The following is a 46,066-nucleotide window of genomic DNA, read 5'->3' as shown; positions in this document are numbered from 1 at the left end:
CTGTCTTGGTGCGTCGGATCGCTCATGCCCAACAGCAAGCCAGAGACATGCCAGCACGAGGGCAGCGGACGAAAAACTCTCACGCTCTCAGGCCGCGACCTTCTTCGCCGGCGCCTTGCGCGCGACCGCCTTCTTCGCCGGCGCCTTCACAGCCGCCTTGCGCGCGACCGCCTTCTTCGCGGTGGCCTTCTTCGCCGGCGCCTTCTTGGCCGGCGCCTTCTTGGCCGCGGTCTTCTTCGCCGTCGCGAGCTTCGTGGCCGCCGCCTTCTTCAGCGTCGCGGCTTCCTTCTCGACCGCCTTCGCGGCGGCCTTGGCCTTGCGCTGCGCCGTGGCCTGCGCGGCGGCCAGCTTCTTCTGTGCCGCCTTGACCTTCTGCTCGCCCTTGCGCATCGCCGCGCGCACCGACTTCTCGGCCTCGGCCATCGCCTTCTTCACGCGCGCCTCAGCCTTCTTGAGCATCGCGTCGAGCTTGCGCTTGGCCTGGTCGCGCTTCTTCAGCGCGGCCTTCTTCGCCTTGCCGAGCTCGGCCGACGCCGCGGCGCCCACCTGATCGAGTTTCTGGGTCACGGCCTCGCCCACGTGGTGCGCGGCCTGCGCCAGGTTGTCGGCCGCCTGGGCCATCTCGGACTTCTTCGCTCTCGTCGTTGCCATACGTGTGTCCTTCGTCGTGTGTGAGTGTGTGTGTGCGTCTGCGACTGCAGTTGCAGCCGCCGCGAATGTAGCGCGCCCACGCGGGACTGTGCGGGGATGAGCCTCGCGCCGACGCGTCGACACCACGCATCGAGCACGCGGCGTTCGACGGGCCGGAGCAGCGCGCCGCACGCGCGCCGAGGTGACGCGCGTCACGTCGCGAACACCCGCCTGGCGTACGATGCGCGCGGCACGCGACGCCTCGGCTGCCGACGCGCGCCGCCGGGAGGAGCGCTTGGACTTCGAATCGACGTTGCCGCTGGGTCGACCCGATCTGGTCAGCGTCAGCGCGTTCCAGCGCTACGTCGACGACGTCGCCGCCGTGCGCGACCTGCCGCCGACGCACTCGGGGCTGGCGTCGCTGAGCCCGTCGTTGTGGCAGGACCTGGTGCGCTTCGAAGCGGCAGGCCGCGCGGCCGAGCTGCTCGAAGTCGTCGCCGCCGGGCTGCGCCACGGCCACGCGCTGGCGATCCACGTGCAGGCCGGCGCGCGCGTGCTGCCGCTGACGCTGTATCCGCGCGAGCGGCAGTTCCACTGCCCGCTGCCGCTGGCCGAGGTGCTGTCGCTGCGGCTGAGTAAGCTGCAGGTGATGCTCGTCGAGCCGGCGCCAATGGCGTCGCGCGGTGCGCCGAGCCACCCGCTGGCCGGGCGGCGCGAGCACTTCCACCCACTGCTGCCGTTGACGTGGGCGCTGGCGCTGCGCGGCGCGCGCCCGACGCTGCTGCCCGAAATCGCCGGGCCGCTGGCCTACCGCGTCTCGCCGGGGGTCGACCTGCGCGGGCTCGGGCTGTCGGCCGTCGTGCAGGTCGCCGTGCGGCGGCTGCAGATGGAGACCGTCAACCTGCGGCGACTGGCCGACTTCCCCGGCCTCGACCGCGAACGCGCGCAGCGCCTGCTCAACGCGCTGTACCTGCACGGCGCGCTGATCGTCAGCCGCAGCCATCCGGCCGCGAGCGACAGCTGGTTCGGCGCGCTGTGAGCGCCGCGCGGCACCTCAGCGTGCCGGCGTGCGGATCAGGTGGTCGAACGCAGCGAGCGCCGCCTTCGCGCCGTCGCCGGCGGCGATGATGATCTGCTTGTACGGCACCGTCGTCGCGTCGCCGGCGGCGAAGATGCCGGGTGCACTGGTCGCGCCTTTCGCGTCGACGACGATCTCGCCCCAGCGGCTGAGCTCGACCGTGCCCTTGAGCCACTCGGTGTTGGGCACCAGGCCGATTTGCACGAACACGCCGGCGAGTTCGATGCGGTGCTCGATGCCGCTCGCGCGGTCCTTGTAGATCAGCCCGTCGACCTTCTGGCCGTCGCCGGTGATCTCGGTCGTCTGTGCGTTGACGTGGATCGTGACGTTGGGCAGGCTCTTGAGCTTGGCCACGAGCACCGCGTCGGCCTTGAGCTGGTCGGCGAACTCGAGCAGCGTCACGTGCTGCACAACGCCGGCCAGGTCGATCGCCGCCTCGACGCCGGAGTTGCCGCCGCCGACCACGGCCACCTTCTTGCCCTTGAACAGCGGCCCGTCGCAGTGCGGGCAGTACGCCACGCCCTTGGTCTTGTACTGCTCTTCGCCGGGCACGCCGAGGCTGCGCCAGCGCGCGCCGGTGGCGAGGATCACGGTGCGCCCCTTCAGCTCGGCGCCGTTGGCCAGCCGCACGGTCGCCAGGCCGCCGGGCTGCGCAGCGGGCTCGAGCGCGGCCACCCGCTGGCCGTTCATGACGTCGACGTCGTAGGCACGCACGTGCGCCTCGAGCGCGGCGGCGAACTTGGGCCCTTCGGTGTACGGCACCGAGACGAAATTCTCGATGCCCAGCGTGTCGAGCGTCTGGCCGCCGAAGCGCTCGGCGACGAGCCCGGTGCGGATGCCCTTGCGTGCGGCGTAGACCGCCGCCGCCGCGCCGGCCGGGCCGCCGCCGACGATCAGCACGTCGAACGGCGCCTTCGCGCCGAGCCTGGCGGCGTCGCGCGCCGCCGCGCCGGTGTCGACCTTCGCGAGGATCTCGGCGAGCTCCATGCGGCCCGAGCCGAACGGCTGGCCGTTGAGGAACACGGTCGGCACGGCCATGATCTGGCGCTGCTCGACCTCCTGACGGAACAGGCCGCCGTCGATCGCGACGTGGCGCACGCGCGGGTTGAGCACCGCCATCAAGTTGAGCGCCTGCACGACGTCGGGGCAGTTGTGGCAGGTCAGGCTCATCCACGTCTCGAACACGAGGTCGCCGCCGTCGTCGGGGCGCAGCGCACGGATCTGCTCGATCACCTCGGCGTCGACTTTCGGCGGGTGGCCCCCGGCTTGCAGCAGCGCGAGCACGAGCGACGTGAACTCGTGGCCCATCGGGATCGCCGCGAAGCGCACGCCCATGTCTTCGCCGGCGCGCGTGACCTGGAACGACGGCCGGCGCTCGGCCGTGCCGTCGAAGCGCGCGCTGACCTTGTCGCTCTGCGCGGCGATCTCTTCGAGCAGCTCGCGCATCTGCGCCGACTCGGGGCGGTCGTCGAGCGATGCGACGAGTTCGACCGGCTGCGTGATGCGCTCGAGGTAGGTCTTGAGCTGGATCCGGATGGCGGCGTCGAGCATGGCGATCTCCTGCAAACGTGAGGGCGAGGTGTTCCCGGCCCGCTCGCCAAGGCCCAGCGTGGCCTTGACGACCGGACCCGAAGGTTCAGTCGTTCAGTCAGACGACGGGGCGGCATCGACCGCCCGTCGCCTCTCCAGCGGCCGCCGCGGATCCGGCTGTGCCGGTCTGCTGGCGGCGCCCCCCCTCGAGGGGGGGCGCGCGAAGCGCGTCGGAGACCCGATCAGATCTTGCCGACGAGGTCGAGCGACGGCGTCAGCGTCGCCGCGCCTTCGTTCCACTTGGCCGGGCAGACCTGGCCGGGGTTCTTCGCGACGTACTGCGCGGCCTTGAGCTTGCGCAGCGTTTCCTTCATGTCGCGCGCGATCGCGTTGTCGTGGATCTCGGCGGTCTTGATGACGCCCTCCGGGTTCACGATGAAGGTGCCACGCAGCGACAGGCCTTCTTCCTCGATGTGCACGCCGAACATGCGCGTGAGCTTGTGCGTCGGGTCGCCGACCAGCGGGAAGCGCGCCTTGCCCACCGCTGGGCTCGTCTCGTGCCAGACCTTGTGCGAGAAGTGCGTGTCGGTCGTGATGACGTAGACCTCGGCGCCGAGGTCCTTGAACTCGGCGTAGTGGTCGGCCGCATCCTCGACCTCGGTCGGGCAGTTGAACGTGAACGCCGCCGGCATGAAGACGAGGACGGACCACTTGCCCTTCAGCGACTCGTCGGTCACCTCGACGAACTTGCCGTTGTGGAACGCGGTGGTCTTGAACGGCTGGACTTGGGTGTTGATCAGCGACATCGTGTACCTCTCGATAGACAAGGTTGATGGAGAAACAGGAACTGACAGCCGAAATATTAGGTGCGGTGCAGCATTTTCGGGATTGATTGATCAAATCGGCGCAATAGATCAGACAAATCAAGCTGCCGTAAGGCCTCCGCCCCAAAACGATGTGGGCGCTCGCTCTCTCTACGAGCGCGATGGATCGTCGGGATCCCTGCGGCGCAGTCCCGCGGGCTCAGCGCGACGCGAGCGCCTCCCAACGCTCCAGCGCCGCCGTCAGCTCGTCGTCGATCTGCGCGTAACGCGCCTGCAGCCCCGACACGGCCTGCGGCTCGCACGTGTACAGGTCGGTGCTCGCCAGCCGCTCGGCGATCGCTTTCTGCTCGGCTTCGAGCGCTTCGATGCGCGCCGGCAGTTCGTCGAGCTCGCGCTGTTCCTTGAAGCCGAGCTTGCGTGGCTTCTGTGCCACGGGCGGGGGAACCGGCGCCGGGCTCGCCGCCGCGGGCTTGGGCGTCGGCCGGGGTGCCGTGGCAGCCGCGCTGCGCGCGCGCTGCCGCTGCCAGTCCTCGTAGCCGCCCTCGTACTCGCGCCAGCGCCCGTCGCCTTCGTATGCGATCGTGCTCGTGACGACGTTGTCGAGGAAACGCCGGTCGTGGCTGACGAGGAACACGGTGCCCGTGTAGTCCTGCAGCAGCTGCTCGAGCAGCTCGAGCGTATCGATGTCGAGGTCGTTCGTCGGCTCGTCGAGCACGAGCACGTTGGCCGGCAGCGCGAACAGGCGCGCGAGCAGCAGCCGGTTGCGCTCGCCGCCCGACAGCGTCCTCACCGGCACGTGCGCGCGCTCGGGCGCGAACAGGAAGTCGCCGAGGTAGCTCATCACGTGCTTGCGCCCGCCGCCGCTGTCGATCCACTCGCTGCCGGGGCTGATCGTGTCGGCCAGCGTCGCGTCCAGGTCCAAGCCGCTTCGCATCTGGTCGAAGTACGCCACCTGCAGCTTCGTGCCGCGGCGCACCGTGCCCGAGGTCGGCGCCAGTTCGCCGAGGATCAGCTTGAGCAGCGTCGTCTTGCCGGCGCCGTTGGGGCCGATCAGGCCGACCTTGTCGCCGCGCAGGATCGTCGCGCTGAAGCGGTCGACGACCGTCTTGTCGCCGAAGCGCATCGTGACGTCGGTCAGCTCGGCGACGATGCGCCCGCTCCTCGTGCCGGCGTCGACGTCGAGCCGCACCTGCCCGAGCGCCTCGCGCCGCGCCGCGCGCTGCGCGCGCAGCTGCTGCAGGCGCTGCACGCGCGCGACGCTGCGCGTGCGCCGCGCCTCGACGCCCTGGCGGATCCACGCCTCTTCCTGCGCGAGCAGCTTGTCGGCGCGCGCGTGGGCGAGCGCCTCGGCGGCGAGCTCCTGCTCCTTCGCGCGTTCGTAGGCGGCGAAGTTGCCCGGGTAGCTGCGCAGCCGGCCGCGGTCGAGCTCGAGGATGCGCGTGCACACGGCGTCGAGGAACGCGCGGTCGTGCGTCACGACGATCACGCTGCCGCGGAACTCGCGCAGCAGGTCCTCGAGCCACGCGATCGCGTCGAGGTCGAGGTGGTTCGTCGGCTCGTCGAGCAGCAGCACGTCGGGCAGCGCGACGAGCGCCTGCGCGAGCGCGACGCGCTTCTTCGTGCCGCCCGACAGCTCGCCGATGCGGCGCGTGCCGTCGAGCGCGAGGCGCTGCAGCGTCGTGGCCACGCGCGTCTCCCAGTTCCACGCGTCGAGCGCCTCGATGCGCGTCTGCAGCGCGTCGAGGTCGACGCCGCTCGGGTGCGCCTCGTAGGTCGCACGCAGTTCGCGCGCCTCGGCCACGCCGTCGGCGACCGCGTCGAACACGGTGGCGTCGTCGTCGAACGCCGGCTCCTGCGGCACGTAGCGGATGCGCAGCCCCTGCGTGACCTGCAGCAGCCCGTCGTCGGGCTTCTCGAGGCCGGCCGCGATCTTCAGCAGCGACGACTTGCCGGCGCCGTTGCGTCCGATCAGCCCGAGCCGCTCGCCGGCCTCGAGCGCGAAGCCGGTGCCGTCGAGCAGCGGCACGTGGCCGAAGGCGAGGTGGGCGTTGGTGAGCGACAGGACGGCCATAGCGGCATTGTGGCCGCCGCCGGCCCGGCGCTCAGAACCAGGCGTGCAGGCCGAGCGACAGATGGCGCCGCCAGTAGCCGCTGCCGCCGCCGCCCAGGCCGAAGCCGCTGCCCGCGCCGCCGACGGACAGTCGTGCGCGCGCCGAGGCGCCCAGATCCCAGCCGGCCACGAGCTCCCACTGGTGCGGCTGCGCGTGCGACCGGTTGCCGTCGCCGTCGACCTCGGTCGCCGTGCCCAGCCCCAGGCGCAGCGCGAAGTCCCACAGCCGCTGCTCGACCTCGACGGCCGTGAACAGGCGCGCCTCGCGGTAGCTCTCGGGGTTCCAGTAGCCGCGCGCGGGCACGGTGGCACTGGTCGGGCGCGAACTGTCGAAGGCCATCGCCTCGGCGCCGACCGTCCAGCGCGGATGCGACGCCAGCAGCCACTGCGCGCGGGCGTTGAGGCGCTGGCGCGCATTGCCGTCGTCGAAGCGCAGCGACGCGACGCTCAGCGACAGCGTCGCGCGCGGGTGCGGCCGGTGGTCGACGCCCAGCGACAGCGCGTCGACGTGCACGCGCTCGGCGATCGCCTGCGGCGTCTCGACGAGCTCGCGCGCCGCCTCGGCGTCGAGCCGCCAGCCGTCGCGCGGCAGCCAGGTCACGCGCGCGTGGCCGCTCCACGGCGTCCAGCCGCCCCAGTCGCTCGCGCGCAGCGCCAGCGACGGCCACCAGACACCGTGGCCCGCCCCGGGCTCGCCGAGCCGCACGCGCCACAGCGCCTGCAACTCGCGGCCATGCGCCGCGTCGGCGGGCGCGTCGAGCTCGACGCGGCGCAGGCGCAGCTCGGCCGTCGCGCCGGCGGCGGGCCGCCAGCCGAAGCCGGTGACGGCCGCGGTGACGTCGAGGTCGTCGGCATCGCTCGCGCGTTCGACGCTGCCATAGGCATAGGGCCGCGTCTCGCGGGCCACGCGGTGGTCGCGCCACCAGGCGAGGTCGGCGTCGGCGGTGCGCTCGAGCAGCGGCAGCGCCCGGTCCTCGAAGCCGGCCCAGGCCCAGGCGCGCGCGAGGTCGCCGCGCTCGTCGGCGCTCGCGGCGCCGCCAAGGCGCTCGAACTCGCGCAGCGCTTGCTGGTGGCGCCCGGCGAGGTTCCAGCCGTGCGCGCGCAGCCACGCGCTGCGGCGGTCGGTGGGGTCGCGCGCGAGCATTGCGGCGAGCAGTGCGTCGGCCTCGGCGTGGCGGTCGGCCCAGATCAGCGCCCGCGCGAGGCGACGCTCGACGTTGGCCTGGCCGGGCTTGACGTCGAGCGACGCGCGCCACGCGGCGATCGCGCCGTCGGCGTCGCGCAGCGCATCGCGCGCCTGGCCCAGGCCGTCGAGAGCGTCGGCGCGGTCGGCGCCGGTCGCTGCCAGCGCCTCGAACAGCGGCGCGGCGGCCGCGGCATCGCCGGCCCACAGCGTCTGCCACGCGAGCGACGGCAGTACGTCGGCACGGCGCTCGGGCGCGATCGCGAGCACGCGGCGATAGCGCGCCGCCGCCTCCGCGTTGCGGTCAGCGAAGCCGCTAACGCGCGCGGCCTCGATCCACAAGTCGGCGTCGTCGGGCCGCTTAGCGAGCAAGGCCTCGTACAGCGGCAACGCGGCAGCGAAGTCGCGACGCTCGACAGCCGCTCGCGCCGACGCGAGCGCGTCGGCCGGCTGCGCGAGCACGGGCCAGACCGCAGCCAGCGCCAGCACGGCACCGACGACCCAGCGCCTCACGACGCCGCTCCTTCGCGCACCGTGCGCCAGCGCACCGCCTCGCGCTGCGGGCGACGGAACAGGTACGACAGCGACAGCACCGTCGTCACCGACTGGAACATCCAGTACACGAGCGGGTACCACACGGCATACGGCACGAAGCGCACGATGTCGGGGTCGTAGCGGCGGTCGACCCAGGCGCCGGTGAACAGCTGCGCGAGGCAGATCGTCGCGATCGTCATGCCCCACAGGTTCGGGATCGGCGACGCGCCCACCGGCGGCAGCCCGAGCGCGTACGACGCGATCCAGATCGCGCTCAGCACGACGAAGCACACCGCCCACAGGATCGACAGCGACGACTCGACGAACACCGGCCACAGCCGCCGGTAGCGCCAGTGGCGCATCACGTCGGCGTGCTTGTGCAGCACCTGCATCAGCCCGCGCGCCCAGCGTCGGCGCTGGCGGTACAGCCCCCGCCACGACAGCGGCACCGTCATCCAGCAGATCGCGCGCGGCTCGTAGCGCACGTCGTAGAAGCGCTTCTGCAGCTTCCACGTCAGCTCGATGTCCTCGGTCGGCATCTCGGGGCTGAAGCCGCCGACGTCGACCACCGCGCTGCGCCGCAGCGCGGCGACGACCCCCGAGACCGTGACGACGCGGCCCCAGATGCGCTGCGCACGCCGCAGCAGGCTGATGATCGACGAGAACTCCATCGCCTGCAGCCGCGCGAGGAAGGTCTCGGTGTTGCGCACGCGCGGGTTGCCGGTGACGGCGGCCACGCGCGGCGCGTCGAAGTGCGGCACGATGTGGCGCAGCATCTGCGCGTCGGGCTCGGCGTCGGCGTCGAGGCACATCAGGATCTCGCCGCGCGCCAGCGGGATCGCGTCGTTGAGCGCCATCGCCTTGCCTTCGTTGACCTCCTTGCGTACGAGGCGCAGCCGCGGGTCGGCGCGCAGCGGCGCGAGCGCGTCGAGCGTGCCGTCGCTCGAGCCGTCGTCGACGACGATGACCTCGAACCGCGGATAGTCCATGCGCAGCATCGCCGCCACCGAGCGCGCGATCACGGCGCGCTCGTCGTGCGCCGGCACCAGCACGCTGACCAGGGGCCACTCGCGTCGCGCGTCGGCCGCCGCCGGCTCGCGCGGCTCCCAGCGCAGCCGGTACAGCACCGCTGTCGTGATCCACATCAGGCTGGTCACGATCGGGTAGGCGGCGAAGAAGACGAGCGCGAGCCCGTACAGCCACGAGTGCTGGATCGCGAGCAGCGCCGACTCAAGCATCGGCGGGCTCCCGATCGCGGCGCGGCGACTCGTCGACGGCCACGAAGCGCTTGCACCTGCCGTCGACGTCGATCACGACGGCACGCGCGTCGCGCAGCGCGACGAAGTCGGCGACGATCTCGCGTTCGTTGTAGTCGCGCTCGTAGCGCCACGTCACGGCGGGCACGCTGCGCCGCGGCCCGCGACGGCGGTAGATGCCGACGTTGTGGACGATCCACGCCACCGTCAGCGTCGGCGCGACGACGAGGGTGCCGACGATCAGCCCGCGCAGGTCGGCCGATTCCCACGGCCGCACGAGGACGAGGCTCCACAGCCAGACGAAGCCGGCCCACCCGAGCACGACGAGCACGACATGGCCGACGGCGTGCAGCGGCGAGCGCAGCCCCGCCGGACGCGTGGGGTCCGGCGGACTCACGCGGCGGGCGTGCGCGACGGGAGACGGCGGCGCCGCGCAGCGCCGAGCAGGGCGAAAGCGGCACCGGCCAGCGCGAGTGTGCCCGGCGCCGGAACCGCCCCGGCGGGCAGCAGGTGCTCGGTGGGCACCAGCATCCATTCGTCACTGCCGGGCCGCATCCAGCGCAAGTCGACGACGCCGGCCTCGAGGCGGTTCCACATGCCCAATTCGAAGCCGTACAGACCGGGCGAAAGCTGCAAGTCCTCGTCGAAGCCGTTGCGATCGCGCGGATTCAGGAAGTCGCGGCCGATCTCGAGCGCCGCACCGCCCGCACCGATCAGCCGGAAAAAGAAGCCGTCGTCGTTGAGCACGCCGAAGTTGTAGTCACCGGCCTCGACGATGCGGATGAAGCCGGTGAAATGCGCCGTCCAGTTCTCGTCGCCCAGCGACCCGGGCAGGGCGCTGGCCTCGCCCCAGGTCGTGTCGTAAGCCGCGTTGTAGATGGCGTTGCCGAAGTTGATCTCGGGCACGAGCCCCGCCCAGCAGCTGACGAGCAGACCGGTGCAACCCGAAGTCAGGTACGCCTGCTGCACGGTGTCGAAGTCGGCGCGCCCCCACAGACCGGTACCCCAGCCGAAGCTGCCGATGGGCGCACCGCTGCCATAGCTGCGGGCGTCCTCGTTCCACAGCACCGTGCTGCCACGCCACGTGCCGTCGATCTGGAGGAATGTCGCACTCGCCCCGCTGCCGGTGGCAAAGCTGCCCGCGTACTGCGGCGCGAGGACCACGGCGGCCTGCGCGGTCGATACGAGCGAAGCCGCCGCCAACGCGCACCACACCAGAGGTGCACACAGCCCGCCCCAAACTCGCAGGACGGGGGACCAAACAACGGAGCATGGGTTCGAAAGACGGAACACGGCAGCGACTGGAAACAACTTGTTGCAGCGGAACGCGATGTTAGGGACAAGCGCACACCGCACTTGGTGCCATCGAACCCGTGAACGCTGCGTACGTGCACAAGTTGGCGCAGCCATCCCCCCGCATCTGCGGGGTGAGCCCCGACGAGCCGCCCGCCCCGCGAAAGCCGCGGTGTGTTCAGCGCGCGCCCGCCACGCGCTCGACCGCGTCGACGAACACCTTCGCCGCGTCGAAGCCGGTCTGCTGCGCGATCTCCTGGAAGCCGGTCGGGCTCGTGACGTTGATCTCGGTCAGGCACTCGCCGATCACGTCGAGCCCGGCGAAGAGGATGCCGCGCTGCGCGAGCAGGCGGCCGACGCCGAGCGCGATCTCGCGGTCGCGCGCCGAGATCGGCTGCGCGACGCCCTTGCCGCCCACCGCGAGGTTGCCGCGGATCTCGCTGCCCTGCGGGATGCGCGCGAGGCAGAACGGGATCGGCTCGCCGTCGATCACGATCACGCGCTTGTCGCCATGCACGATCTCGGGCAGGTACTTCTGCGCCATCACGGTGACGGCGCCGTGGCGGTTCAGCGTCTCGGTGATCGCGCCGAGGTTCAGTCCGTCGGGGCCGACGCGGAAGATGCCCATGCCGCCCATGCCGTCGAGCGGCTTCAGGATCACGTCGCGGTGCTCGTCGTGGAACGCGCGGATCGCGTGCGCGTCGCGCGTGACGAGCGTCGGCGCGATGAACTGCGGGAACTCCATCACCGCGAGCTTCTCGGGGTGGTCGCGCAGCGCGCGCGGCTTGTTGACCACCGTCGCGCCCTCGCGCTCGGCCTGCTCGAGCAGGTGCGTCGCATAGAAGTACTCGCTGTCGAACGGCGGGTCCTTGCGCATCAGCACGACGTCGGCGTCGGCCAGCGCCAGCTCGCGCTCCTGCACGACGTCGAACCAGACCTTCGCGTCGCCGGTCAATGTGATCGCGCGCGCGCGCCGCGCCACGACGCGCGAGCCGGTGCGCCAGACGAGGTCGGCCGGCTCGCAGGCCCAGATCACGTGGCCGCGCGATGCGGCCTCGCGCATCATCGCGAACGTGGTGTCCTTGGTGGTCTTGAAGGTCTCGAGCGGGTCGGCGACGAAGAGCAGGTTCACGATCGGCATCCAGTTCGCCGTCATCGGCGCAAGCGCTAGTGTTGCACCGCCAGCGCGACAGCGCTCGGCGAAGCGTCGCCGGTGAGAGCCGCGAGGTGCTGACGCATCTCGGCCGCATACCAACCTGGCGGATGACGGCTTCGCCGCGCGACAGGCGCCACCCTGCACCGGTGGCACGTCCCGCCTGCAAACGGTCTTCGCACGAACGACACAGACGCGACGGGCTCCTGCGTTCGAAGGATGTTCGCCCACACAGACCGCCGAGAACAATGTCCACGCGGTGCAAGGGAGGCGGCATGCGCAGGCAAATCCAGGACCGAAGCGGCGTGGACGACGATCCGACAGACCGCGGCCACACCGCTGCACACGAGGCAGGCCATGGCGGCTGAGCCCACACCGTCGCGCGCCGCGGCTTGGGTGTCCGAAGGGCTCGAGGTGCTGCAAGGCGAGATCGACGCACTCGCACATCGGCGTGGCGATGGCACCCACTTCGACGTGCTGATCGTCGGCAGCGGCTATGGCGGCGCCGTCGCCGCCGACCGCCTCGCCGGGCGCCGGCGGACCGATGGCACGATGCTGACCGTGGCCGTGCTGGAGCGCGGCCGGGAGTATCTGCGCGGCGCGTTTCCGTCCACGTTCGCCGATCTCGCCGGCCACGTGCGCTTCACGCTTCCGCGCGGGGGGCGGGCCCGCGGGCGATTCGAAGGCCTGTTCGACGTGCGCATCGGTACCGACATGTCGGTGCTCGTGGCCAACGGCGTCGGTGGCGGCTCGCTGATCAACGCGGGGGTGATGCTGTTCCCGGATGACGACATCTGGAACGATCCCGCTTGGCCCCCCACGATCGACGTCGCCGACCTGCGGCGCCGCGCCGACCGGCTGCGCCAGGAGCTCGGTGCCCTGAGCGGTGGCCAGCCCAACACCTGGCCGCCACCAGGTCAGCCGATGCCTGCGCGCCCGGCCGCGATGAGACGCCTCGTCAATGCGAACGACGCACAGCCGGCCCCCTTGACGATCGCGACCACCGCCGGCCAGACGTCGTGCGCCGATGTCGCGCTCGACGCCTGCATCGGCTGCGGCGACTGTTTCAGCGGCTGCAACCATGGTGCGAAGGTGTCGCTGGACCTGGGTCTGCTGCGGCGGGCACAACAACACGGCGTGCGCATCGTCGCCGGTGCGACGGTGGCCGCGCTGCGACGCGCGACGGACGGTCCCGGCTGGGAAGTCGACGTGTGGCACACCGACCTCGCGCTGCGCCGGCGCATGGCCGCGCCTCTCGCGGTGCGCGCGCACCAACTGATCCTCGCCGCGGGCAGCCTCGGCTCGACCGAACTGCTGCTGCGCTCTCGGTCGGACCGTCTGCGTCTGTCGTCACTGCTCGGCCGGCGCTTCTCGGGCAACGGCGATGTGCTCGCCGCGCTGTACGACACCGATGCCGAATTCAACGCCGCCGCTGACGAGAGCGTGCGTCCGTCGCAGCGCGGTGTCGGCCCGACGATCACGACGACCTTGAAACTCGCGTCCGACCGGCATGACGATCGAGGCCGCTGCGTCGTGCAGGATCTCGCCGTGCCGGCCCCGCTGCGGCGCGTCATGGAGGAAGTGACCACCACGGCCGCGCTGCTGCACGACCTCGGCCGCAGCCAGCGCCGAGCGGCCCCTCCCGACAGCGACGGCGTCGACCCACTGGCCGTCGACAGCACGCGCCAGCGCCGCAGCACCGTCGTCGCACTGTTCACCCACGATGCGGCCTGCGGCGTGCTGCACCCCGAGCCACCAACCGACGGCCGCGACATCGACGCGGACTTGTGGCTCGACCCCGGGCTGCGCATCGATTGGCCGCAGGCGCGTGACGACCCGCGTGTCCAGCAGGGTCAGGATCTGCTGCAGCAGCGGCTGGACCGCTCCATCGGAGGGCGCGTGCTGCCCAATCCGGTATGGCGCTTGTTGCCCCAGCAGCTGGCCGCGGCCTTGGGTGCCGGCAAGGGTCCGCTCATGACGGTCCACCCGCTGGGCGGCTGCGCGATGGGCAGCTCACGTGACAAGGGCGTCGTCGACGACCTCGGCCGCGTCTTCGACGGCGACCCCGCGCAGCCGCCGACCGCCGTCCACGCCGGCCTGCACGTACTCGACGGCGCGATCGTGGCGCGCTCGCTCGGCGTCAACCCGGCGCTCACGATCGCCGTACTCGCCGACCGTGCGATCGACGGAGTGATCCGCCAGTGGCAGGCCGATGGCTGGCTGGCCGGCAGCACACCTGTCACCGCGCGACCAGCGGACGCAGGCCTCCGCGGCCGCGCCGTGATGCGGCCCGTCTTCTCGCGCGACACCGACGTCGCCCGAACGAGCTCGGCGACCGAGGTACAGATCGTCGAACGGCTGAAAGGCGAGGTCGCACTCGACGGACGACGGTTCCACGCCGAGCTGTCGCTGGCGTACGCCCCCGTCACGCTGCCCGGCCGCAACGCACCTCGCAACGGGTGGACGCTGCCAGTGCAAGCAGACCCATTGCTCAGCCATCTGCGCCTGTTTGCACCGCTGCCGCCACGTGCTGGCGACGCTCCTCGTGTACACGACTTCGAGGAACGCGACCGGATGCGCGCCGCCGGTGGGCGCCTCGTCGAGCCGGACGACGACGAAGCCCTTCTCGTTCTGCCGGTGCGCGCGGGCACGCTGCGCGCACTGCACCGCGAACCTGGCGACACGACACTGCGGCGCCGGCTGCACACCCTGCTCGCCTGGTGGGGCAACCGCGGCGCGCGCGACGCCTGGCAGTCGATCGTCGAAGGGTTGAACGGTGGCCCTGGGGGCGGCGCTGCGGGCTTCCTCGGGTTGCTCACCCGCGCCAGCGAAGTGCGGCGCTTCGACTACGAACTGCAGCTCGACGTTGGCGAGGTAGCAGCTCGCAAGCTGCGGGATCTCGGCCTGAACTGCCCGGACGCTGGCACGTGGACGCTGCGCGGGCACAAACGGCTGGCCTACGAGCGCCGCGCCAGCCCGTGGCGGCAGCTGATGCGCATGCGCGTCGACGCGTTCGGCCCGTGCCGTCTCGACGCAGGATGTGCGCTCGACGTCGACCCGATGTACTTCGCGATGCTGCGCCAGCCGCTGCTGCGCATCTCGCGGCAGCAGAACCTGCCGACGGCCTATGCCGACCTGGCGTCGTTCGCGCTGTATCTGCTGCGCGTGCTCGTCAGCATCCACCTGTGGTCGTTCCGCAAGCCCGACACACCCCCCCCTGGAGCACCACTGCGACAACCGCAGCGGCTGCCCGGTGAGCTGCCGGACCTGCCAGCACCACGGGTGTTCGAGCTCGACCCGGGCGACGCCAAAGGCGGCCTGCTGCGCCTGACGCGCTACCCGGTGCCGGCGCGCGACGCCGCACACGTGCCGGTCCTGATGATCCACGGCTACAGCGCCAGCGGCACCACGTTTGCGCACGAAGCGCTGGCGCCCAGCCTGGCGCAGACGCTGTGGCACGACGGGCGCGAACCCTGGGTGCTGGACCTGCGCACCAGCGCCGGCATGCCGACCGCGCGCCACCCGTGGACCTTCGAGGAGATCGCCGAGGCCGACATCCCGACCGCCGTCGAGTTCGTCTGCCGCGCCGCGGCGTGTGAGCGCATCGACATCGTCAGCCACTGTATGGGCTCGGCGATGCTGGCGATGGCGGTACTCGGCCCGGAGCACGTCGCCGCGCGCGTCGTGCCACGCATACGGCGCTGGGTGATGTCGCAGATCACGCCGGCGATGCTCTTCTCGTCGGACAACATGCTCCGCGCGTACCTGCTCAGCCATGCACTGCACCTGCTGCCGCAGCTCGACTACCCGATCGGCCGCACCGGTGCAGCGGGCCATGTCGACGTGTTCGACCGCTTCCTGTCGGCGCTGCCCTATCTCGGCGATGGCCCCGACAGCGAGTTCGATGTCGAGAACCCGCCCCCGCGGCGGTTCTGGCAGTGCACGCCGTGGGTGCGCACGCGGCACCGGCTCGACGCGCTGTTCGGCCGCGTGTTCGACGCGAGGCGCGTACCACCACAGGTGCTCGAACGCATCGACGACTTCTTCGGCGAGATCCACCTCGCCACCGCGATGCAGACACTGCTGTTCGCGCGCCACGGCTTCGTCGGCGACTGGCGCCACGGCCCCGAGGCATACCGCCGCCACGCCCTGCGGCAGGGCGGCCTCGAACGGCTGCCGATGCCGATCCTCACGCTGCACAGCCGTGACAACGGGCTGGCGCACTGGGCCACGGCGTTCGAGGTGCGCCGTCAGGCCGCTGCCGGCACCTGGCCCGCGACGCGGTGGCGCAGTCTGATGGTCGAGGGCGCGGGTCACCAGGACCTCTTCATCGGCGACGCGACCAGCGAGGTCGGCCGTGCGATCGTCGCGTTTTTCAACGAGTAGGAATCAAGCGCATGACTCGCTGGACGGCAGCCATTCCGCAAGCACTGCATCGACGTGCCGATCGCGAGTTCTTCGCACGGCACGACCAGGAGCCGCTGGCGCTGGCGCTGGTGCCCCTGCGGCGTACTGTGGGCGGCGACTGGACGCTGATCGACGGAGTCGGCAACCCGGTCGAGCCGAACTCCATGGACTGGGTGGGAACGGTGGAGATACGCCGGCCGGGCGCAGCCGCAGGGCGTGGGATATACACGGGCACCCAGTGGCTGTGGACGGCCCGGGTCGATCAGTTCCTGGTCGACCCGCCCTCACCGGGTGCGGCGCTCGTGCTGTGGTTGCTCCGCGACCGGCCGGACGACACGCTTTACAGGATGGCTGCACCGGCGACATTCGGTGTCAGTCCCGTGACTGCCGCCAGCTCGGCGGTCCAAGCATCCTCGGATGACGACACCCCGCTCCACGCCGCCATCCGCGGGGCAGTCGGTGAACGTGAGAAATTCAAGGCGCTGTTGGCCGCCGCCTTGCTGACCTGGCCATGACGACGACACCGCTGCGGCTGCTGCTCGCCGCCTGTCAGTACCCCGCGGGCGTGCTCGACCGCACGCCGGTGCCGACCTTGCGCTGGAAGCACCCACTGACGGACCGCCCTCCTGCAGCCGGACCGGCCGACGCGACGCGCGAGGCGATGCAACGCTGGGCAAGCATGCACGGCACGCCCGACGCCTACCTGTGGGCCGGCGACTGGATCTACATCGACGCCACGGCCGGTTTGTTCGATCCCCTGTCGCACGAGGACGGACGTTCACCGCGCTCGCGCGCCGCGATCCTCGACAGCGCCTATGCCGATGCCGACCGCTCGCCAGTCAAACTGCCCGGCCGCTGGTTGCGGTCCGTCGACGACCACGAGATCGACGACAACTGGGAGCCGTCGGCACACGCGAAGCGCCGCACCGCACTGCACATACTGAGGCAGACGGGCCGTGACGCCTACCTGCGCTCGTCGGCCGCGGACCACCGCCCGGCCGGAACGAACACGCTGTGGTTCACCGACCGACTGGGTGACGTACCCGTATTCGTCGCCGACACACGCACCGAACGCGAGTGCCGCGAACCCGCATCGGCCCTCGAGCGCGCCCGCATCATGAGCGACATGCAATGGCAGGCGCTGTCCAATACGCTCGCCGAAGCGGCGAGGTCGGGCTCGACGCCGCTCGTGCTGTGCGGCTCGATCCTGCTGCCACGACGGCTCACGACGGCGCAGCATCCACGCGGCGCGCTGCGCAGCGACGCGTGGGACGGCTACCCGGCGTCGTTTCACGACCTGCTGGCGACGCTGGCCGAACTCTGCGTGCCGGGTTGTCTGTTCCTGTCGGGCGACGAACACCTTGCGTGTGCCGTCGAGGCCCGCGTCGAGCGCACCGACGATCCGGCGCGCAGTGCCGCGTTCTGGTCGGTGCACGCAGGCGCCGCGTACGCGCCGTACCCGTTCGCCAATGGCCGTCCCGAGCACTTCGCCGACGAGAGCGGTTTCGAGTTCGGTTCAGCCGTCTGCGGCTTGCCTCGGCGCTATCGCTGCACACTGACCACCGTGTTCGGACCGATCGACAGCGACGGGTTCATTAGCGTCGAGCTCACCCCACGGCGCAGCGCTGCGGTACCGGCACCGCGCCCGCGCGTGGTGTGGCACGCGGCGTATCCCCCTGCAAGCTACCCGCTGATGTCGCCGGCCGGCTTCGGCGTGCGCTCGAGCACCGCCTGACGCAAGGCGAGCGCGAGCTCGTCGCCATCCAGCGGCTTGTGCAGCACGGGCAGCCCCGTCGCCACCGCGTCGACGATGCGATCGGGCGCGGTGTCACCGGTGACGATCAGCGCAGGCACCTCGACGGCCATCGCCTGGCGCACCGCGCGCACGGCGTCGGCGCCGGTCACGCCGGCGGCCAGGCGGAAGTCGGTCACGACGACGTCGGGCCTCACGCCATCGCGAAGCACCCGCAGCGCCTGTGCGACGTCACGCGCGGTGTGCACGGCCCAGCCGCGCCCCACCAGCAGCGTCGTCATGTCGTCGAGCAACGCGGGATCGTCGTCGATCACGAGCACGGACGCACCGTCGCCATCGCTCGCAGCCGGAACGGCCGCACCGGATGGCATCCCGGGCGATGGCCCCACCGCCGGCGGCAGCGACAGCGTGAAGCGACAGCCGCGGCCGACGTCGCTGTCGAGCGCGACGTCGATGTCGAGCAGCTGCGCCAGACGTTGGACGATCGAAAGCCCCAGCCCCAAACCGCGCGCGCGATCACGCGACGGATTGTCGAGCTGATAGAACTCCTCGAACACCCGCTCGTGCTCGGCGCGCGGGATGCCGCAACCGGTGTCGTAGACGAGCAGCCGTGCACGCCCCGCCGGCGCAGCCGGCGGCAGGACGCGCACGCCGACCTCGCCCCGCGACGTGAACTTGATCGCGTTGCCGACCAGATTGCCGACGATGCGCTCGAGCAGGACCGGGTCGGTCCAAGCCTCGGCCCGCGCGACGCCGGTGTCCAGGCGCCACGCGAGACCGGCGTCGCGCGCTGCGGCCTCGAACGGCGGGGCGATGGCCGCGACGAAGGGGCCGAGCTCGATGGCCTGCCGGCGCACGTCGACCTGACCGGCTTCCAGCCGCGAGAAATCGACCAGCTGGTCGAGCAGGCCGCGGCATTGGACGAGGCTGCGCCGCATGCCCGACTCGATGCGCTCGAGGTACGAATCGTCGATGCGACGCACGACGTCGCCGAGCGCCGAGGCGTTCAAGCTCAGCGCGAACAGCGGCTGGCGCAGGTCGTGGCTGACCGACGCCAGCACGCGTGTCTTCGCGGCACTGGCTTCGGTGACGCGGTCGCGCTCGGCGCGCAACGCCTCGCCGGCGCGCTCGAGCGCGGCATTGGCGGCACGGACGCGATCGCGCTCCTGCTCGAGCTCGCTGGCATACGACAGCAGCGCCTCGCTCTGCGCGCCGAGCTCGCGCACGTAGCCCGCGAGCACACGCAGCAGATAAGCCGTCAGTGCCGCGATGAGCAGCCCTTCCCAGGTTCCTTGGGCCGCCCAGCCGACGACGACGGCGCCGAGCGCGGGCAGCCCCCAGGCCAGCATGACCCGCGGCTCGCCGCCGCACGTGGCCACGGCGCCCGCCGCGAGGCCGAGTACGACCATCGTGACCAAGATCTCGGTCTCGGCGTCGCCGATCCAGAACGCGAGGGCGACGACGACGGCACGCACGACGCCGATCCCCACCGACCAGCGCACGAGGCGCCGCAGGCCGTCCTGCGCCGATCCGACGTCGTGGCGTGCCATCTCGCGCACGACGCGCCGCCGGGCATGCTGCACGGCTTCCATCGTCGCCCACCACGCGAGCGCCGGTCCCCACAGGTCGTGCCGCCCGACGAGCCAGGCCAGCAGCGCATTGGCGGCCAGGATCGGCAGGCCTGCGCGCTGCACCTCGCGGGCGATGCTCGCGACGCGCTGACCGGCGATGCGATCGGCGAGTGTGGGAACCGTCGTCGCCACGCGACCCGTGCTAGTCGATGCGCGCGCCCTGGCGTGCGGCAAGCGACACCGCCTCGGCACGACCGTTGACCCCCAGCCGCCGGTACAGCTCGGCCACGTGAGTCTTGACCGTCGCCACGCCGATGTCGAGCTGGCGCGCGATGACCTTGTCGCTGGCGCCGCGCAGCAGCACGCGCAGCACCGCGAGCTGCCGCGGCGTCAACTGTGGGAAGCACTCGGCGAGGTCGCGTCCGCGCCATGGAGGGCGCACCGACGGCGACGGCGACGCGGCCACCGGAAGATGCCCCGGCAGGTAGATGCCGCCGTGCATCACGATGTCGATCGCTTCGCGCATCGAGTCGAAGCTGGCGGCGTTCTTGCGCAGGAAGCCGCACGCGCCCAGCTCGAGCGCCTGCGCGACGACGCAGGTGCTGTCGTCGCCGGACATCACGACGATGCGCGCGTGCGGGCAGACGTTACGCAGCGCGGTGAAGCAGCGTGCCGCCGCATCAGCGCCGAGCCACCAGTCGAGCAGCACCAGCTGTGGCTGCCACTGCACCGCCAGATCTAGGGCCGTGGCCTCGTCGGCCGCCACGTCGACATCGAGGTCGCGGTGCCTGGCTTCGATCGCCAGCCTCAGCGCGTCGAGCAGCAGCCTGTCGTTGTCCACCAGAAGCACGCGCATCGCCATGGACCCCCGGTCGGCGTGTCGCCCCAAGGTGGATGCGACACGGCATGCCCCTCGACTCTACTGGAGGCGAGGCCGCCGGGGGTCATGCGAACGAAGGACACCCCCATCCGCCGCAAGGCGGGCGACGCCCTTACGTCGGAGACCTACCTTCCGCAGTGTCGACACGCGGACGAACCCCGCCCGCTTCGCCAGAGGGAGACACCGGCGATGACTTTGCACGAGCGCGCAGACGATCGAGCCACAGGCGGCAGCGTCCGCGACGGCGCCGACGGGGCACCGGCCGCCACGGCCACTGCGGCGACGTCGACGGATCTCACCCAGGCGCTGGCGCGGTGGTTGTTCGACCGCATCGACGTGGGCGCGCTGTGGCTTGGCGACGAGGGGGTCGTGGGGCTGGCCAACGCCGCGGCACTCGAGGCACTGAGCGATCACCCGGTTCTCGCATTGCAGGCCGGTCGGCTCACCGCACGTCGGGAGGCGGACCGGCAGCAGCTCAGGCGCGCCATGACGCACGCCGTCGAGCACGGCGGCGCCATCCTGATGCGGCTGGGCGCGTGCGCCGAAGCGGGTCACCTCGTGCTGCAGGCGCTCGAGCGGCATGGCGGCCGGGCGTCGTGGGTGTGCCTGCTGCCGCGGCCCCGGCCGGCGAGCCGGCTCGCGGTGCGGCTGTTTGCGCAGGACTGTGCACTGACGGCCGCCGAATCGGAGGTGCTGTGGCGCCTGTGCGAGGGTCACCGTCCCCGCGAGATCGCCGCGCTACAGGGCGTCGCCGCGTCGACGGTGCGCACGCAGATCCGCGCGGTACGCGCGAAGACGGGGTGCCCCACGATTCGCGCCCTGATCGAGTCGCTCGCGCGCCTGCCGCCGCTGCACGGGACCGATCCAGACATCGCCCGCACCCTCGCGACAGGACGCACCACCGGCAACGCCCCCCGGGCGTGGCGACACCCCATCCATGCGACCGTCAGCGCGTCGTTCCCCGCGGGACCGACGCCAACACCGCCAACGACTCCGGCCCACGCTTTGCCACGAGGAGTCGCGGTCCCCTGAAGGTCTGTGCGCGTGGTCCCGCAGACCTTCTCAACCCGAGGAGATACCCGATGAGCTCTTCAGTCTCATGTCCCTGGCGATCGGCGCCATGGCGGCTCGTGACTTCGTTGACCGCGGCCGGTGCGCTTGCGCTGGCCCTGCAAGCGTGCGGCAGCGGTGGCGGTGACGACGCACCGACCGTGGTCCCGACGACGTCGATCGAGGGAACGGTCGCGGTCGGCGCCGCCGTGCCCGGCGCCCTGATCACCGTCAGCGACGCCGATCCGACGACGCCCGACGTCACCGGCACGGCCGACGCCAGCGGCAATTACGCGATCGACGTGTCGTCGCAGCGCCCGCCGCTGCTCGTGACGGCCCGCGGCGCGGTCCATGGCGAACCCGTGCGCGTGGTCGCCGTCGTGCCGACGCTATCGGCAGGCACCGATCTGACCGTCAACGTCACACCGCTGACGACGGCGATCGCCGCGCTCGTCGCCCCGGCCGGCGACGTCGACGCGCTGGCCAGCCCGGGCACGCTCGCTGCCGTCGCCGCGGCAGACGTTGGCAACGCGACGGCGCTGGTGGTCAACACGCTGCGCTCGAACCCGGCGTTCGACGCAGCACTCGGCACCGGATTCGACCCCCTGACGACGCCCTTCGTCGCGGACGGCACCGGCATCGACGCGGTACTCGACCAGGTGCAGGTCCAGGTCGCGGCCACCGGCGTGACGATCACCAACTTGACGGCGGCACTCGACGACGACAGCGGCCCACCGCCTCCGGCGGTGCTGACGGCGCAGCAGCTGAGCGACCCCGCGAACGCGCCCACGCTGCCAGCGAGCGTGCCGACGACGGATCTGCCGACACCCGTTGAAATGCTCGCGCTGGCGAAGAAGATCGAAGACTGCCTGGCCCTGCCGCTGGCGCAACGCGTCACGCTGGACGCGAACAACGAGGTCACGAGCGTCTCGCCGGCGTGCAGCTTCGCGCCGCCCGACTGGAAGGCCGACGGCGGCAACTGGGCCGAGCGCGTGGGCACCAACCTGCTGCGTTACGCGCACAACACGGGCGCCAAGGTCGGGCAGCCGACGATCGCCGCGGTCTTCGAGCCGCCGAACGCCAGCGGCACGACGTTCCAGCACCCGTCCTGCAACACGCAGCGCTGCGTCGTGATGAACGTGCCGCTCGTCACCGCATCGGGCCGACCTTTGACCACGTTCTGGCAGCTCGGAAAGTTGGCTGGGCAGTGGGACTACGTCGGCAACCAGCTGCCGTACGCGATGGGTGTCGAGATGCGGCTCTACAGGTACATCGCCGTCAACTCGGCGCTCGCGGCGCAGGATCCGTCCAACTACTACCGGCAGGACCGGCTCGAGGCGACGATCCGACTGAACTTCAACCCGGCAGCGAGCGCCAATGCGAACACGCCGAACATCCGTGCCGTCGTCTGGAAAGGCCCCGGGCTGCCGGCCGCCGGCGTCGTCACGCACCGGTCGCAGCGCTGCGGCACCGAGGACCGCTTCCCGATCACGAACCAAGAGGGCCTGCTGACGGTCAACAACTCGTCGCAGGTCCAGTTCTGGAACAACGGCGGCGGCATCGACTTCATCGTCGATGCGGCCCGGCCTGACGGTGCGCCGCTGGCGTTGCCGACGCCAACGTCGAACTGGGCGAGTACCGCCGCGCCCGCCAACCAGAACGTGCGCAGCGCGCCTTTCAGCGGCAGCATCCCGGCCTGGTCGACGTACCGCGCCGAGATCTACACGTTCGCGAACACGACGGCCACGCCGGACGAAGTGATCGTCGTGCGCAACGCGACGCCCTTCGAGCCGGCCGCTGCCGGCGCGGCCAAGAGCTGGCCGACGCTGCCGCAAAGCTACATCGACCAGTACTTGAAGCCCACCGGAGCGAAGACCGGCTCGCTCACGAGCCTCGATGAGGCGATAGCCTGGACCAACCCCGCCGACGGCTACGTCAGCTGGGGCTACCTGTTCGGCCAGAACCGAGTCACGGCCACCAACAGCGAGAGCGAGACCAACCCCTATTGGAAACGCGGGCTGATGGTGTTCCGCCCGCAAACGTTCGGTGACCAGACCGTCACGCCGGCCTACGACTGGGGCGGCATCGGATCGGGCACGGCGTTGTCGCCCTCGACGGCCTCGGTCGGGAGCAACCCGAACCCGCGCTGCACCACGCCCGAGATCGTCGCGCTCGACACCGACGCCACGACGTACCGCGAGGCCGGTCTGCAGTTCCGCGGCGCCGACCGCAAGCTGTACCAGGCGTCGTACTTCTGGACGAACCAGTAAGCCGCGCGGCGGTTCATGAGCGCACGGCGGCGCCTCGCGGGCGCCGCCGTGCGCGCTCGCTCGCGAGCGTCTCGGCGCCCGTGCCGCACCGGGCCTCTCAGATTTGGATCTTGGCCCCCAGCTCGACGACGCGCGTCGGCGGCAGCGACAGGAAGTCGGCCACGCGCGCCGCGTTGCGGTGCATCGCGGCGAAGAGCTTTTCGCGCCACAGTGCCATGCCGCGCGCGAACGTCGGCACGACGATGTCGCGCGACAGGAAGTAGCTGGTGTCCATCTCGTCGAGCGGCACGCCGCGGTCGCACAGCAGCGCCAGCGCAGCCGGCACGTCGGGGTCGTTCTTGAAGCCGTAGTTCAGCGTGACCTGCCAGCAGTCGTGGCCGAGCGGCTGCATCTGCACGCGCTTGTCGAAGCCGATCCACGGCACCTCGTGGTGGCGCACCGTGACGAACAGGTTGTACTCGTGCAGCACCTTGTTGTGCTTGAGGTTGTGCATCAGCGCGTTCGGCGCCAGCCCCTCCTCGGCGGTCAGGAACACCGCGGTGCCGGGCACGCGCGCGGGCGGCGAGACGAACACGGCGTCGAGGAAGCCGCGCAGGTCGATCGCGTCGTCGCGCAGCCGCTCGGCCATCAGCGCGCGGCCCTGCAGCCAGGTCAGCATCAGCGTGAACATGCCCAGGCCGATGACGAGCGGGAACCAGCCGCCGGCGAACAGCTTGAGCAGGTTCGACGCGAAGAAGGTGACGTCGATGACGAAGAACACGCCCGTCGCACCGAGGCACAGCGCCAGCGGGTACTTCCAGCCGTAGCGCAGCACGAAGAAGGTCATCACGGTGGTGATCGTCATGTCCAGCGTCACCGCGATGCCGTACGCCGCGGCGAGCCTCGACGAGCTGCCGAAGAAGACGACGGCCAGCACGATCAGCACATACAGGCCCCAGTTGACGAACGGCACGTAGATCTGCCCCGTCTCGCGCACCGAGGTGTGCAGCAGCCGCATGCGCGGCAGCAGCCCCATCTGCACCGCCTGCTTGGTCACCGAGAACGCCGCCGTGATCAGCGCCTGCGACGCGATCACGGTCGCCGCGGTCGCGAGGAACACCAGCGGCAGCCGCGCCCACTCGGGCGCGAGGCGGTAGAACGGGTTGTCGATCGCCTGCGGCTGCGCGAGCAGCAGCGCGCCCTGGCCGAAGTAGTTGATCACGAGCGCCGGCATCACGAGGCCGTACCACGCGAGCCGGATCGGCACCCGGCCGAAGTGGCCGAGATCGGCGTACAGCGCCTCGCCCCCGGTGACGGTCAGCACGACGGCGCCGAGCACGACGAAGGCCACCAGCGGCTCCTCGGCAATGAAGCCCAGCGCGTACGCCGGGTTCAGCGCCGCGAGCACCGACGGGTTGTCGGCCACCTGCGGTGCGCCGAGCGCGATCAGCACGACGAACCACACCAGCGTGACCGGCCCGAAGAAGCGGCCGATGCCGCCGGTGCCGAAGCGCTGCACCGCGAACAGCGCCGTCAGCACGACGAGCGTGACGGGCACGACGAATTCGTGCAGTGCCGGCGCCGCCACTTCGAGCCCCTCGACGGCCGACAGCACCGAGATCGCCGGCGTGATGACGCCGTCGCCGTAGAACACCGCGGTCCCGAACATGCCGACCATCAGCAGCGCGCGCCGCAGCCGCGGCCGGTCGGCCACCGCGCTGGTGGCCAGCGCGAGCATTGCGATCAGCCCGCCCTCGCCGTGGTTGTCGGCGCGCAGGATCAGCAGCACGTACTTGATCGAGACGATGACCGTCATCGTCCAGAAGACGAGCGACAGCACACCGAGCACGTGCTCCGGCGTCACCGGCACGCGCCCGGCGTGGAACACCTCCTTCAGCGCGTACAGCGGGCTGGTGCCGATGTCGCCGTAGACGACGCCCAGCGCGCCGAGCGTCAGTCCCGCCAGCGCCCCGAAGCGTGCCGGCGATGGCGCAGACGACGGGGAAGCGGTCATCCACACATTCTGCACGCCGCCTGCGCGCCGCGGCGGCGCCGCGTGCGCGAGACAATGGATTGATGAACGTCGTGCGTGGCGCCGTCTTCGTGCTCGGCCTGGTGACGGCCATGGCGTGCCGCGCCGCCGGCGTCGAGCTCGAGGCGATGACGTGGACCGAAGTGCGCGATGCCGTGCGTGCCGGGCGCACGACCGTCATCGTGCCGATCGGCGGCACCGAGCAGGGCGGGCCCCACCTCGCGCTGGGCAAGCACAACGTGCGCGTGCGGCTGCTGGCGCACCGCATCGTGGCGCGGCTCGGCGACGCGCTGGTCGCCCCGGTGCTGCCCTACGTGCCGGAAGGCCGCATCGACCCGCCGCAGGGCCACATGCGCTTTGCCGGCACGCTGTCGGTGCCGGAAGCAGCCTTCATCGCCGTCGTCGAAGGGGCCGCGCGCAGCCTGCAGCGCGCCGGTTTCGTCGACATCGTGCTCATCGGCGACCACGGCGACTACCAGGCGCTGCTGGCGGCACTGGCGCGCCGGCTCGACCGTGAGTGGGCCGCCACGCCGGTGCGGGTGCACCACGTCGAGGCCTACTACCGCACCGCGCAGACCGCGTTCGCGCGCACGCTGCGCGAGCACGGCCTGACGCCGGCGCAGATCGGCGGGCACGCCGGCGCCGCCGACACGGCGCTCGCGCTGGCCCTCGACCCGTCGCTGGTGCGCCCCGACCAGCTCGGTGCCGCCGCCGCACAGGGCGCGGCGGTCGGCGTCTCGGGCGACCCGCGCGCCGCGACGGCGGCGCTGGGGCAGCTCGGCGCCGAGGCCATCGTCGCAGCGACCGTCGACGCGATCCGGCAGGCACGCCAGCGGCCCCTCGTCGCGGCGCGGGATTGAGTCGCCTCCGGCCGCCGCCGGTCAACCGACCGCGGGCCCCGCGGGTTAACGGGACAGGGCCCATCCGAAAACGAAGCGAAAACGAAGTGCCGCCAGGCACGAGGGAGGTTGCTTGACCCGTCGTCGTTCCACCGTGCTCGCCACGGCCCTGTCCGCGGCCGCTGCGGCGCTCGCCGTCTCGGCGACGCTGCACCACGCGTCGCCCGCCGCGCTGGCGAGTCCGCCGGCAGCCCCCGCGGTCGCTGCCGTCCCCGGGATGCCGCCGGTGCCGGACCCGGCCAACGTCTACAGCGAGACCGCCGCCGGCAAGTTCAGCCCTGCAGTGGCCGGCGCACTCGAGCGCGTCTACGTGCCCAACCGCGCGGCGAACACGGTGTCGGTCATCGATCCGGCGACGCTGAAGGTCGTCGACACGTTCAGGGTCGGCGTGCACCCGCAGCACGTCGTGCCGTCGTACGACCTGAAGACGCTGTGGGTCGCCAACAACGCCGAGGGCCGCACCGACGGCAGCCTGACGCCGATCGACCCGCGCACCGGCAAGCCTGGCAAGGCCATCCCGGTCGACGACCCGTACAACCTGTACTGGTCGCCCGACGGCCGGTACGCGATCGTCGTCGCCGAGGCGTACAAGCGGCTCGACTTCCGCGACGTCGCGACGATGCAGCTCGCGTACTCGATCGAGACGCCCGACTGCGACGGCATCAATCACGCCGACTTCTCGCTCGACGGGCGCTACGCGCTGTTCACCTGCGAGTTCGGCGGCGCGGTGACGAAGATCGACCTCGTCGGGCGCAAGGTGCTGGGCACGCTCAAGCTCAGCCGCTACTTCGACCGCCCCGACGTGCAGGCGCTGCTCGCGGCGCCAGGCCGCAAGCCGAAGAAGATCCCCGACCCGGCGCTGGCCGGCCAGCAGATCTGCACGACGCCGGGGATGCCGCAGGACGTGCGCATCACGCCCGACGGGCGGCTGTTCCTGATCGCCGACATGATGGCCGACGGCGTGCACGTCGTCGACGGCGAGTCGTTCACGCAGGTCGGCTTCATCCCCACCGGCATCGGCGCGCACGGCCTGTACCCGAGCCGCGACGGCCGGCGCATCTACGTCGCCAACCGCGGCTCGAACCAGATCCGCGGCAAGCCGCGGGGCCCGGGCAGCGTGTCGGTGATCGACTTCGCGACGCTGCGCGTCGTCGCGCAGTGGCCGATCCCCGGCGGCGGCAGCCCCGACATGGGCAACGTCAGCGCCGACGGACGCCACCTGTGGCTGTCGGGACGCTACGACGACGTGGTCTACCGCATCGACACGGCCAGCGGCGCCGTCGACAAGGTCAAGGTCGGGCGCGAACCGCACGGCCTGACGGTGTGGCCGCAGCCCGGGCGCTACAACCTGGGCCACACGGGGAACCTGCGCTGAGCGCAGGTCGCGCGGCGGCCTCGCGCCGCCGCACGGCGGCTCACTCGTAGATCTCGGCCTCGGGGTCGGTGGCCTCGAGCTCGTAGCTCGCCGCGAGCATCGCCAGGCGGCCGATCACGCCATACATGTAGAAGCGGTTCGGCGCGCTCGCACCGGGCTTGGCGCCGGGGCGCGGCAGGTGGCTGGCCTCGTCGAACGCCAGCGGCACGAAGGCGGCGCCCGGCGCGTTGAGGTTCTCGTCGATGCCGCGCTCGGCGTGCACACGGTAGAAGCCGCCGACGACGTAGCGGTCGAGCATGTAGACCACCGGCTCGGCCACCGCCTCGTTGATGCGCTCGAAGGTCGGCACCCCCTCCTGGATGATGACCTCGGTGACCTCCTGGCCTTCCTTGATCACGCTCATCTTGTTGCGCGTGCGGCGGTTGATCTCGTCGAGCTCCTTCGGGTCGCGCACCGTCATGATGCCCATGCCGTAGGTGCCGGCGTCGGCCTTGACGACGACGAAGGGCTTGTCGGTGATGCCGTATTCCTTGTACTTGCGCCGGATCTTGGCGATCAGCGCCTCGGCATGGCCCTTGACGCAGTCGATGCCGGTGCCCTCGGCGAAGTTGACCTTGCCGCACTGCGCGAACATCGGGTTGATCAGCCACGGGTCCATGCCCAGCAGCTTGGCGAACTTCTTGGCCACCTCCTCATAGCTGCGGAAGTGGTTGCTCTTGCGCCGCACGGCCCAGCCGGCGTGCAGCGGCGGCAGCAGGTACTGCTCGTGCAACCCCTCGAGGATCTTCGGGATGCCGCCCGACAAGTCGTTGTTGAGCAGGATCGTGCAGGGGTCGAAGTCCTTCAGCCCGAGCCGTCCGCGCGTGCGCACCAGCGGCTCCACCGTCAGTTCGCTGCCGTCGGGCAGCGCGAGCTGCGTCGGTTTCTTGATCTCCTCGTCGAGCGTGCCCAGCCGCACGTTCAGGCCCGTCTGGTGGAAGATCTGCATCAGCCGCTGCACGTTCATCAGGTAGAACGTGTTGCGCGTGTGCTTCTCGGGGATCAGCAGCAGGTTCTTCGCCTCGGGGCAGATCTTCTCGATCGCCGCCATCGCCGCCTGCACCGCCAGCGGCAGCATCTCCTCGGTGAGGTTGTTCCAGCCGCCGGGAAACAGGTTGGTGTCGACCGGCGCGAGCTTGTAGCCGGCGTTGCGGATGTCGACCGACGTGTAGAACGGCGGCGTGTGCTCCATCCACTCGAGCCGGAACCAGCGCTCGATCGCCGGCATCGACTCGAGGATGCGCGCCTCGAGCTCGTTGATCGGGCCGGTCAGGGCGGTGATGAGGTGCGGGACCATGGCGACGCCTCGTCGTGCGGGGCTCCGATTCTAGGAGCCGGCCCCGTACTTGCCCCGCAGCGCAAAGGCGTACAGCGCCGCCGAGGGGCTCACGGCCGCCCGCCGCCCCCCGATCCTCACACCCTGGCACGCCGACCCCGCGCCGCCTCACCACGGCCGGCAGGACGGCCCGTTCAATCCGCTGGCGGCGCGAAGGTGGGTGTCAGCCGGATCACCGTATCGATGCGGTGGATGACGGTGTCGAGCGGACCGACCCCTTGCGCCAGCACCGTCACGGTCTTGGGTGTGATGCGCCGCAGTTCGAGCGTGCCGTCGCTCAGCAGCCGGCTGCTGCCCAGATCCCAGCCGCTGACCACGGCGGTCTGGGGACCCAGCGACATCAGGCCGGTGTCGTACAGGCTCAGCGCGTTGGCCGCGGCGATGAACACCACCGGCATTATCGGTGCGGTGTCGTCGGAGGCCACCTCGCCGTCGCAGACGATGCGGTGCCTCTTCGACTCGGTCGGCCACTGCTCCGGCGGAACGTCGGCGCCGGTGAAGCCGACCTGCTCCGGCTGGCCGGCGTTGCGCACGATCTGGCCGTTCTGCAGGCTGTAGCTCGGCCCGACGGCCATCTGGAAGCGGCCGTTGCGCAGCTGATAGCTGAAGACGTGGGTGCAGCCGTCGTCCTCGCCCACCCACTGCGTCGAGAGGCCGCCGAAAGTGAAGTCGATCGTGCCGCCGTAGTGCGGGGCCACGTCGTCGGCAGAGAAGCGGATGTCCTCGCGCCGCAGCACGCCCTGCGCTTGACCAGTCAACGTGTGCCGCTCTTCGGCGGGGGTGTCCCGAAACCTCGGGTTGTCGAAGATCATGTCCAGCGCAAGACTGGCCTGCAGGCTGACCGGCAGGTCGTGGTACTGGACCTTGATGACGGCGGTCGTGGTCGGCGGCATCAGCGTCTGGATCCAGCCGGTCGTCAGGTCCACCAGCGCACCGATCGTGCCCAGCAGGTTCGTGATCTGCAGCAGCAGCGTCGCGTCGGGCGGCTCGGCGGTGAAGGCCTTGGCCTTGACGCGCACGTCCGCGGTGCGCAGCGGCCCCTGCAGCAGCGTGGCCAGCACCGATTGCCGAGGACCCCCGGGGCGAAGGGGCGCCACCCGTTCGCCATCGCGCGGCAGGGCATACCCGGCGCGGCGCGGCGGAGCCGGGACGCGGCGGAGCCGGGGCGTGCCGCACCGCGGCCCACCCTGGCCTCGCGTCCGCGTCGCGCCTCGTGCCCCGGGATCCAGTCGGTGCCCGCCAGCGGCACGCGCGCCATCGCGGCGGCCTCGATCGTCAGCGCGACCAAGTCCTCGGGCTCGAGGTGATGCACGTTCTGCTTGCCGCAGGCGCGCGCGATCGTCGTCAGCTCCATCGTCAGCGTCTTCAGGTAGTTGCGCAGCCGCTTCGCGCCGATCGGCGGGTGCAGGCGCTGCTCGAGCACGTCGTCCTGCGTCGTCAGCCCGACCGGGCAGTGGCCGGTGTGGCAGTAGCCCGGCGCGGTGCCGGGCGCGGCGTGGTCGGCGATCTCGCGCAGCTCCTTGAGCTTGATCTCGAAGTCGTCCGGGCCGGTCCAGCCACAGTGGCGGCACGCGCTTTGCCGGGCAACGCCTTCGTGCAGCGTGCGTATCTTCGCCGCTCCCGCGGGTTGACCTTCTGGCCGAGCGCGCGGCGGTGAGCCGCAGCCTGCCGTCGAAGATCGGGAATGGGCTCGTCGCGGCAAGCCAGGACACGCTCGCGCGCATCGCGCAGGCGCTCGGCGTGTCGGTGTCGGCCCTGTTCAAGCACGGGAACGTGCCCGAGGGCCGCGCGCAGCACGTCAAGGCCGGCCAGGGGGCGGAAGTGGTGCGACGCGGCACGCCGAGCGGCCACACCCACCACCTGCTCGCCTGCACCCATGCGCCCGCGCAAGCGCTTCGGGCCGTTCGTGATCTCGATCGACGACCCGAGCGAGTCGTTCCCGGACTTCGAGCACCCGGGCACCGAGTTCATCCACATGCTCGCCGGCACGATGGAATACCGCCATGGACGCCCGACGGACCAGCTGCAGCCGAGCGACTCGCTGACCTTCAGCGGCCAGATCCCGCACGGCCCCGGGCGGCTCGTCGAGCAGCCGATCCGCTTCCCGACCGTCATCGTCTACGACAGCCCCGCCGAGTGACGACGGCGCGCCGGGAATGAAAAAGGGGCCACTGCCGTGGCCCCAGGTCGCCGCGCGGGCCGCGCCACACGGCGCGGCCATACGCCCGATCAGCGGTTGTACGCGGTTTCGCCGTGCGACGTGATGTCCAGACCCTCGCGCTCCTCTTCTTCGGTGACGCGCAGGCCGATCACCATGTCGACGATCTTGTAGGCAATGAACGCGACCACCGCCGACCAGACGATCGTGATGATGACGCCTTCGGCCTGGATCAGCACCTGGCTGGACATCGAGAAGTCCTCGGCGCCGGTGCCACCCAGGTACGGCGCCGCGAACACGCCGGTGAGGATCGCGCCGACGATACCGCCCACGCCGTGGACGCCGAACACGTCGAGCGAGTCGTCGGCACCGAGCATGCGCTTGAGGCCGTTGACGCCCCACAGGCAGATGAAGCCCGCGGCCAGACCGATCACGATCGCGCCCATCGGGCCGACGATGCCGGCCGCCGGCGTGACGCCCACCAGACCGGCCACCGCACCCGACGCCGCACCCAGCATCGACGCCTTGCCCTTGGCGAGCGCTTCGCCGATCGTCCACGCGACCATCGCCGCCGCCGTCGCGAACAGCGTGTTCAGCGTCGCCAGCGCGGCGCCCGCGGTGGCCTCGAGGTTCGAGCCGGCGTTGAAGCCGAACCAGCCGACCCACAGCATCGCGGCGCCGAGCATCGTCAGCGGCAGCGAGTGAGGCGGCATCGCCTCCTTGCCGTAGCCGATGCGCTTGCCCACCACGTAGGCGCCCACCAGGCCGGCGATGCCGGCGTTGATGTGCACCACGGTGCCGCCCGCGAAGTCGAGCGCCCCCTTGTCGAGCAGGTAGCCGCCGGCACCCCAGACCATGTGCGCGATCGGGATGTAGCAGAAGGTGAACCAGATCGCCGAGAACAGCAGCACGGCCGAGAACTTCATCCGCTCGGCGAACGAGCCGACGACCAGCGCGCAGGTCAGGCCGGCGAAGGTGGCCTGGAACGCGATGAACAGGAACTCGGGCAGCTTGAACTCGTCGGTGAACGTGTCGGCCAGGCTGTCCATCGTCACGCCCGACAGGAACAGCTTGTCGAAGGTGCCGACGATCAGGCCCTCGCCGCCGAACGCGAGGCTGTAGCCGTAGATCGCCCACAGCACGACGACGAGCGAGAACACGACCATCACCTGCATCAGCACCGACAGCATGTTCTTGCTGCGCACGAGGCCGCCGTAGAACAACGCCAGGCCCGGCACCATCATCACGACGAGCAGCGTCGAGACGAGCATCCAGGCCACGTCGCCCTTGTGGACGGTCGGCGCGGCCGCAGCCTCGGCCGCCGGCGCGGCCGCTTCACTGGCCGCCTCGACGGCCGAAGCCGGCGCCGACGCGGCCTCCTGGGCGAAAGAGACGCCCGCAAAGCCCAGCAGCATCACGCCGAGGGCGAGGATCGCAAACAGTTTCTTCATGGGATCGTCTCGGTGTGTTGTGCCGCTGATCACAGCGCGTCCTTGCCGGTCTCGCCGGTGCGGATGCGCACGACCTGCTCGAGCGCGGAGACGAAGATCTTTCCGTCGCCGATCTTGCCGGTGCGCGCCGACGCCTCGATGGCCTCGATCACGCGGTCGAGCAGCGCGTCGTCGACGGCCGCCTCGATCTTGACCTTGGGCAGGAAGTCGACGACGTACTCGGCGCCACGGTACAGCTCGGTGTGACCCTTCTGGCGGCCGAAGCCCTTGACTTCCGTCACCGTGATGCCCTGCACGCCGATCGCGCTGAGGGCTTCACGCACTTCGTCGAGCTTGAACGGCTTGACGATGGCGGTGACCATCTTCATGGTGGTGTTCCTTTCGTGAGTGCAAACGACGCAGGCGCGGTCCGGGTCAGGTCGCCCAGACGCGGACGGCAGCGGCAACCGCGCGAGCGGCCAGGGCGGGGGGAATCTTCTGCATGGGCGCCTCTCCGATGAACTAGGGGCTGGCCACCCGTGTTCTGCAGCTTCCATGCCATCGTCGCGATCGCGGCGCCAGCGCCGAATGAGCGCTTTGACGCGACGCCGGCGCACCGAAAGGGAGCAACCGCAACGAGCGCACATTTTCGGTGCGCAATCGACTGCTGTCGGCGCGCGGCGGCGCGTCTTTGCGCCTCCCGGTTGTCCGCAGCCGGTGGCGCGCGATCTGGAGGGAGGGTGTGATGTCATTGGCCGTGGTCCGCAGCCGCGCACTCGACGGGCTCGATGCACCCGAAGTCCAGGTCGAGGTGCACCTGGCCAACGGTCTGCCGAGCTTCACGCTGGTCGGGCTGGCCGATACCGAGGTCAAGGAGGCGCGTGAGCGCGTGCGCGCCGCGCTGACCCACAGCGGGCTCGGCTTCCCGCACAACAAGCGCGTCACGGTCAACCTCGCGCCCGCCGACCTGCCGAAGGAGTCCGGGCGCTTCGACCTGCCGATCGCGCTCGGCATCCTGGCCGCCGCGGGTCAGGTCGACGCGGCGCGCCTGGCCGACGTGGAGTTCGCCGGCGAGCTGTCGCTGGCCGGCGAACTGCGTCCCGTGCGCGGCGCCATCGCGCTCGCGCTCGGGCTGCGCGCCGCGGCGCCAGCACGCACGCTCGTGCTGCCGGCGGCCAGCGCGGCCGAGGCGGCGCTGGTGGGCGGCGTCGGCGTGCGCGCTGCGTCGCACCTGCTCGACGTCGTCGCGGCGCTGCAGCCCGGCGACGCGGCGGTGCCGCTGCCGCGCGCCGTCGCCGCACCTGCGGCTGCGGCACGCCCGGCGCCCGACCTGCGCGACGTGCGCGGCCAGGCCGCCGCGAAGCGCGTGCTCGAGATCGCCGCGGCCGGCGCGCACAGCGTGCTGATGGTCGGCCCGCCGGGCAGCGGCAAGTCGATGCTCGCGCAGCGGCTGCCCGGGCTGCTGCCGCCGATGGACGACGACGAGGCGCTGCGCAGCGCGGCGCTGCAGGGGCTGTCGGCCGAGGGCTTCGACGTGCGCCGCTGGCGCCAGCGCCCGCTGCGCGCGCCGCACCATTCGGCCAGCGCGGTCGCGCTGGTGGGCGGCGGCTCACCGCCGCGGCCGGGCGAGATCTCGCTCGCGCACGGCGGCGTGCTGTTCCTCGACGAGCTCGTCGAATTCAACCGCTCGGCGCTCGAAGCGCTGCGCGAGCCGCTCGAGGCGGGCCGCATCACGATCTCGCGCGCGGCGCGGCAGGCGACGTTCCCGGCGCGCTTCCAGCTCGTCGCGGCGATGAACCCGTGCCCGTGCGGCTGGCTGGGCGCCCCCGTGGCGAGCCCGCGCACGTGCCGCTGCACGCCCGACGTCGTCGCGCGCTACCAGGCGCGGCTGTCGGGGCCGCTGCTCGACCGCATCGACCTGCAGGTCGAGGTGCCGGCGGTGGCACCGGCGCAGCTGCTCGCACAACCCGAGGGCGAACCCACGGCCGTCGTCGCCGCACGCGTGGCCGCCGCACGCGGGCGCGCGCTCGCGCGGCAGGGCCGGGCCAACGCGCTGCTCGAGGCGGCCGACCTCGAACGGCACTGCCGGCTCGACGAGGCCGCGCAGCGCTTCGCGCAACAGGCGGCGCAGCGCCTGGGCTGGTCGGGGCGCAGCCTGCACCGCGTGCTGAAGGTGGCGCGCACGATCGCCGACCTCGCCGGCAGCGAGCGGCTGACGGCGACGCACCTGGCCGAGGCGATGCAGTACCGGCGTGCGCTGCCGGCGGCGTAGGCATCCGCGGGCAACCACGGCCGGCCGCGCCGCCGGCCCGTTCAGGTGTTCATGAAGCCGAGGTTGCGCACCGACGGATTGAAGTTGCCCAGGTTCGGAAAGATCGTCAGCGCGTCGGCGTCGCTGACGCCCATCCAACGCGCGAGCGTGGCGGCGAACTGGTCCACCGAGATCTCGGGCAACAGCGACCCGTTGTCCAACTGATCTGGACTGCTGTCGAACCGGTTGTTGTTCGCATTCTTTACGCCGATCTGCGGAAAGCGCCCGTAAATGTCGCCCCCGCGCACCGCGCCGCCCATCACGAACTGGTGCGAGCCCCAGCCGTGGTCGGTGCCATCGCCGTTACTCGTGAACGTGCGGCCGAAGTCGGTGGCGGTGAAGGTGGTGACGTTGTGGCGCGCGCCCATCGCGCCGAGCGTGTCGTCGAAATAGCGCAGCCCATGCGCCAGACGCGCCATCAGGTCGGCGTGGTTGCGGTTCTGCTGGTCGTGGGTGTCGAAGCCGCCCATGCTGACGAAGAACACCTGGCGACGCACGCCGATCGCGCCGGCCATGCCGGCATCGATCATGCGCGCGACCGTCTGCAGCTGCTGCGCCAGCGCGTTGAAGCTGCTGGTGCCGCTCAGCGGGTTCGGGTACTGCAGCTTGGGGTCGCTGCTGGCGCTGTAGTTGCCGCTGGCCGGTGGCGTGCCGAACAGCGGGTCGCTCGCCGGCTTGAGGGCCGTGCGCAGCATGGCCTCGGCGGCCATCGAGCGCTGCGCGACGGCGGCCATATCGATCTCGAACAGATGCGTGCCGCGTGCCGAGCCGGCGACCTGCGCGAGCGCGTGACCCACCACCGCCGAGCCGAACACGCGCCCGTTCGCATCGGTGCCGAGACGGATCGCGCCATTGCTGCCGACCTGGTACTGCTGGATCTGCTGGCCCGCGAGCCACACCGAGTTGCCCGATGCCGACACCGACGTGAACACGGCGTTCGTGTTGTGCGAGGCGTAGAGCAGATCGCCGATGCGTCCGCCCCAGCCGCGTGTGGCGCCTTCGGGCTCGAACGCCATCCAGGTGTTCTGCTGGTCGTTGTGCGAGAACAGGCGCTTGGGCTTCGGATGGGTGGACTGGGCGTACTGCGCCTTGGTCGTCGGCACGATCAGCGGACCGACGTTGGCGACGATCGCGAGCCGGCGGTCGGTGTCGAACATCGTGCGCAGCGCACCCATCAGCGGGTGCAGCGCGAACGTGCGCCCCTGCGGGTTCAGCGGGCCGATCGGCAGCACGCCGCCGAGCCGCGCCGGCGAACCCGCCGCGGCGGAGGCATTCGCCGCCGTGCCCGGCGCCAGCAGCGCGATCGGGTCGGGCGCCTGGTTGCGCGTGGCGGTGTACGCGGTCCACGACGCCGTGTCGGTCGGCAGCACCATGTTGAAGCTGTCGTTGCCGCCGAACAGGAACACGCACACCAGCGCGCGGTAGTCGGACGCGCTCTGCGCCGCGGCCTGGCCGATCGCCGCCAGATTCAGCGCCAGCGGTGCCGCCGGGGCGGCAATCATCGACAGCGCGCCGGCCTGGCGCAGGAAGGCGCGGCGCGATGGGTCGTGGGTACGGACGTGGACCTTGTTCATCGTTGCACCAGGAATTCGGGCGAGGCCAGCACGAGCAGGATCGCCGCGCGCACGCGGTTGAGCTTGGCGGCGTCGATCGCCGACGCATTGCTGCCGTTCGAGGTCGGCGCCGGGATCGCGATGCTCGCGACCGCCTCGACGATCGTGTCTTTCAGCGCCTGCGACACGGTGCCGTAGGTCAGCTTGGCCACGACGTGGTCGACGAGCGCCGCGGGCTGGTCGGCCAGCGCCAGTTCGGCCGTGAAGTCGGGCCGCAGGTCGCGCCGGTTGTAGGTCACGCCGTCGATGGTGCCGTTGTAGACGCCGACGCCCGACGAGAGGTTGTCGCGCATGAAGTTCACGTAGCCGGCGGCCGTCGTCTCGTGCGCGATCTGCATCTCGGGCACGACGAGGCCCGCGGCGGCGGCGTAGGTGCCGGGCGGCACGTAGCCCGGGCGGAAGAAGTTGAACACCGACGGTGAGCGCATCGGCGACTGGCCGAGCGCCGAACCCGGGTTGTCGGTGTTGCCGACGCGCCAGCGGCCCGTGTCCGACGTGTGCGGGAACGCGCGCAGGTACGCCGACAGGCGCAGCACCGGCTCGCGCACCTTGCCGCCGGTGTCGGACATCGTGCGCGCCTCGGGGTGCAGCAGCACCGCCTTGAGCACCGCCTTCAGGTCGCCACGCACGCCCTTGCCGTTGTCGGCGAACACGCGCGCGACGTCGTGCACGTACTGCGGACTCGGGTTGCTGGTGACCAGCCGCTGGATCAGCTGGCGGCTGATGAACGGGCCGACGTTGGGGTGGTTGGCGATCGCGTCGAGCGCCGCCGTCAGGCTCGCCTGCGGGTCGGCGGTGGTCTGCGCAGCGATCGTCGTGCCGAGGAAGGTCTTGGCTTCGGTGCTGTGGAACTGCGCGTAGCCCTTCATCGGCTTGAAGCTGCGGTCGGGGTCGGACTGGCCGTTGACCGTGCCGCTGTAGAAGCAGCCGTTGCTGGTGTCGACGCAGTCCCAGCTCCAGCCGGTGAAGACCTTGGCCAGGCCGCTGATGTCGGCCGGCGTGTAGGTCTCGACCGGCACACCGCCGACGGTGCGCGGCGTGCCGTCGGCGTTCAGCTCGACGATGCCGATCGAGAACAGCTGCATCACCTCGCGCGCGTAGTTCTCGTCGGGCACGCGGCCGGTGGCGGGATTGGCCTTCTGGTTGCGCAGGTGCGACAGGTACACCCCCATCATCGGGTGGCGCGAGACGCTCTCGAGCAGCTGGCGGTAGGTGCCCACGCCCTGCTCGTTGAGCATGTCGAGCCACGCCGCCACCGCGCGCGGGTTGTCGCCCACGGTGCCGTCGACCATCGAGATCACGAAGATCTGCGACAGCGCGTAGGCGTGACGCAGGCGCAGCTGGTCGGCGCCGTGGACCGCGTGGCGCCAGAAGGCGTTGAGCACGCCTTCCTGGCCGGCCGATGCGTTCGGGTCCGACGCCTTGAGTGCGCGGTCGGCGGCCTCCCACAGCGCGCGGTGCGACGACGGCGTGCGCGCGAGCTGCTCGTCGATCCAGCGCTCGTAGCCGATGCGCATCACGCGCTCGATGTCGGCCTGCGTCGGCCCGAACGTGGCCTGTGTCAGAAAGCGCGCCGCCTCGTCACGCGTCGCCGGCGCGTCGCTCGCTATCGGTGCGTCCTCGCCGCCACCGCCGCCGCCACAGGCAGCGAGCATCGCGGCCACGCCCAAGGCCGCGAGGCCGCGCACCAACCGGCACCGCATCGCGATCCACGATCTGCCAACGTCCACCGCATCCTCCCGCTGCGCGCGGGCAGACCGCCGGTGGCCCGTCCGCGTGGCACGGATTGTTCGCAGGCGATCCGCCACGGGTCCGTGACGCCATGCACGTCCGTCACCGCGGTTGCGGAGCGTTGCATCCGTCACGACCCGCGCCGCCGGGGCGCGCCGGCGGCTCAGTCCAGCACGGGAGCGAGCAGCCGACGCGCGTCGGCCAGCGCGATCTGCTGGCGCGCGGCCCAGTCGGCGAGCTGGTCGTCGCCGATGCGCCCGACGTTGAAGTAGACGGCCTCGGGATGCGCGAGGTAGAAACCGCTGACGCTGGCCGCCGGCGTCATCGCGAGGCTCTCGGTGAGCCCCATGCCGATGCGTTCGGCCTGCAGCAGTTCGAACATGCCGCGCTTGACGCCGTGGTCGGGGCAGGCCGGGTAGCCGGGCGCCGGACGGATGCCGCGGTAAGCCTCGGCGATCAGCTCTTCGTGCGTCAGCAGCTCGTCGGCCGCGTAGCCCCACAGGTCGCGCCTCACGCGCTCGTGCAGCCACTCGGCGAAGGCCTCGGCAAGCCGGTCCGCGAGCGCCTTGAGCATGATCGCCGCGTAGTCGTCGTGGTCGCGCACGAACTGTTCGGCCTTCGCGTCGGCGCCGATGCCGGCGGTCACGGCGAACAGGCCGACGTAGTCGGGCGCCACCCCCTTGGGCGCGACGAAGTCGGCCAGGCAGCGGTTCGGACGCGGCACGCCGTCGACGACGGGGCGTTCGCTCTGCTGGCGCAGCGGCGACCAGCGCAGCAGCACCTGCTCGCGCGACTCGTCGGCGTACAACTCGATCGTGTCGTCGTCGACGGTGTTCGCGGGCCAGAAGCCGACGACGCCGTGCGCCTGCAGCCAGCGGCCCTTGACCAGGCGCTCGAGCATGCGCTTGCCATCGGCGTAGACGCGCGTGGCCTCGGCGCCGACAACCTCGTCGCGCAGGATCTGCGGGAAGCGCCCCGCGAGGTCCCAGGTCTGGAAGAACGGCGTCCAGTCGATGTAGCGGGCGAGCTCGGCCAGGTCCTGGTTGCGGAACTCGCGCCGGCCGAGGAACTTTGGCTTCGGCGGCACGTAGGCCGTCCAGTCGATCGGTGTCTTGTTCGCACGCGCCTGCGCCAGCGTGACGAGCGGCGTCTTCTTCTTGCCGGCGTGCAGCTCGCGCACGCGCGCGTAATCGGCCTCGAGCTCGGCGATGAACTTGGCCGCACGCTCGTCGGACAGCAGGTCGGCGCACACGCCGACGCTGCGCGACGCATCGGGCACGTAGACCACCGGCCCGTCATAGTGCGGCGCGATCTTGACCGCGGTGTGCACGCGGCTGGTGGTGGCACCGCCGATCAGCAGCGGGATCTTGCGCAGGCGGAACCAGTCGTCGCGCTGCATCTCGGCGGCGACGTGCTGCATCTCCTCGAGGCTCGGCGTGATCAGCCCCGACAACCCGATGATGTCGGCGCCCTCGACTTTCGCGCGCGCGAGGATGTCCTGGCACGGCACCATCACGCCCATGTTGACGACGTCGAAGTTGTTGCACTGCAGGACGACGGCGACGATGTTCTTGCCGATGTCGTGCACGTCGCCCTTGACGGTGGCGATCACGATCTTGCCCTTCGGGCGGGCCTCGCCGCCGGCGTCGATCAGCGCCTGCTTCTCGGCCTCGATGTAGGGCAGCAGGTGCGCGACGGCCTGCTTCATCACGCGCGCGCTCTTGACGACCTGCGGCAGGAACATCTTGCCCTGCCCGAACAGGTCGCCGACGATGTTCATGCCCGCCATCAGCGGGCCTTCGATGACGTGCAGCGGCCGCCCGCCGCGCGCCTCGATCGCGCGCCAGGCCTCTTCCGTGTCCTCGGCGATGTGGTCGGTGATGCCATGCACCAGCGCGTGGCTGAGCCGCTGCTCGACCGGCAGCGCGCGCCACGCCAGGCGCGCGCCGTCGTCCCTGCCCTGGCCCTTGAACGACTCGGCGATCTCGAGCAGGCGCTCGGTCGCGTCGGCGCGGCGCGCGAGCACGACGTCCTCGACGCGCTCGCGCAGCTGCGGGTCGAGCTCGTCGTAGACGCCGATCTGCCCGGCGTTGACGATGCCCATGTCGAGCCCGGCCTTGATCGCGTGGTACAGGAACACGGTGTGGATCGCCTCGCGCACCGGCTCGTTGCCGCGGAAGCTGAATGAGACGTTGCTGACACCGCCGCTGACCTTGGCGCCGGGCAGGTTCGCCTTGATCCAGCGCGTCGCCTCGATGAAGTCGACCGCGTAGCGGTCGTGCTCCTCGATGCCGGTGGCGATCGCGAAGATGTTCGGGTCGAAGACGATGTCCTCGGGCGGGAAGTCGACCTCGTCGACCAGGATGCGGTAGGCGCGCTGGCAGATCTCGATCTTGCGCGCGAAGGTGTCGGCCTGGCCCTGTTCGTCGAACGCCATCACGACGGTGGCCGCGCCGTAGCGCCGGATCAGCCGCGCCTGGCGCTTGAATTCGGCCTCGCCCTCCTTCAGCGAGATCGAGTTGACGATGCCCTTGCCCTGCAGGCACTTCAGCCCGGCTTCGATGACGTCCCACTTCGAGCTGTCGATCATCACCGGCACGCGCGCGATCTCGGGCTCGGCGGCGATCAGGTTCAGGAAGCGCACCATCGCGGCCTTGCTGTCGAGCATGGCCTCGTCCATGTTGACGTCGATGATCTGCGCGCCGTTCTCGACCTGCTGGCGCGCGACCGCGAGCGCCTGCTCGAACTGGCCGCCGAGGATCAGCCGCGCGAACGCCTTCGAGCCCGTCACGTTGGTGCGCTCGCCGATGTTGACGAACAGCGAGCCGGCACCGATCGTGACCGGCTCGAGACCGGCCAGGCGCATCGGCGGCATCGCGCTCGCCGCGGACGCGGCGGGATCGGAAATCGGGTTCGGCAAGGTGGCGGTCATCGCGTCGGCTCGCTGCGCCGCACCGCCTGCGGCTCACCGCCGCCCGGCGGCGCGCCGGTGGGGTGAGCGTCGTTAGCGACCGCGGGCGCCGTCGCGCCGCACGCGGTGTCCCGAGCCTGGCGACCGGCGGCCGTGCCGCCCGGTCGTCGCAACGCTCCTCGAAACGGTGTCGATTCTAGCCAGCGCGCCGGGCGGCCCGGTGCGCCGCCGGCTTACTTCCGGTCACGCGGCTTACCGTTCGATGCGCCCGCGCGGCGCGGCGCGCGCACCCGCGTGGCGTCCAATGCCGGGATGCAACGCCGCAGACTGCTGGCACTGGCGGCCGTCGTGATCGCGGGGCTGCCCGGGTGCGCCGGCGTGCCGCCGAGCGGCCCGGTGACCGCCGCGCCGCCCGCGCCCGACCGCCTCGACGCCGAGCAGCGACGCCTCGCGCAGGCGCTGGGGGGCACGCCGGCGCTCGTCGTGCTCGACGACGACGGCGCGCTGTGGGTCGAGCTGCCGGCGGCACGTGCCTTCGCGCCCGGCCGCGCCGACGTGCAGCCGGCGCTGGCGGCGGTGCTCGACGAACTCGCGACGACGCTCGCGCGCGTGCCCTCGGCGCGGCTGCGCGTGCGGCTGCCGCCCGACGCCGGCGGGGCCGTGCTCGCCGACCGGCGCACGGCGCAGGTGCGCGTGCGGCTTGCGCGCGCCGGCATCGCGCCGACGCGCGTGCACCCGGGCACGGCCGCGCCGCCCGGGCGCGTGCTGCTCGGCGCCGAACTCGCCGCGGTCAGACCGCCGCCTGCGGGTCGACCAGCGCCGTGAACAGCGGGTCACGCCGCGAGCGCGGCCGGTAGGCGCCGACCTTCGCGCGGATCGCCGCGATGTGCTGCGGCGTCGTGCCGCAGCAGCCGCCGGCGATGTTGAGCAGGCCGCTGCGCGCGAAGTCTTCCATCAGCGCGGCGGTGACCTCGGGCGTCTCGTCGAAGCCGGTCTCGCTCATCGGGTTCGGCAGCCCGGCGTTGGGGTAGCAGCTGATCCACGTGTCGGCCGCGACCTTGCCGAGCTCCTCGATGTACGGGCGCATCAGCGCCGCGCCGAGCGCGCAGTTCAGCCCCACCGCGAGCGGTCGTGCGTGCCGCACCGAGTGCCAGAACGCGCCCACCGTCTGCCCCGACAGGATGCGCCCCGACGCGTCGGTCACGGTGCCGCTGACGATCACCGGCAACCGCTCGCCGGTGTCTTCCATCAGCTCGTCGAGCGCGAAGATCGCGGCCTTGGCGTTGAGCGTGTCGAACACGGTCTCGATCAGGAACAGGTCGACGCCGCCTTCGAGCAGCCCCTCGGCCTGCTCGCGGTACGCCGCGCGCAGCTCGTCGAACGTGACGTTGCGCGCGCCGGGGTCGTTGACGTCGGGGCTGATGCTCGCCGTCTTCGGCGTCGGGCCCAGCGCGCCGGCGACGAAGCGCGGCCACGCCGGTGTGGCCGCCGCGTCGGCGGCCGCGCGCGCCAGACGTGCCGCAGCGACGTTCATCTCGCGGGCGAGGTGGGCGAGTGCGTAGTCGGCCTGCGCGATCGCGGTCGCGCCGAAGGTGTTGGTCTCGATGATGTCGGCACCGGCGGCCAAGTACGCGTCGTGGATCTCGCGCACGAGCGCGGGCCTCGTGAGCACGAGCAGGTCGTTGTTGCCCTTCAGGTCGACCGGGTGGTCGGCGAAGCGATCGCCGCGGAACTCGGCCTCGCCGAGCGCATGGCTCTGGATCATCGTGCCCATCGCACCGTCGATGATCACGATGCGCTGCGCGAGCAGCGCCGGCAGCGCCGCACCGCGCGTGTAAGCCAGGGTCTTCATGCGACCATTCTAGAAAGCCGGCGCGCGGCGGCCGGTGCGGCGACCCGCCACCACAGCCGCCGCGCTGTCTCAGAGTCCGGCGTGCACCGACGGCGCAAACAGCGACGGGCGGAACTCGAGCGGCGCGTGCGCAGCCGCCTCCCCGAGCGCCCAGCGCGTCAGCGCCTCGGCCGGCATCGGGCGCGCAAAGAAGTAGCCCTGCAGCTCGTCGCAGCCCATCTGCACGAGCAGGTCGCGCTGCACCGCGTCCTCGACGCCTTCGGCGACGACTCTCAGCCCGAGCGCGTGCGCCATCTGCAGCACGGCCTCGACGATCGCGCGCGCGTCGTCGCTGTGCGCGAGGTCGGCGACGAAGCCGCGGTCGATCTTCAGCTCCTCGACCGGCAGCTGGCGCAGGTACGCCAGGCTCGAGTGGCCGGTGCCGAAGTCGTCGATCGAGACGTGGATGCCGGCCGCGCCGAGGCGCTCGAAGGTGCGGCGCGCGGCCGCCGTGTCGGACATCGCCACCGTCTCGGTGATCTCGCAGGTCAGCTGATTGGGTCGCACGCCGTGGCGCTGCAGCGCCTCAAGCAGGTGATCGACGAGGGTCTCGTCGCGCAGCTGCAGCGCCGAGAGGTTCACCGCCACGCGCATGCGCAGCCCCGCGTCGCGCCACGCGCGCGCCTGGCGGCAGGCGTCGTCGATCACCCACGCACCGAGGGTGCCGATCAGCCCGTAGCGCTCGGCCAGCGGCACGAACACCGCCGGCGGCACGAGGCCGCGCGTCGGGTGGCCCCAGCGCAGCAGGGCCTCGGCCGCCGTGACCTGCCCGCTACGGGCGTCGATCTTCGGCTGGTACAGCAGCGTCAGCTCGCCGCGTGCGATCGCGTGGTGCAGGTCGGCGAGCAGCCCCAGACGCTCGACCGCGCCCGGGTCGCACGGCGCCGGCGCAAAGAACGCATGGCCGGCGCCGCCCGAGCGCTTCGCGGCCGCCATCGCCGTGTGGGCGTGCGTGATCAGGCGTGCGCCTTCGCCGTGCTCGGGGTACACGGCGATCCCCACCGAGCAGGTCAGGTGGGCCTCGCGGCCGTCGACGACGAAGGGCTGCTGCATCGCGGCGACGACACGCCGCGCGAGCGCGGCCGCGGCATCGCGACCGCCGTCGGCGCGCAGCACGAACGAGTCGCCGCCAATGCGCGCGGCGTCGACGCCACCGCCGGCCAGGGCCTGCAGCCGGCGGCCGGCCTCGCGCAGCACCTCGTCGCCCACCGCATGGCCGAGGCTGTCGTTGACCGAAGCGAAGTCGTCGAGGTCGATGAAGAGCACGGCGAAGCGCCGCTCGGCGGGTCGCGGCGGCACCGCGGACTGCCGCAGCCGCTGCTCGAAGTGCACCCGGTTCGGCAGCCCGGTCAACGCGTCACGGAACGCGATGCGCCGCAGCTCGTCGTGCGCCTGCTGCAGCGACGCGGCGAGCGCCGCCGTCTCCTGCGCGCGCCGGCGCCCGCGCACGTGCGACACGAGCACGACGACGAGCAGCACGACGACGAGCAGCGCGGCCAGCGACACCGCGCTGCCCGCGCCGAGACCGATCTCGTGCACCCAAGCCGCCATCGCCACCGAGTGTGGCTGCGCCGGCGTCCGAACGGCGGTGCGAAAAGCGCGGCCGCAGCGGCTCAGCCGCAGCGATCAGTGCAGCACGACGGGCTGCTGCGCGAGTTCGGTGTAGCGCGACAGGAAGGCGTCGATCTCGTCTTCCGACGGCCCGCTCTCGATCAGCGCCTGCACGCCTTCGCGGAAGCTGCGCGCCATCGCGCCCTCGAGGAAGATCTCGCGCCGCGCCGACTTGTCGACGATCTCGTAGCCGCCGCGTGCCGTCGCAACGCCGCCGGAGTCGCCCTCGGCCGGCACCTCGAACTGCACGACGGCGAAGTGGTCGGAGTTGTAGAGCATGTGCATGGCGGTGTGTCCTGCGTCAGAACCTCAGCCCGCAGATGGGCGCGCCGCAGCAAGATTCAAGCCTGGCGTTCGAGGCCGTGAGGGTGGGTGCCCGGCGCACAAGCGCCGGCCGCGCCGTCAGCGCACCGTGGTCGATTCGAGCTCCAGCGTCAGCGAGTCGACGACTTCGCCGGCGCGGCCGATCGTGCTCAGCGTCAGCCGCACCGGCAGGTAATGGCGCCGCGGGTCGAGCCACAGCTCGCCGCGGGTGTCGAACGGCTTGAGCGGCTCGCGGCGCAGCAGCACCGCCTGCACGCGCTCGCCGGCCACCTCGACCGTCTGCACGCCCACGGCGTCGAGCCGCCAGACGGCGACGTCGCCGCGCACACCGGTGACCTGGTACGCGATCTGCGCGCCGGGGGTGGAGAACTTTTCCGGCGCGGCGGCGACGATGCCGGTGGCCTGCACGAGCCAGCTCAGCCGGTCCTGCGCGCCCGGCCACAGCGGGTGCTCGACCTCGCGGGCGGAGTACGTGATCACCCCGGTGTCGCGCCGGAAGTTGGCCGCGCGCGCGCCGCTGCCGACCTGGCGCATCACGAGCCGGTCCGGCGCGATGCCGTGGGCGTCGATGCGCCCGGTGCTGACCCACTCGAACAGTGGCACGCCGGCGACGCTGCCGTCGAGCGACAGCCGGTAGCCGTCGTCGCGGCGCTGCCAGTCGAGCACCGCGGTTCCGCTGACGATGCCGCGGCGCAGCCGGTACGCCCAGCGCACCGGCGGCGGCAGCCGCGTCGCGTAGACCGGCACGTCGGGCGATGGCGCGACGACCGCCGGCCTCGCCGGTGCACCGGCGGCCGGCACCTGCGCGACGGCGACCGCCGCACCGTCGGCCGCCCGCAGCGCCAGGCCGGCGGGCGCCGCTGCCGCGTCGGCGTCGGCGTCGCGCGGCACATCGGCGGCGTCG

At 71.5% G+C, this 46,066-nt stretch carries 34 protein-coding genes, 1 pseudogene and 1 riboswitch; of the genes and pseudogenes, 11 read left to right on the top strand and 24 right to left on the bottom strand.

The genetic code is table 11. From position 1 onward, the window contains the following. Positions 1–87: 87 nt before the first annotated feature. The gene (locus MOJ79_RS14800) at positions 88–651 is read right to left on the bottom strand and encodes a hypothetical protein (RefSeq protein ID WP_241924841.1); all 564 of its coding nucleotides are present in this window, start codon (positions 649–651) and stop codon (positions 88–90) included. Between the two features lie 274 nt (positions 652–925). On the opposite strand from MOJ79_RS14800, the gene MOJ79_RS14795 reads away from it, so the two are divergent. Next, positions 926–1,669, top strand: a complete 744-nt coding sequence (locus MOJ79_RS14795; protein WP_241924840.1) for a hypothetical protein — start codon at positions 926–928, stop codon at positions 1,667–1,669. Positions 1,670–1,684: 15 nt separating this feature from the next. Here MOJ79_RS14795 and ahpF read toward each other — a convergent pair whose 3' ends face one another. From ahpF to gshB, 8 genes are all read right to left on the bottom strand, one after another. Continuing rightward, positions 1,685–3,259 (bottom strand): alkyl hydroperoxide reductase subunit F, encoded by a 1,575-nt coding sequence (gene ahpF, locus MOJ79_RS14790; protein ID WP_241924839.1) that lies wholly within the window; start codon positions 3,257–3,259, stop codon positions 1,685–1,687. A gap of 221 nt (positions 3,260–3,480) precedes the next feature. After that, a complete protein-coding gene (ahpC, locus tag MOJ79_RS14785) occupies positions 3,481–4,044 on the bottom strand; it encodes an alkyl hydroperoxide reductase subunit C (protein WP_241924838.1) in 564 nt (187 codons plus the stop codon). A gap of 217 nt (positions 4,045–4,261) precedes the next feature. Beyond that, positions 4,262–6,133, bottom strand: coding sequence for an ATP-binding cassette domain-containing protein (locus tag MOJ79_RS14780; RefSeq protein WP_241924837.1), 1,872 nt, complete (start codon positions 6,131–6,133; stop codon positions 4,262–4,264). Positions 6,134–6,164: 31 nt separating this feature from the next. Further along, positions 6,165–7,868: a hypothetical protein gene (locus tag MOJ79_RS14775; protein ID WP_241924836.1), complete on the bottom strand. Its 1,704-nt coding sequence runs from the start codon at positions 7,866–7,868 to the stop codon at positions 6,165–6,167. Further along, on the bottom strand, positions 7,865–9,127 hold the full coding sequence (locus MOJ79_RS14770; RefSeq protein WP_241924835.1) for a glycosyltransferase: 1,263 nt from the start codon (positions 9,125–9,127) through the stop codon (positions 7,865–7,867). Before MOJ79_RS14770 ends, MOJ79_RS14775 begins: the two co-directional genes overlap by 4 nt. Next, the gene (locus MOJ79_RS14765; protein ID WP_241924834.1) at positions 9,120–9,542 is read right to left on the bottom strand and encodes a hypothetical protein; all 423 of its coding nucleotides are present in this window, start codon (positions 9,540–9,542) and stop codon (positions 9,120–9,122) included. Before MOJ79_RS14765 ends, MOJ79_RS14770 begins: the two co-directional genes overlap by 8 nt. Further along, positions 9,539–10,348 carry a PEP-CTERM sorting domain-containing protein gene (locus MOJ79_RS14760; protein ID WP_241924833.1) on the bottom strand — a complete coding sequence of 270 codons (810 nt, stop codon included), beginning with the start codon at positions 10,346–10,348 and terminating at the stop codon, positions 9,539–9,541. Before MOJ79_RS14760 ends, MOJ79_RS14765 begins: the two co-directional genes overlap by 4 nt. A gap of 268 nt (positions 10,349–10,616) precedes the next feature. Then, a complete protein-coding gene (gshB, locus tag MOJ79_RS14755) occupies positions 10,617–11,570 on the bottom strand; it encodes a glutathione synthase (RefSeq protein ID WP_241924844.1) in 954 nt (317 codons plus the stop codon). 378 nt (positions 11,571–11,948) lie between these two features. Here gshB and MOJ79_RS14750 point away from each other — a divergent pair, with 378 nt between their 5' ends. The 3 genes from MOJ79_RS14750 to MOJ79_RS14740 are packed head-to-tail and all read left to right on the top strand — an operon-like array spanning position 11,949 to position 17,733. Beyond that, the gene (locus MOJ79_RS14750) at positions 11,949–15,977 is read left to right on the top strand and encodes a GMC oxidoreductase (protein WP_241924832.1); all 4,029 of its coding nucleotides are present in this window, start codon (positions 11,949–11,951) and stop codon (positions 15,975–15,977) included. 11 nt (positions 15,978–15,988) lie between these two features. Continuing rightward, entirely contained in the window at positions 15,989–16,513 is a 525-nt protein-coding gene (locus MOJ79_RS14745) for a hypothetical protein (RefSeq protein WP_241924831.1), read from the top strand. A gap of 50 nt (positions 16,514–16,563) precedes the next feature. Then, on the top strand, positions 16,564–17,733 hold the full coding sequence (locus MOJ79_RS14740; RefSeq protein ID WP_241924830.1) for an alkaline phosphatase D family protein: 1,170 nt from the start codon (positions 16,564–16,566) through the stop codon (positions 17,731–17,733). Here the strand turns inward: MOJ79_RS14740 and MOJ79_RS14735 are convergent. After that, positions 17,682–19,514: an ATP-binding response regulator gene (locus MOJ79_RS14735; RefSeq protein ID WP_241924829.1), complete on the bottom strand. Its 1,833-nt coding sequence runs from the start codon at positions 19,512–19,514 to the stop codon at positions 17,682–17,684. The genes MOJ79_RS14740 and MOJ79_RS14735 overlap by 52 nt on opposite strands. Before the next feature lie 10 nt (positions 19,515–19,524). Beyond that, entirely contained in the window at positions 19,525–20,184 is a 660-nt protein-coding gene (locus MOJ79_RS14730) for a LuxR C-terminal-related transcriptional regulator (RefSeq protein WP_241924828.1), read from the bottom strand. A gap of 207 nt (positions 20,185–20,391) precedes the next feature. On the opposite strand from MOJ79_RS14730, the gene MOJ79_RS14725 reads away from it, so the two are divergent. Both MOJ79_RS14725 and MOJ79_RS14720 read left to right on the top strand, forming a co-directional pair. Next, the gene (locus MOJ79_RS14725) at positions 20,392–21,234 is read left to right on the top strand and encodes a helix-turn-helix transcriptional regulator (RefSeq protein ID WP_241924827.1); all 843 of its coding nucleotides are present in this window, start codon (positions 20,392–20,394) and stop codon (positions 21,232–21,234) included. A gap of 179 nt (positions 21,235–21,413) precedes the next feature. Then, on the top strand, positions 21,414–23,522 hold the full coding sequence (locus MOJ79_RS14720) for a carboxypeptidase-like regulatory domain-containing protein (protein WP_241924826.1): 2,109 nt from the start codon (positions 21,414–21,416) through the stop codon (positions 23,520–23,522). A 97-nt stretch (positions 23,523–23,619) separates the two neighbouring features. Here the strand turns inward: MOJ79_RS14720 and MOJ79_RS14715 are convergent, their stop codons facing one another. Further along, positions 23,620–25,515: a potassium transporter Kup gene (locus tag MOJ79_RS14715; protein WP_241924825.1), complete on the bottom strand. Its 1,896-nt coding sequence runs from the start codon at positions 25,513–25,515 to the stop codon at positions 23,620–23,622. 62 nt (positions 25,516–25,577) lie between these two features. Between MOJ79_RS14715 and MOJ79_RS14710 the strand changes: the two genes are divergently transcribed. Together MOJ79_RS14710 and MOJ79_RS14705 are read left to right on the top strand one after the other, a co-directional pair. Then, a complete protein-coding gene (locus MOJ79_RS14710; RefSeq protein ID WP_241924824.1) occupies positions 25,578–26,393 on the top strand; it encodes a creatininase family protein in 816 nt (271 codons plus the stop codon). Between the two features lie 112 nt (positions 26,394–26,505). After that, positions 26,506–27,807, top strand: coding sequence for a YVTN family beta-propeller repeat protein (locus tag MOJ79_RS14705; protein ID WP_442863130.1), 1,302 nt, complete (start codon positions 26,506–26,508; stop codon positions 27,805–27,807). A gap of 40 nt (positions 27,808–27,847) precedes the next feature. On the opposite strand, the gene gshA is transcribed toward MOJ79_RS14705, so the two are convergent. The 3 genes and pseudogenes from gshA to MOJ79_RS19170 all read right to left on the bottom strand — a co-directional run. Further along, positions 27,848–29,143, bottom strand: a complete 1,296-nt coding sequence (gene gshA, locus MOJ79_RS14700) for a glutamate--cysteine ligase (RefSeq protein ID WP_241924823.1) — start codon at positions 29,141–29,143, stop codon at positions 27,848–27,850. A gap of 173 nt (positions 29,144–29,316) precedes the next feature. Continuing rightward, on the bottom strand, positions 29,317–30,243 hold the full coding sequence (locus MOJ79_RS14695) for a hypothetical protein (RefSeq protein ID WP_259374512.1): 927 nt from the start codon (positions 30,241–30,243) through the stop codon (positions 29,317–29,319). A gap of 143 nt (positions 30,244–30,386) precedes the next feature. After that, positions 30,387–30,826 (bottom strand): annotated as a pseudogene (locus MOJ79_RS19170) (glutamate synthase-related protein); the annotation flags it as partial. A 232-nt stretch (positions 30,827–31,058) separates the two neighbouring features. Between MOJ79_RS19170 and MOJ79_RS14680 the strand changes: the two are divergent. Then, complete coding sequence (locus tag MOJ79_RS14680) at positions 31,059–31,322, top strand: cupin domain-containing protein (RefSeq protein WP_241924820.1); 264 nt, start codon at positions 31,059–31,061, stop codon at positions 31,320–31,322. 89 nt (positions 31,323–31,411) lie between these two features. On the opposite strand, the gene MOJ79_RS14675 is transcribed toward MOJ79_RS14680, so the two are convergent. Beyond that, positions 31,412–32,791 (bottom strand): ammonium transporter, encoded by a 1,380-nt coding sequence (locus MOJ79_RS14675; RefSeq protein ID WP_241924819.1) that lies wholly within the window; start codon positions 32,789–32,791, stop codon positions 31,412–31,414. Positions 32,792–32,820: 29 nt separating this feature from the next. Then, positions 32,821–33,159: a P-II family nitrogen regulator gene (locus tag MOJ79_RS14670; RefSeq protein ID WP_119355334.1), complete on the bottom strand. Its 339-nt coding sequence runs from the start codon at positions 33,157–33,159 to the stop codon at positions 32,821–32,823. 356 nt (positions 33,160–33,515) lie between these two features. Between MOJ79_RS14670 and MOJ79_RS14665 the strand changes: the two genes are divergently transcribed. Next, positions 33,516–35,042 carry a YifB family Mg chelatase-like AAA ATPase gene (locus MOJ79_RS14665; RefSeq protein ID WP_241924818.1) on the top strand — a complete coding sequence of 509 codons (1,527 nt, stop codon included), beginning with the start codon at positions 33,516–33,518 and terminating at the stop codon, positions 35,040–35,042. Positions 35,043–35,083: 41 nt separating this feature from the next. On the opposite strand, the gene MOJ79_RS14660 is transcribed toward MOJ79_RS14665, so the two are convergent. From MOJ79_RS14660 to metH, 3 genes are all read right to left on the bottom strand, one after another. Further along, positions 35,084–36,655 (bottom strand): DUF1501 domain-containing protein, encoded by a 1,572-nt coding sequence (locus tag MOJ79_RS14660; RefSeq protein WP_241924817.1) that lies wholly within the window; start codon positions 36,653–36,655, stop codon positions 35,084–35,086. After that, on the bottom strand, positions 36,652–38,349 hold the full coding sequence (locus tag MOJ79_RS14655) for a DUF1800 domain-containing protein (protein WP_241924816.1): 1,698 nt from the start codon (positions 38,347–38,349) through the stop codon (positions 36,652–36,654). Before MOJ79_RS14655 ends, MOJ79_RS14660 begins: the two co-directional genes overlap by 4 nt. A gap of 239 nt (positions 38,350–38,588) precedes the next feature. Continuing rightward, positions 38,589–41,300: a methionine synthase gene (gene metH / locus MOJ79_RS14650; protein WP_259374514.1), complete on the bottom strand. Its 2,712-nt coding sequence runs from the start codon at positions 41,298–41,300 to the stop codon at positions 38,589–38,591. Positions 41,301–41,414: 114 nt separating this feature from the next. Beyond that, a riboswitch (S-adenosyl-L-homocysteine riboswitch) is annotated at positions 41,415–41,523 on the bottom strand. 125 nt (positions 41,524–41,648) lie between these two features. Between metH and MOJ79_RS14645 the strand changes: the two genes are divergently transcribed. Then, complete coding sequence (locus MOJ79_RS14645) at positions 41,649–42,161, top strand: hypothetical protein (protein ID WP_241924815.1); 513 nt, start codon at positions 41,649–41,651, stop codon at positions 42,159–42,161. Here the strand turns inward: MOJ79_RS14645 and MOJ79_RS14640 are convergent. The 4 genes from MOJ79_RS14640 to MOJ79_RS14625 all read right to left on the bottom strand — a co-directional run. Then, on the bottom strand, positions 42,127–43,188 hold the full coding sequence (locus MOJ79_RS14640) for a homocysteine S-methyltransferase family protein (protein WP_119289413.1): 1,062 nt from the start codon (positions 43,186–43,188) through the stop codon (positions 42,127–42,129). The two genes, MOJ79_RS14645 and MOJ79_RS14640, sit on opposite strands and share 35 nt — an antisense overlap. Positions 43,189–43,257: 69 nt before the next feature. Next, positions 43,258–44,778 carry a putative bifunctional diguanylate cyclase/phosphodiesterase gene (locus tag MOJ79_RS14635; RefSeq protein WP_241924814.1) on the bottom strand — a complete coding sequence of 507 codons (1,521 nt, stop codon included), beginning with the start codon at positions 44,776–44,778 and terminating at the stop codon, positions 43,258–43,260. 75 nt (positions 44,779–44,853) lie between these two features. Further along, positions 44,854–45,123, bottom strand: a complete 270-nt coding sequence (locus tag MOJ79_RS14630) for a BTH_I0359 family protein (RefSeq protein WP_241924813.1) — start codon at positions 45,121–45,123, stop codon at positions 44,854–44,856. Between the two features lie 117 nt (positions 45,124–45,240). Continuing rightward, on the bottom strand, positions 45,241–46,066 hold an 826-nt coding region (locus MOJ79_RS14625; protein WP_241924812.1), incomplete at its 5' end, for a DUF3108 domain-containing protein.

This window comes from Calidifontimicrobium sp. SYSU G02091 (assembly GCF_022631395.1).
Classification (GTDB): domain Bacteria; phylum Pseudomonadota; class Gammaproteobacteria; order Burkholderiales; family Burkholderiaceae_C; genus Calidifontimicrobium; species Calidifontimicrobium sediminis.
The sequence above is the reverse complement of the archived record's forward strand: the minus strand, read 5'-3'. Positions and strand labels throughout refer to the sequence as shown.

Excerpts from the sequence above, each read along its gene's own strand:
- MOJ79_RS14725 (WP_241924827.1), top strand. The coding sequence starts at position 20,392 with ATGACTTTGCACGAGCGCGCAGACGATCGAGCCACAGGCGGCAGCGTC.
- MOJ79_RS14660 (WP_241924817.1), bottom strand. The coding sequence starts at position 36,655 with ATGAACAAGGTCCACGTCCGTACCCACGACCCATCGCGCCGCGCCTTC.
- MOJ79_RS14710 (WP_241924824.1), top strand. The coding sequence starts at position 25,578 with ATGAACGTCGTGCGTGGCGCCGTCTTCGTGCTCGGCCTGGTGACGGCC.
- MOJ79_RS14780 (WP_241924837.1), bottom strand. The coding sequence starts at position 6,133 with ATGGCCGTCCTGTCGCTCACCAACGCCCACCTCGCCTTCGGCCACGTG.
- MOJ79_RS14665 (WP_241924818.1), top strand. The coding sequence starts at position 33,516 with ATGTCATTGGCCGTGGTCCGCAGCCGCGCACTCGACGGGCTCGATGCA.
- MOJ79_RS14730 (WP_241924828.1), bottom strand. The coding sequence starts at position 20,184 with ATGGCGATGCGCGTGCTTCTGGTGGACAACGACAGGCTGCTGCTCGAC.
- MOJ79_RS14675 (WP_241924819.1), bottom strand. The coding sequence starts at position 32,791 with ATGAAGAAACTGTTTGCGATCCTCGCCCTCGGCGTGATGCTGCTGGGC.
- MOJ79_RS14715 (WP_241924825.1), bottom strand. The coding sequence starts at position 25,515 with ATGACCGCTTCCCCGTCGTCTGCGCCATCGCCGGCACGCTTCGGGGCG.
- ahpF (WP_241924839.1), bottom strand. The coding sequence starts at position 3,259 with ATGCTCGACGCCGCCATCCGGATCCAGCTCAAGACCTACCTCGAGCGC.
- MOJ79_RS14680 (WP_241924820.1), top strand. The coding sequence starts at position 31,059 with ATGCGCCCGCGCAAGCGCTTCGGGCCGTTCGTGATCTCGATCGACGAC.
- MOJ79_RS14770 (WP_241924835.1), bottom strand. The coding sequence starts at position 9,127 with ATGCTTGAGTCGGCGCTGCTCGCGATCCAGCACTCGTGGCTGTACGGG.
- gshA (WP_241924823.1), bottom strand. The coding sequence starts at position 29,143 with ATGGTCCCGCACCTCATCACCGCCCTGACCGGCCCGATCAACGAGCTC.
- MOJ79_RS14640 (WP_119289413.1), bottom strand. The coding sequence starts at position 43,188 with ATGAAGACCCTGGCTTACACGCGCGGTGCGGCGCTGCCGGCGCTGCTC.
- MOJ79_RS14635 (WP_241924814.1), bottom strand. The coding sequence starts at position 44,778 with ATGGCGGCTTGGGTGCACGAGATCGGTCTCGGCGCGGGCAGCGCGGTG.
- metH (WP_259374514.1), bottom strand. The coding sequence starts at position 41,300 with ATGCCGCCGATGCGCCTGGCCGGTCTCGAGCCGGTCACGATCGGTGCC.
- MOJ79_RS14750 (WP_241924832.1), top strand. The coding sequence starts at position 11,949 with ATGGCGGCTGAGCCCACACCGTCGCGCGCCGCGGCTTGGGTGTCCGAA.
- MOJ79_RS14655 (WP_241924816.1), bottom strand. The coding sequence starts at position 38,349 with ATGCTCGCTGCCTGTGGCGGCGGCGGTGGCGGCGAGGACGCACCGATA.
- MOJ79_RS14630 (WP_241924813.1), bottom strand. The coding sequence starts at position 45,123 with ATGCACATGCTCTACAACTCCGACCACTTCGCCGTCGTGCAGTTCGAG.
- MOJ79_RS14800 (WP_241924841.1), bottom strand. The coding sequence starts at position 651 with ATGGCAACGACGAGAGCGAAGAAGTCCGAGATGGCCCAGGCGGCCGAC.
- ahpC (WP_241924838.1), bottom strand. The coding sequence starts at position 4,044 with ATGTCGCTGATCAACACCCAAGTCCAGCCGTTCAAGACCACCGCGTTC.
- MOJ79_RS14670 (WP_119355334.1), bottom strand. The coding sequence starts at position 33,159 with ATGAAGATGGTCACCGCCATCGTCAAGCCGTTCAAGCTCGACGAAGTG.
- MOJ79_RS14745 (WP_241924831.1), top strand. The coding sequence starts at position 15,989 with ATGACTCGCTGGACGGCAGCCATTCCGCAAGCACTGCATCGACGTGCC.
- MOJ79_RS14645 (WP_241924815.1), top strand. The coding sequence starts at position 41,649 with ATGCAACGCCGCAGACTGCTGGCACTGGCGGCCGTCGTGATCGCGGGG.